Source organism: Segeticoccus sp., assembly GCF_035708005.1.
In genome coordinates this window covers 1-44224 of record NZ_DASSTI010000107.1, presented here as the reverse complement: position 1 = coordinate 44224, position 44224 = coordinate 1, and the positions used below count along the sequence as shown (strand labels likewise).

Genomic DNA, 44224 nt, shown 5'->3' with positions numbered 1-44224 from the left:
AGCCGGCGCCCTTGCGGCTGTCGCACACGATCGGCACGACGTGGTTGCCGTGGAACCCGAACTTGCCCAGGGGACCGATGTCATCTCCCAGGGCCAACCCGGGCGGGGTCCGCATGAACGGGCTCGGTCGCACCGCGAACGTCTGCACCGTGATCGTGCCGACCGGGTGCAGCGGCGCCACGTCGGTGATCGTGACGTCCCCCGGCCGGTCTAGGCACAGGATGATGCTGCCCATGCTGAGCGGTACGTCCGGCTCGACCCGGCCGAATCCCTCCAGGACCCAGTGGTCGGGGGGCATCTGCCCGGCCACCCGGAGGGGCCCGTCGCTGCTCGTGCCGCAGCCGGCCAGGGCGAGGGACATCGCAACGACGCCGAACGCAGCACGTCGGTGCCCACCGCGAGAGCCACGCCCCTGGCTCCCGCCACCGATGCGTGCACGTGTGGGCGCGAACGAGACGGTCCCCTGACCGTCGGGCGCGCGCGGAGATGCGGGTCTCATGGCAGTCGCTCCCTGCCCGCGGTAGGGGCCCGGGTCCGCCCCCGGGGCGAATCCATGTTCCTCCGTCCGCGGCCGTCGCCCAGCAGCTTCGCACGATTTCCCCAGACTCCCGTTCGGCGCCCGGGACCGGGACGCCCAGCCCCGGGGCTCGCGGACGCCCACGCTCAGCCGACCGCGACGACCTCGCGCTTGGCTGCGCGGCGCCGCCGCAGCCGGGCCCCCAGGAGCACCAGTCCGACGCCGGCGAGGGTGATCGTCGCGTTGACGACGCCGTAACCGAACACCGCTGAGTTCGAGGAGACGGCGGGGAAGTCGTCGGGGAAGGGGCCGAACGCGGAGGGTGAGCTGTGGCCGAGCCAGTCCAGGACGAGGTTCGTGCTCTGGAAGCTGAACAGGTAGGACCCGACCAGCAGGTAGGTCAGGATCGCGGTCGACCGCGACGGCAGCAGGACGCCGAGCGGCAGCGCCACGAGGACGGTGTAGATGACATTCATCACGCACTCCTGGAAGGGGTCGACGAGGCGTCGACGGTGGGATCGATCGCGGGTCGTGGATCGATGCGGACGTCCTCCACTCTCGCCTCGGATCCGGACGGGCGCGTCGGTGCGAGCGCGCACACCTGCTGCGGACTCCCTCTCAGTGCCAACACTGATCCGGCGCGGCGCGGCGATGCGAGCATTCCCGCATGGCACTCGCCGTGGGCCGCGCCCTGGCCGCAGCAGCCGCGGTCGTCCCCTGCGCCGGGCTGGCCCCGTCGCTGTCGTCCGCGCACGCCGACGCCCGCGAGCCGGCCACCCACGCCGTCGCCCTCGTGGCGGTCGCGATCGGCTGGCTGATCGTCGTCCGGGTGCCCAGCTCGCCCGTCGGGCCGGCGTTGCCGACCTCGGCCGGGTGGCATGGGTGCCCCTCGAAGTCAGACGCCTGCGGCTCGGCCTGCGGGAGGCCCCGGCGAGGTCGAGTCCAGCCGGGCCCGGCTCGCCGACGCCGCGGCGACCGAGCGCAAGCGGCTCGAGCGTGACCTGCACGACGGGGCCCAGCAGCGGATCATCGCCACCGGGATGCGGCTCCGTTCGCTCCAGTTCGCGCTCGACCCGCAGGCGGCGGCCGAAGTCGACGTGGCGGTCGCCGAGCTGGAGACGACCTTGGGGGAGCTGCGGCGGCTGGCCCAGGGTGTCCGGCCGAGCCGGTTGGACGACGGACTGGTGCCGGCGCTGGAAGGTGCGCTGGCAGCGAGCCCGGTGCCGGTCGACCTGCGGGTCGACCCGCTGCCGGCTGCCGACGAGGCCCGGACGCTGACGGCATACCTCGTGGTGTCCGAGGCGGTGACCAATGCACTCAAGCACGCGCGAGCCGGCCGGATCCGGGTGCGCCTCGGCGCCCGGGGGGATCGCCTGTCCCTGGAGGTCGCCGACGACGGGGTGGGCGGTGTTCCGGAGGGCGGGCTGACGGCGCTGCGGGACCGGGTCGCCTCGGTCGGCGGCAGGCTGCACGTGGACAGCGTCGCCGGCGCCGGTACGACCGTGTCGGCGGTGCTGTGAGGTGCGGATTGTCGTCGCCGAGGACTCCGTCCTCTTCCGTGAGGGGCTCGTCCGGCTCCTCGTGGAGCGCGGCCACCGGGTCGTCGCCACCGCTGGTCACGCGGTGGACCTGATCGCCGCGGTCGTCGAGCACCGGCCCGACCTCGCGGTGGTCGACATCCGGATGCCACCCGGCGACGGTGCGGACGGCGCGCGAGCCGCGCGTCGGATCCGCGCGGAGCATCCGGAGGTCACCGTGCTGTTGCTGTCCCAGCACATCGAGCTCCGCGACTGCCTGAACCTCGTCGGGACACCGGGGTTCGGTTACCTGCTCAAGGACCGCGTGCTGCACCTCGACGAGTTCGACGAGGCGCCCACCCGCGTCGCGGCGGGCGGTGTGGCGCTCGACCCGGTGGTGGTCCAAGCGCTCGTGCGTGGGCGCACGGTTCCGGGTGCGCTCGCCGCGCTCAGCGCCCGGGAACACCAGGTGCTGGCCCTGGCTGCCGAGGGCCACAGCAACACCGCGGTGGCGGGCATGCTCCACCTGTCCGAGCGCACGGTGGAAGCGCACATGCGCTCGGTGTTCACCAAGCTCAACCTGTATGACGACGGCAGCACGAACCGTCGGGTGCAGGCGGTCGTGGCCTACCTGGAGGCTGGGCCGTCGCCCTGACCGCCCGGGACGCGATTTGTCGGCGCGCCCGGGGGTGTGCCTATCGTGGCGACCATGACTCTGCGCCACGTCCTGGGGGCGGTCTGTGCCTCCGGCCTGATCGCGCTCACCGCCTGCAGCTCGGGCAGCCCGTCCGGGGCCGGCAGCTCCGCGAGCGGGCCCACCCCGGCCGTGGCGCCGCAGCAGGTGCAGGGCTTGGCCACGCGCGTGATCGGCCGGGTCGGCGACGCCAGCCGCGCCACGGGGGGAACCGCCCAGCAGAGCCGCACCGGCGCCTACATCGGGCCCGCCCTGCGCGCGGCCACCGCCGATGCCAAGCTCGCCGACGTCAGCCCCCAGCTGGTGCCCGCCAACCCGGCCCTGTCGAACCAGCAGCCGACCCCGTTGGCCGTCAGCCAGGGCAAGCCGCCGAGCCTGCTCGTCGTGCAGACCACTGCCGGCAAGGGTCAGCTGCCGCAGCTGCAGCTGCTGGAGTCGGACCGCGCCGGCACGAACTGGAAGGTCGCCGAGTCGGCGACGATGCTGCCGGGCACCAAGGTCGAGCCGTTCGCCGCGCTCGCGAAGGGATCACCCACCCCCGACCCCGCGCAGAAGTCGGGCCTGGCGATCGCACCGGCCGACCTGGTCCGCAGCTATGCCGATGGCCTGGCCTACCCGGCGAAGACCGTGCACAACCCGCCCTACACCGACGACGACTTCGCTTCGCGGGTGCACCAGTCGGCCCAGCAACAGGCGTCGGCCACCGAGGCCTACGCCACCTTCCGCCAGCAGCACCGCGCCCTGCCCGGCGACACCCGGGTGATCCGGCAGCAGGACGGGTCGGCGCTCGTGTTCGCCGTGCTGGAGCGCACCGATACCTTCGACGTCGCCAAGAACCGGATCCTGAACGCGCCGCGCCAGTTCACGGCCTTCGTGCCGAAGCAGCAGAAGATCAACACCCGCGCGGAGATGACCACGCTGGAGTTCCTCGTCTTCCAGGTCCCGAAGGGCACGGGCAAGGCGTCGGTGATCGCCGCGTCGGAGCACCTGGTCGGCGCCCACGGCCACTGACCGCACCCCCCGCCACGCCCGGCCGGCGGCCACCGGAGGGGGACCGACGTGACGGACCTTGCGCATCGGAGAGAATGAGCCCATGACTGACCAGCCCTTCAGCGCCGCAGCAGCCCGTGGAGCCGTCGACCTGTCCTCGCTCGCGCGATCGTCCGGGGCCGCGGGAGCAGGTGCCGGCGCGGGTAGCGCCGGGACCGGGACCTCCGGGGTCGTCGTCGAGGGCACCGACGCCAACTTCAACAACCTGGTCAACAAGTCGATGACGGTCCCGATGGTCATCGTGCTGTGGTCCGGACGACTCCCCGAGTCGCGCGACTTCGTCGACACCCTCGCCGACCTCGCCCGCTCGTATGCCGGTCGCTTCCAGCTCGTGTCCGTGGACGTGGACGCCAACCCCGGGATCTTCCAGGCCTTCCAGGTGCAGTCCGTGCCGGTCACCATCGGCGTCCTGCAGGGGCAGCCGGTGCCGCTGTTCGGCGGTGTCCAGCCGGCCGACCAGGTTCGCGCCGTGCTCGACAAGCTGCTCGAGGCCGCCGTCGCCAACGGCATCACCGGCCGGGTCGACGTGGGCGAGCCCGAGCCCGTCGAGGGCGAGGAGGAGCCACCGCTGCCGCCGCTGCACCAGGAGGCCTTCGACGCGATCGAGCGGGGTGACCTCGACGGCGCGACCGCTGCCTACGAGCGCGCGCTCAAGGAGAACCCCGGCGACGAGGACGCCAAGCTGGGGCTGGCACAGGTCAACCTGCTGCGCCGCACCGCCGGGATCGACCTCAGCGCCGCCCGCCGTGACGCGGCCGACAACCCCACCGACGTCACGGCGCAGACCCTCGTCGCGGACCTCGACGTCCTCGGCGGCCACATCGAGGATGCCTTCGTGCGCCTGATCGACCTGGTCAAGGCGACCACCGGCGACGAGCGGAACGCCGCCCGGGAGCACCTGCTCGAGCTGTTCTCGATCGTCGGACCCGGCGACGAGCGGGTGAAGAAGGCACGCACCGCGCTGATGAGCGCGCTGTACTGACGAGGTCCCGGGCGGCGCGTCGCCCGCACCTGCTTGCATCCTCGCCGGTCTGCGGAAGTATGACCGCATGGACCCACGACGGGTGGACCTTCCGGTCCCCGGCACCGGTGAACGGCTGGGCGTGATCCGGCACGGGCACTACGGCCGGCCCGTGCTCGTCTTCCCCAGCGAGGCCGGTCGCGCCGAGGACTTCGAGTCCAACGGGATGGTCGAGGCCGTCCGCGGCCTGGTGGACGGCGGCCGGGTGAGCTTCTTCTGCGTCGACTCCCTCGACGCGTGGAGCTGGTCGGACCGCAGCGTCTCCATCGAGGAGCGCGCCCGACGGCACGCGACCTACGAGCAGTGGCTGGACCGGGTCGTCATACCGTTCATCCACGAGGAGACCCGCGGTCCGCACGAGCTGATCACGCTGGGTGTCTCGATGGGCGCCTACCACGCGGTGCACTACGCCTTCCAGCGCGCCGACGTCGCGCCGCTCGCGCTCGGGCTGTCGGGCAACTACGACGTGGGCACCTGGCACGCCTGGGGGGAGCGTGGCGACGCGACCTACTTCGCCAACCCGACCGACTACGTCGCGGGCCTGCACGGGGACCACCTCGACTGGCTGCGCAGCCGGCTGTCCGTCCTGCTCGTGTGCGGGCGGGGGGCCTGGGAGACCCACCCGACGGGGGCGCTGCCGTCGTCGATCCGCTTCGCCGAGCTGCTCGCCGACAAGCAGATCACCCACCAGCTGGACCTGTGGGGCGAGGACGTCGCGCACGACTGGCCCTGGTGGCAGCGCCAGCTGGCCCACCACCTGCCAAGATTCTGCTGACACCCTGAGGAGAGCCGGATGGCACCGTCGCACACCCACCTGATCGGCCTGCTGCTCGGCGCGGAGGAGGACTGGCCCACCGCCTTCGAGCAGCTCACCCGCCGGATGGGCATCCTCACCGGCCCCGACGGCAGCGAGCACCGGTTCGCCACCGAGCGGCTCACCATCGAGCCGTTCAACCTGCGGGTGCGGCCGCGCACCGATCTGGTCATCGACCGCCTGGCGCACTGGTACTACCACCCGCGGGAGTGGCTCAAGAAGGTCGCACTCATGGACGACGTCTACCTGCTCAACAGCCCGTTCACCTTCCAGTCCATGGAGAAGCACTCGGCATACTGCGCGCTCCTGCGGCTGGGGATGCACGTGCCCGACACGGTGCTCGTGCCCTACAAGAACCCGGTCGACAACGCACGGTGGGCCTACACCTCGGCCAAGTACAACCGCTCCTTCGACCTCGACGCGATCGCGGACGAGCTGGGCTACCCGCTGTTCATGAAGCCGTTCGACGGCGGCGCGTGGCGCGGGGTCTCGTTGATCCGCAACCGCGAGGACCTGCACCGCTCTTATGACGACTCCGGCGAGATGCTCATGCACCTCCAGAAGGCGGTCGCCGGCTACGAGGTGTTCGCCCGGGCGCTGACCATCGGGCCGGAGACGATGGTCATGGACTTCCGGCCGGACGAGCCCATGCACAACCGGTATGCCGTGTCGTACGACTTCCTGTCACCGCAGGTCGGTGCCCAGGCCGTGACGATCGCCCAGACCGTGAACGCCTTCTTCCGGTGGGAGTTCAACTCCTGCGAGATGCTGGTGAAGGACGGGGTCGTCTACCCGATCGACTACGCCAACGCCTGCCCCGACGTGGCGGTCACCTCGCTGCACTACTACTTCCCCTGGGCGATGAAGGCGCTGCTGCGCTGGTCGGCGTTCTGTCTCGTGACCCATCGCCGGGCGCGGACCCAGGTCGACCCTGACCCGTGGTTCGCGGTGGCCGACGACCCGGAGCTCGACGAGGCCGGGCGGATGGCGGCCTACCAGCGGCTCGCGGACCAGCACTTCGACAAGGACCGCTACGAGGAGTTCTGCGCGACCACCATGGCCGGGCTCGACGAGATGGTCCTGGAGTGGGTGCAGTCTCCGCAGTTCGACAAGCTGCTGACCGACACGGTCCACACGACCTACCCGGCGCACGAGCAGGAGCGCTTCCGGGCGCACTTCGGCGGCCTGGTGGAGCTCTGGGTCAAGGACGAGACCGCCCGCCTCGCCCTCACCTCCTGACGCGGATCTCGGGAGAATCCCGCGGATCTCGGGACTTTGCGGTGCGCAAAGTCCCGAGATCGCGCGGAAAGCCCCGAGATCGCGCGGAAAGTCCCGAGATCGGCGGAGGGCGTCAGCCCTGCAGGGCGGCGTTCACGACCTCGCGCGCCTCGGCCTGCACCTGCTCGAGGTGCCTGGCGCCCCGGAACGACTCGGCATAGATCTTGTAGACGTCCTCGGTGCCCGAGGGCCGCGCGGCGAACCAGGCGTGCTCGGTGGTCACCTTCAGCCCGCCGATCGCCGCGCCGTTGCCGGGCGCCTCGGTGAGCTTGGCCGTGATCGGCTCGCCCGCCAGGGTGTCCGCCGTGACGGCGTCAGGGGTGAGCGCCTTGAGCCGCGCCTTCTGCTCGCGGTCGGCGGGCGCGTCCACCCGCGCGTAGGCGGGCGCGCCGAACCGATCGGTGAGGTCGGCGTAGTGCTGGCTCGGCGTGCGCCCGGTCGCGGCGAGGATCTCGGAGGCGAGCAGGTCCAGGATGATGCCGTCCTTGTCGGTGGTCCACACCGACCCGTCCCGGCGCAGGAACGAGGCCCCGGCGGACTCCTCACCCCCGAAGGCGATCGAGCCGTCGAGCAGCCCGGGCACGAACCACTTGAACCCGACCGGCACCTCCACCAGCTTGCGGCCCACCGACTCGGCGACCCGGTCGATCATCGAGGACGACACGAGCGTCTTGCCCACCGCTGCATCGGCCGGCCACCCCTCCCGGGCGCCGCCGTAGAGGTAGCCGATCGCCACGGCCAGGTAGTGGTTCGGGTTCAGCAGACCCGCGTCGGGCGTGACGATCCCGTGCCGGTCGCTGTCGGCGTCGTTGCCGGTGGCGAGGTCGTAGCGGTCCTTCTGCTCGATCAGCGAGGCCATCGCGAAGGGGGAGGAACAGTCCATCCGGATCTTGCCGTCCCAGTCCAGCGTCATGAACCGCCACGTGGGGTCGACCAGGGGGTTGACGACGGTGAGGTCGAGCCCGTGCCGGTCGGCGATCTCGCCCCAGTAGGCGACGCTCGCACCCCCCAGCGGGTCGGCGCCGATGCGCACACCCGCCTCCCGGATCCGCTCCAGGTCAACGACGTCGGGCAGGTCGTCGACATAGGTGCCCAGGAAGTCGTATGCCGACACGCGCCGATGTGCCCGCGCGAACGGGACGCGCCGCACGTCCGTGAGCCCTTGGGCCAGCAGCTCGTTGGCGCGGTCCTGGATCACCGAGGTGATGTCGCTGCCGGCGGGACCGCCGTCCGGTGGGTTGTACTTGAACCCGCCGTCGGTGGGCGGGTTGTGTGAGGGCGTGACGACGATGCCGTCCGCGAGCCCCCCGGCGCCGGGTCGCTTGCCCCGGTTGGCGCGCAGGATGGCGTGCGACACCGCCGGGGTGGGCGTGTAGCCGCCCCGGTTGTCGACGAGGACGGTGACGTCGTTGGCGACGAGCACCTCGAGGGCCGTCGCCCACGCGGGCTCGGACAGCCCGTGGGTGTCGCGTCCGACGAATAGCGGACCGTCGGTGCCGGCCTGCTTCCGGTAGTCGCAGATCGCCTGTGTCGTGGCGAGGATGTGTTGCTCGTTGAAGGCGGCCCGTAGGCTGCTTCCCCGGTGCCCGGAGGTGCCGAACGCGACCTGTTGGTCAGGCTGCTTCGGGTCCGGGGTCAAGGTGTAGTAGGCCGTCACCAGGTGGGCGACGTCGACCAGGTCCTCGGGCTGTGCCGGAGTCCCGGCCCGGGGGTCGTTCACTGCGCCTCCTCAGCGGGTTTCGAGCTCGTCGGTGGGCTCGGATTCGTGGGCGGGCTCGAGCCACAGGGCGCCCAGCGGGGGAAGGGTGAGCACGGCGGAGTAGGGCTGTCCGTGCCAGGGGACCGCCTCGGCCTCGACGCCGCCGAGGTTCCCCACGCCCGAGCCGCCGTAGTCGCCGGCGTCGGTGTTGACCACCTCGTTCCAGCGGCCGGGATAGGGCAGGCCCAGGCGGAAGTCGCCGTGTGGGATCGCGCTGAAGTTGACGACGCTGGCCAGCGCCGGGCGCCGCCGGGAGCCGTGCTCTGACCCGAATCGCAGGTAGGAGAACGTGTTTCCGCCGGAGTCGTTGGCGTCGATCCACTGGAACCCGGCCGGGTCGCTGTCCAGCTCCCACAGCTGCGGTCGGGACCGGTAGACGGTGTTGAGGTCGCGGACCAGGGAGTGCAGGCCCCAGTGTGCCGGCTGGTCCAGCAGCCACCAGTCGAGGCTGCGCGAGTCGGCCCACTCGGCCTCCTGGCCGAACTCGCACCCCATGAAGAGGAGCTGCTTGCCGGGGTGGGACCACATGTAGGCGAGGAACGCCCGCACGTTCGCGAGTTGCTGCCACCGGTCGCCGGGCATCTTGCGCAGCAGGGATCCCTTGCCGTGGACGACCTCGTCGTGGCTGATCGGCAGCACGAAGTTCTCGCTGTAGGCGTACATCATCGAGAAGGTCAGCTGGTGGTGGTGGTACTGGCGGTAGATCGTCTCCTTGGACAGGTAGTTCAGGGAGTCGTGCATCCACCCCATGTTCCACTTCAGCCCGAAGCCCAAGCCGCCCAAGTGCGTTGGACGCGTCACGCCCGGCCAGGAGGTCGACTCCTCGGCGACGGTGACGACCCCCGGCTCCCGGCGGTAAGCAGTGGCGTTGGTCTCCTGCAGCAGCTCGACGGCCTCGAGGTGCTCCCGGCCGCCGTACTTGTTCGGCAGCCACTGCCCGGGCTCCCGCGAGTAGTCGAGGTAGAGCATCGAGGCCACCGCGTCGACCCGGATCCCGTCGGCGTGGAACTCCTCCATCCAGTACAGCGCGTTGGCCACGAGGAAGTTGCGCACCTGCGGTCGGCCGAAGTCGAAGATGTGGGTGCCCCAGTCGGGTTGGTCGCCCCGTCGCGGGTCCGGGTGCTCGTAGAGCGGCTGCCCGTCGAACCGCGCCAGCCCGAACGCGTCCTTCGGGAAGTGCGCCGGCACCCAGTCGAGGATCACACCGATCCCGTTGCGGTGCAACGTGTCCACGAGGTGCCGAAAATCGTCGGGGGAGCCGAACCGCGCCGTCGGCGCGTAGTAGCCGGTCACCTGGTAGCCCCACGACGGGCCGTAGGGGTGCTCCATGACCGGCAGGAACTCCACGTGCGTGAACCCGAGGTCCTTGACGTAGTTGACCAGGTCCTCAGCGAGGTCGCGGTAGCTGTGCCCCTGTCGCCAGGAACCCAGGTGCACCTCGTAGATGCTCATCGGCCCGGTGTGGGGGTCGCTCTCGCGACGGTGCCGCATCCAGTCACCGTCGTCCCACTCGTATGCCGAGCGCGTGACGACCGATGCGGTGGCCGGTGGCGCTTCGGTCGCGCGGGCGAGGGGGTCCGACTTGGGCCGGCGGACCCCGTCGGCGCCGGTGATCTCGTACTTGTAACGCGTGCCCTCACCCACGTCCGGGACGAACAGCTCCCAGACGCCTGTCGACCCGAGCGCGCGCATCGGGTGGGTGGCCCCGTCCCAGTGGTTGAAGTCGCCGATCACGCGGATCGCCTTGGCGTGCGGGGCCCACACCGCGAACGACGTGCCGGACACCGGCCCCAGCGGCCCGTCGTACCGGCGCACGTGGGAGCCGAGCACGGACCACAGCTGCTCGTGCCGGCCCTCGCCGATCAGGTGCAGGTCGATCTCGCCGAGCGTGGGCAGGAACCGGTAGGGGTCGTCCTGGCGGTGCTCGATGCCGTCCTCGTAGGACACGACCAGTCGGTAGTCCGGCACGGTCGACGTCGGCAGCGTGCCGGCCCAGATGCCGCCGTACTCGTGCTGCAGGTCGACGCTTTGCCCGTCGCCGAGCTCCACCAGGACCCGCTGTGCCCACGGTCGCAGGGCGCGCACCGTGACGACACCCTCGTGCTCGTGGGCGCCGAGCACGGCGTGTGGATTGCCGTGCAGGCCGCGCACGAGGAGGTCGAGCTCCTCGCGGCTCACCGGATGGACCGTGGGGCCGGTCGGCTGCGCCGCCGCGGGCGCGGTCGGGCGCCCGGCTGTGCCAGTGGCTGGTGCCTCCGCGGGCGCCGTCGGTTCCACCGACGACGACATGCGCCGTTCGGCGAGGATGCGTTCGACCCCGGCCAGCGGGAGCGGCAACCACTCGGGGCGGTTGCGGGCCTCGTAGACCACCTCGTAGAGCGCCTTGTCGAGCTCGAGCGCCTCCAACAGCGCCTCGTCCTCGCGTGGATCGCGGTCGGCGATCTCGGCATACCCGAGCAGGAAGGCGTGCCGCGCCGCCCGCGCCCACGGGGCGCGGGAGGTGCCGTCGCCCCGCTCTGCGGAACCCGCGGCGTAGTCGAAGGAGCGCAGCATGCCGGCCACGTCCCGCAGTGCGAGGTCCGGCCGCGTGCGCTCGGCCAGCGGGCGCAGCGGCTCGCCCTCGAAGTCGACCATCACCCAGCCGCGGCCCGGGACGTCGAGCACCTGGCCGAGGTGGAAGTCGCCGTGGATGCGCTGCAGCTCCGGCCAGGCCGCGCCCGACGCCCCGTCGATCACCTCATCGATCTGCGTCCGGTGCTCGGCCAGCTGGGACGCCTCGCGCAGGGCGGCCTGCGCCCGGCTGCGCATGCTGGAGACCAGTGACCGGCGGTCGGCCTCCGACGGCTCCACGGTGGGCAGCGCCTCGCGCAGGGTGCGGTGGACCCGCGCCGTGGCGCGGCCGAGGGAGCGGGCCGGCTCGCTGAAGTCGCCCCCCGCCGCGGCGACCCGCAGGGCGACGCGCCATGCGTCCTCGACGTCGGGGATGAACTCCTGCGCCGTGGCGATGTCGCCGTGCGCGACGCCGGAGCCGCCCTGGGCGTCCGGCCAGCTCGCGGACAGGTGCCCCACCGGGGTGGGCACGGCGGTGGACCCCGCCGACGCGAGGGCCTCCTGCAGGACGACGTCCGGGTTGTCACCGTCGTGAAGGACGCGGAAAACCTTGCAGATCAACGGAGTTGAGTGCGCACCTGCTGCGTCGCTGGTCTCGTAGATGATCGAGGTGTTCGACTGTTCACCGGACAGGACGTGGGTCTCGCGCACCCGCACCTCGCGCGCGCCCTGCTGCGGATGGCTGAGCACGAGCGGCTCGCGGGTGTGCGAGACCTGGCCCGACTGGGCGACGGTGTCACCGAGCACCAGCGCGAGCAGCTGCCGGGCGTAGACGGGGTCGTGCGGGGCGTCATAGACCCAGCGGCGGCCCAGGACGCTGTGCTCGGTCGTTCCGAGCAGCGCGTGCTCAGCCCCCTCGAGCGGGGTGTCTCGGTAGGTGAGGGGCACCTGGTAGACGGTCGGTTCGGAGCCCGAGTCGTCCGCCACGAGGACGGTCTCGATGCCCACCCGGCCCTCGGGGTCGTCCAGTCGCCACGACCACAGGCGACGCAGCCGCGGCTGGCGACCCTTCCCGGCATACCACCTCTGTCCTGCGATCCAGTCGGTGAGCAGGTCCAGCTTGCTGGGGGTGATCGTCGCCTGGTGGATCTCAGCCACCGGTTCCTCCCTTCGGCTGCAGGCCGAGCCAGAAGAAGTCCCGGGACCCGAGGGTCAGGGTGATCTCACCGTCGTCGGAGATTGCCGGGAAGCCGTCGCCGCCGAAGAGGTCGACCAGCTGGGCCCCCTTCCACTGCTCCGGGACCGTGATGTGGGTGGCCTGCGGGCGGTTGGACAAGTTGCTCACGCACAGCACGGCGCCGAACCCGTGGGTCTCCGCAGGTTCGTCGGGGCTGAGTGCGCGCACGTACGACAGGATGGCGCCGTTGTCCGCCGGGCACACCTCGAAGGTGCCGAGCCCGAAGACCGAGTGCTGCGCGCGAACCTGCAGCATGCCGCGGACCCAGTGCAGCAGCGAGGCGCTCGAGGCCATCTGGGCCTCGACGTTCACGTTGTTGTAGTGGTAGACGAGGCTGGAGATGACCGGGAGGTAGAGCTTGCCGGGGTCGGCGCTGGAGAAGCCGGAGTTGCGGTCGGGGGTCCACTGCATCGGCGTGCGCACGGCGTCACGGTCGGTGAGCCAGATGTTGTCGCCCATGCCGATCTCGTCGCCGTAGTACAGGCACGGCGAGCCGGGCAGCGACAGCAGGAGGGCGTGGATCAGCTCGACCTCCGCCCGGGAGTTGTCCAGCAGGGGAGCGAGCCGGCGACGGATGCCGATGTTCGCCCGCATCCGCGGGTCAGGGGCGTACCAGCCGTACATGGCGACCCGCTCGTCCGGGGAGACCATCTCAAGGGTCAGCTCGTCGTGGTTGCGCAGGAAGGTGCCCCACTGGGCGCCCTCCGGGATCGGGGGGGTGTCGGCCAGCACGTCGATGATCGGCCGGGCCTTCTCCTCCCGCAGCGCGTAGTACAGCCGCGGCATCACCGGGAAGTGGAAGCACATCTGGCACTCGGGTGCCTCCGGGGTGCCGTAGTAGTCGACCACCTCGTCGGGCATCTGGTTCGCCTCGGCGAGCAGGATCCGCCCGGGGAACTCCTCGTCCACCATCGCCCGGAGCCGTGACAGGAAGTCGTGCGTGGGGGGGAGGTTCTCGCAGTTGGTGCCTTCCTCCTCGAACAGGTAGGGGACGGCGTCGAGCCGGAACCCGTCGATGCCCAGGTCCATCCAGAAGCGGACGACGTCGAACATCGCCTCGACGACCTTCGGGTTCTCGAAGTTGAGGTCCGGCTGGTGGGAGAAGAACCGGTGCCAGAAGAACTGCCGGCGCACCGGGTCGAAGGTCCAGTTCGACACCTCGGTGTCGACGAAGATGATGCGCGCGTCGGCGTAGCGGTCGTCGGTGTCGGACCAGACGTAGAAGTCGCCGAACGGCCCCTCCGGGTCCGAGCGCGACGCCTGGAACCACGGGTGCTGGTCGGAGGTGTGGTTCATCACCAGGTCGGTGATGATCCGGATGCCCCGGGCGTGGGCCTGCGAGACCAGCTCGGTGAAGTCCGGCAGCGTGCCGAACTCGGGTAGCACGGCGGTGTAGTCGGAGATGTCGTAGCCGCCGTCGCGCAGCGGGGAGGCATAGAACGGCGGCAGCCACAGGCAGTCCACGCCGAGCCACTGCAGGTAGTCCAGGCGGTTGATCAGCCCGGTGAAGTCCCCGGCCCCGGACCCGTTGGAGTCGGAGAAGGCCCGTACCAGGACCTCGTAGAACACGGCGGTGCGGTACCAGTGCGGGTCGTGCTTCAGCCCGGGCTGGCTGAGGTTGAAGCCCTGCATCAGAACCTCCTCACGTGCACGATGTGGACCGGTTCGGTGTCCCGGCCGAGCCGGATGTAGTTGTGCTCGCCCCAGTGCCAGGAGTCACCGGTGATCAGGTCGTGGGCGAGGAAGGAGTCGTGCCACGTCATGCCCAGCGCCGGCATGTCCAGGTGCAGCCACGACTCGCGCGTGGTGTGCGGGTCGAGGTTGGCCACGACGATGATGACGTCGTCGCGGCCGTCGACGGTTCGTCGTTTGGAGTAGGCGAGGATGTTCTCGTCGTCGACGTGGTGGATCGCCAGGTTGCGCAGCCAGTGCAGGCAGGGGTGCGCGCGCCGGATCTCGTTGAGCCGCTTGAGGTAGGGCGCCAGCGTCTGCCCCGCCTTGCGGCCCCCGGGCTCGCGCTCGGCCCACTTGCGGTCCTTGTACTGGTACTTCTCGTTGTCGATCTGCTCCTCGGCGCCGGGCCGGGCGACGTTCTCCACGAGCTCGTAGCCGGCGTAGATGCCGTAGCTCGGCACCGCCGTGGCGGCGATCGCCGCGCGCAGCCGGAAGGCGTTCGGCCCGCCGTACTGCATGTAGGGCGTGAGGATGTCGTGCGTCGTGGGCCAGAACGACGGGCGCATGTAGGCCGCCGCCTCACCGGACACCTCGCGCAGGTACTCCTCCAGCTCCCACCGGGCGTTGCGCCACGCGAAGTAGGTGTAGGACTGCTGGAACCCCACCTTGGCGAGTGTGTGCATCATCGCGGGGCGGGTGAACGCCTCGGCCAGCCAGATGACATCCGGGTAGTCCGCAGCCACATCGGCGATGAGCCACTGCCAGAACTCCACCGGCTTGGTGTGCGGGTTGTCGACGCGGAAGATGCGCACCCCGTGGTCGATCCACACCTGCACGACATCGCGGACCGCGGCATAGATGCCCTCGGGGTCGTTGTCGAAGTTGAGGGGGTAGATGTCCTGGTACTTCTTGGGCGGGTTCTCGGCGTAGGCGATGCTTCCGTCGGCGCGGGTGGTGAACCACTCCGGGTGCTCCTTGACCCACGGGTGGTCCGGCGCGCACTGCAGCGCCAGGTCGAGGGCGACTTCCAGCCCCAGCCGCTCCGCCTCGGCGACGAAGGCGTCGAAGTCCGCGAACGTCCCGAGGTCGGGGTGGATGGCGTCGTGGCCGCCCTCCACGGACCCGATCGCGTAGGGGGAGCCGGGGTCCTCGGGCGTGTGCTCCAGCGTGTTGTTGGGCCCCTTGCGGTTCACTCGGCCGATCGGGTGGACCGGGGTGAGGTACACCACGTCGAATTCCATCTGCGCGATGGCGGGCAGGCGCTGGGCCGCCGTGCGTAGCGTGCCCGACGTCCACCGGCCGTGCTCGTCCTGGTGGGCACCCTCCGAGCGGGGAAAGATCTCGTACCACGCGCCATACAGGGCGCGGTCCCGCTCGACCAGCCACGGGACCGGCGCACTCGGGGTGACGACGTCGCGCAGCGGGCGCGTGGCCATCTCGCGCTCCACCTCGGGGCTGGTGCCCGCTTCGAGGCGCACCATGGGGGGCCGGGTGTTGTCGCGCAGGGCCGTCACGGCGTCGCGCAGCACCTGCGCCTGCTCCGGGGTGCGCTCCACCTCCGCGATCGCCCGTTCGACCACGCGTGCTCCCTCCTCGAGCATCAGCGCGGTGTCCACCTCGGCGGCCACCTTGATGGAGGCGTCGTGCTCCCACGTGCGGTAGGGGTCGGACCAGCCCTCGACGCGGAAGGACCACGTGCCGGTGCGGCCGGCGCAGGCGCGGCCGACCCAGTGGTCCAGCCCCGCCGACACGAGGGTCATCGGGCGGTGCTCCTCGGTGCCGTCCGGCGCCGTGAGCACGAGGGTGGCGTTCACCGCGTCGTGGCCCTCGCGGAAGACCGTGGCGCTGACCTCGAACTCCTCCTGGACCACGGACTTGACGGGGGCGGCGCCGCAGTCGACCCGGGGCCGCACCGACAGGACGGGGATGCGCCCGAGCGGGCGTTGGTGGGCCCGGGCCAGGACCGCTTCGGCCGTACGAGTCGATTCAGTCACGGGTCGACGCTACCGGCCCGGGCGCGGGCACGGTGGCAGGCTCGTCCACCTGTCGAGAAGGGGCGCCGGAGCCCCGGGCCACACGCTCCCGCCGTGCGCTCGACTAACGGTGCCCCCACCCGCTGACTTATGCTGCCGGGTCGTGAAGGCCATCCGTCGTTTCCACGTCCGCACCGTCCTCCCGGAGCGGATCGCCGCGCTCGGCGAGCTCGCCACGAACCTGCGCTGGTCGTGGCACGCCGGCACCCGCGACCTGTTCGCCGGCATCGACCCGGAACGGTGGGTGGCGGTCCGTCGGGACCCGGTCCGGCTGCTGTCCGCGCTGTCCGCGGACGAGCTCGAGGCGCTGGCCACCGACCAGGACTTCGTCGCGCGGGTCGACGAGGCCATGGCCGGCCTGCGCGACTACTTGGACAGCCCGCGGTGGTACCAGCAGCTGGCCGAGCGGGAGGCGGCCGGGCGCTGCCCGCAGTCGATCGCCTACTTCAGCCCGGAGTTCGGCATCACGGCAGCCCTGCCGCAGTACTCGGGGGGCCTCGGCATCCTCGCCGGCGACCACCTGAAGTCGGCTTCCGACCTCGGTGTGCCGATCGTCGGGGTGGGCCTGTTCTACAAGTCCGGCTACTTCAAGCAGTCCCTCAACGCCCAGGGCTGGCAGCAGGAGACCTACCCCGTCCTGGACCCGGACGACCTGCCGCTGTCGATGCTGCGCGAGAAGGACGGCAGCCCGGCGGAGGTCATCCTGGACCTGCCGGGGGGCCGCACGCTGCACGCCTACGTCTGGCGGGCGCAGGTCGGGCGGGTGCCGCTGCTGCTGCTCGACTCCGACAATGACCAGAACGACGACGCCGGCCGCGACCTGACCGGCCGCCTCTACGGCGGTGGCGGCGAGCAGCGGCTGCAGCAGGAGATGCTGCTGGGCGTCGGCGGGGTCCGGGCCCTGCGCCTGTGGTCCCGGTTGACCGGCGCGCCGGATCCGGACGTCTACCACACCAACGAGGGACACGCCGGCTTCCTGGGGGTCGAGCGGATCCGCGAGCTCGTCAAGCACGAGGGGTTGAGCTTCGACGAGGCGCTCGAGGCGGTGCGCGCGGCGACGATCTTCACCACGCACACGCCGGTCCCCGCCGGCATCGACCGGTTCGGCGTGGACCAGATCCGGCTCCACTTCGGAGGCGGAAACGAGTTCGAGGGCGTGCCGGTGGAGCGTCTGCTGGCTCTCGGCGCCGAGGACTACCCGGGCGGCTCCTCCGAGGTGTTCAACATGGCCGTCATGGGCCTGCGCCTCGCCCAGCGGGCGAACGGTGTCTCCGAGCTGCACGGCGAGGTCAGCCGGCACATGTTCGACGGGCTGTGGCCCGGCTTCGACGACTCCGAGGTGCCGATCACGAGCATCACCAACGGTGTCCACGCGCCCACCTGGGTCGACCGCAAGGTCTTCGACCTGGCCGAGACCTACATGGGCACGACGAACATCGAGGAGGAGCAGGCCTGGGACCGCATCGCCAAGATCCCGGGTGAGGCCTTCTGGTCCACGAAGCGCGAGCTGCGGGCGCAGCTCGTCTCGGAGGCCCGCCGCCGGCTGCGGTCCTCGTGGCTGAAGCGCGGCGCGAGCCCGGCCGAGTTGCGCTGGATCGACGACGTGCTCGACCCGGACATCCTCACCATCGGGTTCGCCCGCCGGGTCCCGACCTACAAGCGGCTCACGCTGATGTTGCGGGACCGCGACCGGCTCAAGCGCCTCCTGCTCCACCCGGAGCGGCCGGTCCAGCTCGTCATCGCCGGCAAGAGCCACCCCGCCGACGAGACCGGCAAGCGGCTGATCCAGCAGATGGTGCAGTTCGCCGACGACCCGGAGATCCGGCACCGCATCGTGTTCCTGCCGAACTACGACATCGCGATGGCGCAGTACCTCTACCCCGGCTGCGACGTCTGGCTGAACAACCCGCTGCGGCCGTTCGAGGCCTGTGGCACCTCGGGCATGAAGGCGGCCCTCAACGGGGCGCTCAACCTGTCGGTGCTCGACGGCTGGTGGGACGAGTGGTACGACGGCGAGAACGGGTGGGCCATCCCCACGGCGGATGGCGTCGAGGACCCCGACCGTCGGGACGACCTCGAGGCCACGGCGCTCTACGAGCTCATCGAGGACTCGGTCGCACCGCTGTACTACGACCGGGACGACCGGGGCCTGCCCCCGCGATGGTTGTCCATGGTCACGCACACCCTGACCACCCTCGGCCCGAAGGTCCTCGCGACCCGGATGGTGCGCGACTACGTGGAGCAGCTGTACCTACCTGCCGCCCGGGCCGGGTGGCAGGTGGACGGCCCCGGGTATGCCGGCGCCAAGGAGCTGTCGGACTACAAGGCCCGCGTCGAGGCCGCCTGGAGTGGGGTCCGGGTGGACCACGTCGACTCCTCGGGCGTGTCGGACACCCCACAGGTGGGGGACCGCTTCCAGGTGAGTGCCTACGTGACCCTCGGCGAGCTCTCGCCCGAGGACGTGCGGGTGCAGGTGGTCTACGGCCGCGCCTCGGAGAGCGACGACCTGAGCGACGTCTCCACGGCGGACCTGGAGCACGTGGAATCCTACGAGGCGGGACGGCACCGCTTCGAGGGCTCGGTGCAGCTGAGCCGGACGGGGCCGTTCGGCTACACCGTGCGCGTCCTGCCGCAGCACGACGGGCTGGCCAGCATCAGCGAGCTCGGGCTGGTCGCCAACGCCTGACCCCACACCCCGGGCCGGTGCGCGCTGAGGGCAGAACTCGGCTGAACCGCTTCAGTACCATGGGCCTCTCAGCGAGAGGGTGGAGCCATGGTGCAGGACCAGTCGTCCGTCGAGCAGGCGACGGCGCGCCCCCGCGTCCGCATGGCCGACATCGCCCGCGAGCTCGGCATCTCGAAGGCGGCGGTGAGCTACGCACTGAACGGGCTGCCGGGCGTCGCCGCGGACACCCGCCAACGCGTCCTGGACCTCGCCAGGGAGCGGGGCTGGCACGCGAGCAGCAGCGCCCGGGCGCTCTCCGGCGCCCGCACCGGGGTGGTGGGACTCGTGCTGTCGCGCCCGACCGACGTGCTGACCGCCGAAACCTTCTTCATCCGGTTCCTGGCCGGCGTGGAGTCGGTGCTCAACCGCTCCGGGGGCAGCCTGCTGCTGAAGGTGATCGGTGACCACCCAGAGCTGGAGATCGCCACCTACGAGCGCTGGTGGGGGGAGCGGCGCATCGACGGCGTCCTCATGGTCGACGAGCGGTACCGGGACGCGCGGGTCGACGCCGTGGCTCGGCTCGGCGTCCCCGCGGTGCTCTGCGGCGGCCCGGTGAAGGCGGCGCAGCTGCCCTGCCTGTGGACCGACCAGGCCGCCGATGCCGCGATCGTCGTCGAGCACCTCGCGCGGCTCGGGCACCGCCGGGTCGCGCACATCAGCGGGCCGCTCGAGTTCGCGCACGAGCGGGGACGGCGCCGCGGCGTGCGCCGTGCGGCGCGCGACCGGGGCATGGAGGTCACCACGGTGGCGGCGGACTACACGGGCCCGCAGGCGGGGGAGGAGACGGCCCGGTTGATGAGGGCACCGGAACCCCCGACGGCGATCGTCTACGGCAACGACGTGATGGCCGTCTCCGGCATGGGCGCGCTCGCGGAGGCCGGGTGTCGCGTCCCGGAGGACGTCTCCGTGGTCAGCTGGGACGACTCCGCGCTGACCTGCGTCACGCGTCCGACCATCACGGCGCTGTGGCGGGACACCCCCGCCTACGGCGCCACGGCGGCCCGCCTGCTCCTGGACCTCGTCGACGGCAAGCAGCCAGGCCCGGTCCAGGTCGCGGCCTCGGCGCTGCGGGAGCGCGATTCCACGGCCGCCGTCCGCTGAGCGGGCGCTCCTGACTCATGGAAACTGCATACATAACGGTTGGGCAACAACCCCCTGACAACTGAACCGGGTAAGTGCTGCAATGGGAGGCACAGCCGGTCGGTCGCCGAGCTCCGATCGCCTCAGTTCAGGGAGTCCGTTGTGAAAGTTCCCGTCAACGCCCAGCGGCGACGTCTCAGGAGCCGCGAATCAGGTCAGCGGCGACGTCTCAGGAGCCGCGAAACAGGTCAGCGGCGACGTCTCAGGAGCCGCGAAACAACTCAGATCGTCACCGCGTCGGCCGCGGCCGCGGCCATGGTCCTCGCGTTGAGCGCCTGCGGCGGAGGAGGTGGCACGCAGGCCAGCGGCAGCGGCAGCTCCGGCGCTGCCGGCGGCGGCGCCAGCGGCGGCTCCGGTGGGTCCGGAGGGTCCGGTGGCACGCTGACCTACTGGGCCAGCAACCAGGGCGCGAGCATCGAGGTCGACAAGCAGGTCCTCGGCAAGGAGCTCGCCAAGTTCAAGAAGCAGACCGGCATCAACGTCAAGCTGCAGGTCATCGGCTGGCCGGACCTGCTCAACAAGATCCTCGCCGCCACCACGAGCGGGCAGGGCCCGGACGTGCTCAACATCGGCAACACCTGGGCTGCCTCGCTGCAGGCGACCGGTGCCTTCATGCCGTTCGACAAGTCCGCGCTGCAGGCCATCGGCGGCAAGGACAAGTTCGTGCCGGCCTCGTTCGCCACAGGCGGTGCGCCGGGCAAGACGCCCACGTCCGTCCCGCTCTACGGCCTCGTCTACGGGCTGTACTACAACAAGAAGATGTTCGCCGACGCCGGCCTGAAGCCGCCGACGACCTGGCAGGAGCTCGTCAGCGACGCGCACAAGCTGACCAACCCGTCCAAGGGTGTCTACGGCATGGCGATGGAAGGTGGCAGCTACACCGAGAGCGTGCACTTCGCCTTCATCTTCGGCCAGCAGCACGGTGCCGATCCGTTCGACTCCCAAGGCAACCCGACGTTCACCACTCCCGGCATGGTGGCTGGTGTCAAGCAGTACGTCGACCTCATGAGCAACGGCGTGGTCAACCCCAGCAGCGTGCAGTACAAGAATGGCCCCGAGGCTCCTGGCGATTTCGCCAAGGGCAAGGCCGCGATGCTGATGAGCCAGAACAACGCAGACAACACGCTCCAGGCCGACGGCATGAAGACCAGCCAGTACGGCGTCGTCGCGATCCCCGCCCCCAGCCCGCTGCCGCCCGGGGGCAAGGACGTCGCCAGCTTCGTGGCCGGCATCAACATCTCCATCTTCAAGAACACCCAGAACAAGGCCGGTGCGCTGAAGCTGGTGAAGTTCCTGACCAGCCCGGAGGAGCAGGCCATCCTCGACAAGCCGTACACGGCGCTGCCTGTGGTGAAGAACGGCAAGGTCGACTTCACCTCCAACCCGCAGGAGGCGCAGACCTTCCAGCACATCCTGGCGACGAAGGCCGTGCCCCTGCCGCTCGTCCCGGCCGAGTCCTCCTACGAGACCAACGTGGGCAATGCCGTCAACACGCTGCTCGCCCAGGCCGCCACCGGCAAGAAGGTCAGCTCCGCGGACGTGAAGCGGGCGCTGCAGACCGCGCAGGACAAGATGGCCGGCTGAGCCGTTGACCACTGCCCGCACGACGCCCCACCCGACCCACGCGCGTTCGCGTGGGTCGGGTGCCCGGCATCGGCACCGCCTGACGTGGCGGCACACCACGCCCTACCTGCTGGTGCTGCCGGCCGTCATCCTCGAGCTGCTGATCCACATCATCCCGATGTTCGTGGGCGTGTGGATGAGCTTCGTGAAGCTCACGCAGTTCTTCATCGCCAACTGGTCGGCAGCGCCGTATGCCGGCCTCGGCAACTACCAGGTCGCGCTCGACTTCTCCGGCCCGCTGGGTTCGGACCTGCTGCGCTCGTTCGGCGTCACCGCGGCCTACACGGTGCTGGTGGTCGGGTTCTCGTGGCTGTTCGGGATGTCCGCCGCGGTCGTCCTCCAGCGCAGCTTCCGCGGGCGCGGCGTGCTGCGCACGCTGTTCCTGGTGCCCTACGCGCTGCCGATCTACGCCGCGGTCATCACGTGGAGCTTCATGTTCCAGCGGGACAACGGCCTCGTGAACCACGTGCTGCAGAACGACCTGCACGTCCTCGACCACGCCGCGTTCTGGCTGATCGGCAACAACGCCTTCGTGTCCATGACCGTCGTCGCGCTGTGGCGTTCGTGGCCGTTCGCATTCCTCATGCTCATGGCCGGCATGCAGAACATCCCGGACGAGATCTACGACGCGGCCGCGGTGGACGGCGCCGGGGTGTGGCAGCAGATCCGCTACATCACCCTGGCGTCGCTGCGGCCGGTCAACACGGTGCTGCTGCTGATGCTGTTCCTGTGGACCTTCAACGACTTCAACACGCCGTTCGTGCTCTTCGGCCCCACCGCGCCCAGCTCGGCGGACATCATCTCGATCCACATCTACGGCAACTCGTTCATCAACTGGAACTTCGGCCTCGGCTCGGCGATGTCGGTGCTGCTGCTCCTCTTCCTGCTCGTGGTGACCGCCCTCTACCTCGCCGTCACGACCCGGAGGTCCCGCCGTGCGTGAGCCGATGTCGTTCCGTGTCTTCCGCTGGGTGGTCGTGGTGGTCCTCGGGCTGTTCACGGTCGTGCCGCTCTACGCGATGCTCACCAGTGCGATCAAGCCGCTGGGCGACGTGCAGGGCGCCTTCCACTGGTGGCCTGCGCACCCCACCTTCGCGCCGTTCGTCCAGATCTGGAGCACCGTGCCGCTGGCGCGCTACTTCGTCAACAGCCTCATCGTCTGCACGGTGTCGACGGTGTTCAGCGTGATCATCGCGATCTTCGCCGGCTACGCGGTCTCCCGCTACCGGTTCAGCGGCCGGCGGGTGTTCACCGGTGCGGTCCTGTCCACCCAGATGTTCCCCGGCATCCTGTTCCTGCTGCCGCTGTTCCTCATCTTCACCAACATCGACAAGACGCTGGGCTTCACGCTGCTCTACCAGACCAGGCTCGGCCTGATCATCACCTACCTCACCTTCTCGCTGCCTTTCTCGATCTGGATGCTGGCGAGCTACCTCGACGGCATCCCGCGCGACCTGGACGAGGCCGCGCGCATCGACGGCACGACGACGATGGGGGCGCTCTTCCGGGTGGTCCTCCCGGCCGCCCGGCCCGGCGTCATCGCCGTGGCGGTCTACGCCTTCATGACGGCGTGGGGCGAGGTGCTCTTCGCGTCGCAGATGACCAACGACTCGACCAAGACGCTGTCGATCGGCCTGCAGAACTACTCGACGGCCATCAACGTCTACTGGAACCAGGTCATGGCGGCCTCGCTCGTGGTGAGCGTGCCGGTCGTGGTCGGCTTCCTGCTGCTGCAGAAGTACCTCGTGGCCGGGCTCACCTCCGGCTCGGTGAAGTAGGCGTCGTGGACGACACCGGGCACACGGAACCGCCCGCGCCGAGGCCGTTCGCGGCCGTCCGGCAGCGCGGCGCGCCCACCTCCTGGCTCGGTGCCAACTTCTGGTCCCGCTGCGGCGGGCCGCTCATGTGGCGGCAGGACGCCGACGAGACGTGGCGCGAGGAGTTGCTGGTGCTGCGGGAGCACGGGCTGGACACCACCCGGTCCTTCCTCTACTGGCCCGACGCCATGCCGGCACCGGACGTGCTCGACGAGGCGGTGCTGGGTCGCTTCGCACGCTTCCTCGACCTGCACCACGAGCTGGGAATGCACACGATCCCGACCTTCCTCGTCGGGCACATGTCGGGCGAGAACTGGGACCCGTCCTGGCGCGGGGGGCGCGACCTCTACCGGGACACCTGGCTGGTCTCCCGACAGGCGTGGTACGTGCGCAGCGTCGTGCAGCGCTTCGCCGACCACCCGGCCGTGGCCGCGTGGCTGCTCACGAACGAGATGCCCATCTACGGCGGCGCCGCCCCCACAGAGGTCGTCACCGCGTGGGCCGAGCTGGTGCTGCAGGCCGTCCGCGCGGGCGGCGGCCACCAGCCGGTCTCCGTCGGCGACGGGGCGTGGGGCGTGGAGGTGACCGGGCAGGACAACGGCTTCTCCGTCCGCGAGCTCGCGAGCGTGACCGACTTCGTCGGCCCGCACGTCTACCCGATGGAGGACGACGTGCTGCGCCAGCACCTCAAGGCGGCCTTCACCTGTGAGCTGGCGGCGGTGGGCAGCCGGCCGGTGGTGCTCGAGGAGTTCGGGCTCACCTCCGAGTTCGCCTCCGACGAGCACGCGGCCCACTACTACCGCCAGGTGCTGCACCTGTCACTGCTCGCCGGCGCCTCGGGCTGGCTGGCGTGGAACAACACCGACTACGACAACCTCGCCGATCAGGCGCCGTACAGCCACCATGCGTTCGAGATGCACTTCGGGATCACCACCGCCGACGGGCGCCCGAAGCCGCCGCTGGTGGAGCTGCAGCGGTTTCGGCGCGTCCTCGACACCGTCGACCTCACCCGCTGCGAGCGCTGGCCCAGCCAGGTGGCGCTCGTCGTCCCGAGCTACCTGGAGTGCACCGAGCCCCTGACCCAGCAGGAGGAGGAGCGGACCTACGTGTTCCGCTGCCTGGAGCAGGCGCACATCGCCGCCCGGGAGGCGGACCTGCCGCCGCACCTGGTGCGGGAGCGCGACGGGGTCGCGGCCGGCCACCGGCTCTACCTCCTGCCGTCGGTCAAGCAGCTCACCGCGCCCGGCTGGCACCAGCTGCGCGATCGAGCGTGCGAGGGCGCGACCGTCTTCGTGTCCTACGGCTCGGGCGAGGTCGACTTCCAACGTGGCCCCTGGTGGACGGGTGCCACGGAGCTGTTCGGCGTGCGCCACCAGCTGGCCTACGGACGGGCCAACCCGGTGCACGACGAGGTGGTGACCTGGCACGTGGAGCGGGACTTCGGGGGGCTGTCCACCGGCGAGGAGCTGACGTTCCCCGCCGCCGGGGGGCCGAATGCGAGGACCTTCCTCCCGGTGGTCGCGCACGGGGCCGAGGTCATCGCGCGTGATCAGCACGGCCGGATCGCCTTGACGCGTCATCGGATCGGTGCCGGGCAGGCGGTGCTGTCGACCTACCCGATCGAGTACTTCGGGGCGGCGCGGCCGGACAGCAACCCCGAGGACACCTGGCGGATCTACGACGCGCTGGCCACCGAGGCGGGCGTCGAGCGGCCGCTGCACGTGGCCTCGCCCCGCATCCTCGTCGACGGGTTCACCCGTGCGGACGGGCACCGGTTCGCTTGGCTCGTCAGCGAGTCGGACCGGCCCGAGTCGGTGTCGCTGCCCCTGGCGGCCGGTGTCCGGGCCGTGCCGGTGGACCAGACAGGCACCCCGCACCACCCCGCCGCGGAAGTCACGCAGGTGACTGTGCCGGCATACGGCGTGTCCGTGCTGGAGTTGGTGACGGATGAGCAGGACCTGCGCGGATGAGGCGGCCAGAGCGCTGTGCCGCGGAACGCGTGAGACAGAAGGGAGTGGGCACATGGGCGAGCAGCGCCTGAACCTGCCGGCGGACTTCGAGTTCGGTGTCGCGACGGCGTCGTACCAGATCGAGGGGGCCGTCCACGAGGACGGCCGCGGTCCGTCGATCTGGGACACCTTCAGCCACACGCCGGGCAAGGTGGTCCACGGCGACACCGGTGACGTCGCGTGCGACCACTACCACCGGTATGCCGAAGACGTCGCGTTGATGGCCGACCTCGGCGTCGACTCCTACCGGCTGTCCTTGGCGTGGCCGCGGATCCAGCCGGACGGCAAGGGCCCTGCCGAGCCGCGGGGGCTGGCGTTCTACGACAGGGTGGTCGACGCCTTGCTGGAGCACGGGATCCAGCCCGCGGTCACGCTGTACCACTGGGACCTGCCGCAGCCGTTGGAGGATGCCGGTGGGTGGCGGGTGCGGGACACCGCGGAGCGCTTCGCCGACTACGTGGAGATCGCGCAGGAGGCGCTGGGCGACCGGGTGACTCGGTGGATCACCATCAACGAGCCGTTCTGCTCCTCGATCCTGGGCTACGCCACCGGTCGGCACGCGCCGGGCGCCCGCGAGGGGGACGGTGCCCTCGCGGCGGCACACCACCTGTTGCTGGGACACGGCTTGGCGGTCCAGCGGATCCGCGCCGCGGCCGCCCACCGCGCCCAGGTGGGGGCAACCCTCAACCTGCAGCCCGTCTCCGCGGTGAGCGACCGGGAGCAGGACCGTGCCGCGGCCGACCGCGCGCTGCTCCTGTCGAACCTGTTGTTCACGGATCCGGTTCTCGCCGGCCGCTATCCGCAGCTCGCCCGCTCGACCTACGCAGCCCTGACCGACTTCGGGTGGCTGCGCGACGGCGACCTCGAGATCACCGGCCTGCCGCTCGACTTCCTGGGCGTCAACTACTACTTCCCCAGCCGGGTCCGGGCTGCGCCGTACCAGGTCGAGGACCCGGCCTCGCGCACCGCCGACGACCTCGGCTACGAGGACGTGGTCGACTCCGATGAGGAACGCACCGCGATGGGGTGGCCCGTGGATGCCGACGGCCTGCGTCGCCTGCTGCGCTGGCTGCACGACAGCTACCCGCAGCTGCCGCCGGTCTACATCACCGAGAACGGGCGGGCTTGCGACGACGTGGTCGCGGCCAACGGGCACGTGCACGACCCGGACCGCATGCGCTACCTCGAGAACCACCTCCGGGCGGTCGCCGACGCCACCGCGGAGGGGGTCGACGTCCGCGGGTACTACTGCTGGTCGCTGCTGGACAACTTCGAGTGGGCGGAGGGGTACGCGAAGCGGTTCGGCATCGTCTACGTCGACTACGAGACGCAGCAACGCATCCCGAAGTCGAGCTTCGAGTGGTACCAGCGGGTCATCCGCGACCACCGGCGGGCGGCGGCGAGCTGACCGCCGATCTCGGGGCTTTCCCGCGCATCTCGGGACTTTCCGAGCGGAAAGTCCCGAGATCGGCTGGAGACTCCCGAGATCTGGGGGAAACTCCCGAGATCGGCGAGGGGGGCGTGGGCGGCACCCACGTGCGCGCGGACGCCAGGGAGAGAGCCAGGGTGCGCGGGGTCAGAGGAGGGCGGTGTAGACCCGCAGGGAGTCGGCCCCGACGCAGACGTGCGCGCCGGGGCGCAGCTCGTCCGGGGTGGCCGGCGCGTCCGGCCGCGGCTCGTCGTCCGGGGTGGCTGGCGCGTCCGGCCGCGGCTCGGCGCTGTCCCACAGCAGCCGGTATGCCGTGACGCCGGTGATCGTCGGCAGGGTCACCTCCCGCTCGTGGGTGCTGCCGTGCCACACGATCAGCAGGGACCCGTCACCGACGGGGCCGCCGTCGAGGAACATGACCAGGGTCCGGGTCCGCCCGTCCTCCCAGAGGCCGGCGTGCATCGGCGCACCGTCGGCGGCGAACCAGTCGAGGTAGGCGGTGCCGTCCCGGCGGGCCGGGCGGCCGGTGAAGAAGGTGCGCTGCCGCAGCACCGGGTGCTCCCGCCGCAGCCGGGTCAGGAACCGGGCCGTCTCGAGCAGGTCCTCCTGCCAGGGCTGCAGTTCCCAATCGAGCCACGAGATCTCGTTGTCCTGGCAGTAGGCGTTGTTGTTGCCCCGCTGGGTGCGGCCGAGCTCGTCGCCGGAGCTGATCATCGGCACCCCGGTCGCGGTGAGCAGCGTGCCGAGCAGGTTGCGCATCGAGCGTTGCCGCGCGGCGCGGGTGGGCGGGTCCGTGGTCGGGCCCTCGACACCGTGGTTCCACGAGCGGTTGTCGTCGTGGCCGTCCCGGTTGCCCTCGCCGTTGGCGTCGTTGTGCTTGTGCTCGTAGGCCGTGGTGTCGGCGAGGGTGAACCCGTCGTGGGCGGCGACGTAGTTGATCGAGGCGATGGGGCCGCGGTCAGCCGTGTAGTTGCTGCCGAACAGGTCCTCCGAGCCGGCCAGCCGCGTCGCGAGGTCCCGCACCCCGTGGCCCGGCTCCCCGCGCCGGTCCCGGGCCACGTCCGCGAGCCAGAAGGTGCGCACCGTGTCGCGGTAGCGGTCGTTCCACTCCCCGAACGGCGGCGGGAACTGCCCCGTGCGCCACCCGTGCACCCCGACGTCCCACGGCTCGGCGACGAGCTTCACCCGGGACAGCACCGGGTCGGTGCGCAGCGCCACGAGGAACGGGTGGTCCGGGTCGTAGCCGTCGTCGCGGCCGCGCGCGAGCGCCACCGCCAGGTCGAAGCGGAAACCGTCGACGTGCACCTGCTCGACCCAGTAGCGCAACGAGTCCAGCACCATCCGGCACACCATCGGGTGCCGCAGGTCGAGCGTGTTGCCACAACCGGTGACGTCGATGTCGCGGCCGCGGGCGTCCAGGCGGTAGTAGGCGCGATTGTCCAGACCGCGCCACGACAGGGTGCCCCCGGCGTGGCCGGACTGCTCGGCGGTGTGGTTGTAGACGACGTCCAGGAGCACCTCGATCCCGGCCGCGTGCAGGGCCTTGACCATGCCCTTGACCTCATCGAGCACGCCCTGCGGGTCGGTCGCTGCGGCGTACTCCGGGTGCGGGGCGAAGAAGCCGAGGGTGTTGTAGCCCCAGTAGTTGGTCAGGCCCCGCTGCACCAGCGCCGGCTCGGAGGCGAAGGCGTGGATCGGCAGCAACTCGACCGTGGTCACGCCCAAGGACAGGAGGTGCTCGAGCACGGCCGGGTGCGTGAGACCGGCATACGTCCCGCGCAGCGGCTTGGGCACGGCCGGGTGACGGGCCGTGAGGCCCTTGACGTGCGCCTCGTAGACGACCGTCTCCGCCCACGGCACGAGCGGCGGTCTGTCGTCGCCCCAGTCGAAGTCGTCGCCGAGCAGCACGCTGCGCGGCACGTATGCCGAGCTGTCCCGGTCGTCGCGCGCCTCACCGTCGCCGTGCAGCCGGTCGTCGACGGCGTGCCCGAAGACCGGGGGGGCCCAGCGCACCTGCCCGTCCACGGCGCGGCCGTAGGGGTCCAGCAGCAGCTTGCACGGGTTGTAGCGCAGCCCACGGTGCGGGTCCCAGGCGCCGTGTGCGCGGAAGGCGTAACGCTGGCCTCCCTCGACCCCGGCGACGTGGGTGAACCACGTGCCGTGGGCGCGGTGCGGCATCGGCAGCACGCGCTCGGAGGCACCGGTGGGGTCGTCGGCGTCGTAGAGGCACAGCTCGACGGCCTCGGCGTGTCCGGCGTAGACGGCGAAGTGGGCGCCGTCACCGGACAGGGTCGCGCCGAGCGGCGGCGCGAGGTCGGGGGAGGGGCGCAGGGGCGACATGGTGATCACGTCAACGACTCGTTAGGTTGGGGCGCATGACTGATCCCACTTCGCTGCCCAACTTCCCGCCCCCTGGCGACGAGCACCCGCTGCGCGGCCGGGTCCTCGACGCGCTGCAGGACGAGGGGTACCGGCCCGACATCGACTCCGACGGCGACGTCGCGTTCAAGGTGCAGGGCCAGCAGCTCTTCGTGCGGTGCATGGAGGGTGACTTCGACATCATGCGGGTCTTCGGCCAGTGGCAGATCGGCGAGGACATCCCGCAGGACCTGCTCACCCAGCTCAATGCCTGCAACGACCTCACCCTCGGGCTGAACGTGGTCAAGGCCGGCATCGCCGCCGGCACCCTCGTGGTGACCGCCGAGCACGTCGTGACCGAGCAGACCGACATCAAGGCCCTGCTGCAGGTCACCACCCAGCTCATCCTCTCCGCAGTTCAGATGTGGCACCAGAACATCATGGGTGACGAGGGTGGCACCTCCGCGCAGCAGCCCCCCGCGTCGGACCCGAACGCCGGTCCGGGAGAGCCCGGCGGCCCGGGTGTGGGCCCGGCGTGATTCACCCCACGACGTTCTCCGCTGCGCTTCGACACTTCGCGGGGGCCCGGAATGAGTGAGTTCGTCCGGCTGGAGGTCGCCGAGGGCATCGGCACGATCCGCATCGACCGACCCAAGCTGAACCCCCTCAACTCCCAGGTCCAGGAGGAGATCCGGCAGGCCGCCGTCGAGGCGTCCGGCCGCTCCGACGTGGCCGCGGTCATCGTCTGGGGTGGGGAGAAGGTGTTCGCCGCGGGTGCGGACATCAAGGAGATGAAGGACATGTCCTACACGGACATGGTCGACCGCGCCCACGAGCTGCAGGCGTGCTTCACCGCTGTGGCCGACATCCCCAAGCCCACCGTCGCCGCGGTCACCGGCTATGCGCTCGGCGGCGGCTGTGAGCTGGCGCTGGCCTGCGACTTCCGTGTCGCCGCCGACGACGCCAAGCTCGGGCAGCCCGAGATCCTGCTCGGGCTCATCCCCGGCGCTGGTGGCACGCAGCGGCTGCCGCGGCTGGTGGGGCCCGCGACGGCGAAGGACCTCATCTTCTCCGGGCGCCAGGTGGGGGCCGAGGAGGCGCTGCGGATCGGGCTCGTCGACGAGGTCGTCCCCGCCGCCGACGTCTACGCCACGGCGCGCCAGCGGGTCGAGGGCTACGTCGCCGGACCGGCCTACGCCCTGCGCGCCGCGAAGGAGGCGATCGACCGGGGGCTCGAGGTCGACCTGCGCACCGGTCTGCGCCTCGAGGCGGCCGTGTTCGCCGGCCTCTTCGCGACGGAGGACGCCCGGATCGGGATGACCTCGTTCGCCGAGCGGGGGCCGGGCAAGGCCACCTTCACCGGCCGCTGAGTTCCCACCGAGCGGAGGGGTGGCGGGTCAGGCGAGGGGCAGGCGGCTGAACCGGGCGCCGAGGACGGGGCCGTCCGGGCCGCGCTGGCCCTGCTCGAGCACCAGCTCGGCGCTACGGCCGTCCAGGGTGAGCGTGGCGATCTGGTCGCCGAAGTAGGGACCCTCCAGCCGGTCCCAGTGGAAGCGCAGCGGTGGGACGTCCGACACCGTGCCGAGCAGCAGCCGGGTGACCCGTTCGGTCACCCTGCTCCAGGTCACCTCGAACGCCTTCTTCATCAGCGGCGGCACGTAGTTGTGCAGTGGTGAGCAGGTGAGCTGGTAGACCGGCGACTTCACCGAGTGGCCGAGGTGGGCCTGGGCGACGTAGGCGTGGTGGACGTCCCCCGACAGCACGCAGATCGTCGCCGGCGGCCGGCCACCCGCGGTGCGCTCCCCGCGGCCGACCGAGGCGAGCAGGGCGGCGAGCCGGTCGAAGGAGCCGCGGAACGCCGACCAGTGCTCCAGGTCGGCGCGCTGGCGCAGCCACTCACCGAACCGGGCCACCGTCGGGCCCTTGGTGCCGCCGGCCAGGCGCTCGTCCCAGGACTCCAGGTCGTGCAGCGCCCGCGGGAGCAGCCACGGCAGCGAGGTCCCGAGCAGCAGGTGGTCGTAGTCGCCGTCGACCTGGGCCTCGACCCACGACCACTCCCGCTCGGAGAGCATCGAGCGGTCGTCGGCCTCCAGCATCCGGCCGCAGCGGGAGTCCACGACGAGCAGCCGGGTGCGGCACAGGTCGCGGCGGTAGGACCACTGGGCGCCCTTGGCGCCGTCGGCCTCGCGGTCGGCGTCACGGGCGAACTCGCGCAGCAGGGGCCAGGCGTCACTGCCGTGGGCGCGGACCTTCTGGTAGAGCTCGTCGCTGGCGAGGCCCTCCGGGGAGAGGTTCCCGAGGTGCTGGTAGACCCAGTAGGAGGACAGGCCCCCGATGATGCGCTCCTCCCACCACGAGGTCGCCTGCATCTCGCGGCGCCAGACCGCTGAGGTGTTCCAGTCGTCCCGGACGTCGTGGTCGTCGAAGATCATCGAGCTCGGCACGGTCGAGAGCAGCCAGCGCACCTCGGGGTCGGTCCAGGACTCCAGGTAGAGCCACGTGTACTCCTCGTAGTCCTTGACCTGCTCGCCCGGCGGCTCCTCAACCGAGCGCCGCCGGCGGATCTGCTCGCGGACCTTGGGGGAGGTCTCGTCGGCGTAGACCTGGTCACCGACCAGCAGCAGTGCCGTCGGCCACTTCTCGTGCGGCAGGCCGGCCAGGCGGCGGGCGTAGGCGTCCAAGGAGTCCGACCCGTAGCGCTGGTCGTTCATCGCCCCGGAGGTCGCGTGCCGGCAGGAGCCGAAGACGAGGTGGATCGGGGCGTCGGGGCTGATGGTGCGGATGACCGGTGCGGGGTGGGGGTCCTCGGGAACGGGCCACACGAGCTCACCACCCAGGCGCACGTCATACGCCGTGGTGGACCCGACGGGCAGGTCGGTGACGTGCACGAGGGCGTAGTGGTGACCGGAGACCGTCCACGTGGGCTCCTGGTGGCCGAGCACCTCGACGACGCCCGGCTCGCTGGTCTCCACCCACACGGTCGCGTCGGACGCGCTGACGTGCCGCAGGACGGGGCCGACGAGGAGCTCACCCATGCGGACTGTCTACCAGCAGCACCGGCCACCCCGAGGTCGGAGGTCGATGCTACTGGTGAGTAACCTCGAGTCGTCCGGGGCCCGCCGCGCACCGGCCTGTGGTGGCGTCGCGGGGGCTGTCAGGATGGGCCGGGAAGGTCGGCCGGTGTCGTCACCGGCGGGCCGCCAGGTGACGGGACCGACAGGAAATGAGGCGTGCCAGACCATGAACATCGTCGTCTGCGTGAAGCACGTGCCGGACGCTCAGTCCGAGCGCACGTTCAACGAGGACACCACGACGGACCGGGAGGGCGTGGACGGGCTGCTGTCCGAGCTGGATGAGTACCCGGTGGAGGAGGCCCTGAAGATCAAGGAGGCCGCTGCCTCTGCTGGTGCGGAGGGGGAGGTCACCGTGCTGACCGTCGGCCCGGAGCAGGCGGGCGACGCGATCAAGAAGGCGTTGCAGATGGGCGCCGACAAGGGTGTGCACGTGCTCGATGAGGCCATCCACGGCTCGGATGCGGTGGCGACCTCGCTGGTGCTGGCCGAGGCGATCAAGAAGGTCGGGCAGGTGGACCTGGTGCTGACCGGGCTGGCCTCCACCGACGGGACGATGAGCGTGGTGCCGGCGATGCTGGCCGAGCGGCTGGGCCTGCCCCAGGTGACCTTCGCCTCGGAGCTGACCGTCGAGGACGGGACGGTGCGGATCCGCCGGGACGGGGACGTGGCCTCGGCGACGATCGAGGCGGCGCTGCCGGCGGTGGTGTCCGTGACCGACCAGATCAACGAGCCGCGCTACCCCTCCTTCAAGGGGATCATGGCGGCCAAGAAGAAGCCGGTGGAGACCTGGTCGCTGGCCGACCTCGGCGTGGACGCCGCCCAGGTGGGCCTGGCCGCGGCGTGGACGACGGTGGAGTCGGTGGACAAGCGCCCGCCGCGCACCAAGGGCGAGGTCGTCACCGACGAGGGTGACGGCGGTGCCAAGCTGGCGCAGTTCCTGGCCGCGCAGAAGTTCATCTGAGCAGCTCGACGATTCGAGAGAGGAAACGTTGATGTCGGAAGTTCTCGTGTTGGTCGACCACGTCGAGGGCGAGGTCCGCAAGACCACCCTCGAGCTGCTCACCCTCGCCCGCCGGCTGGGGGAGCCCTCGGCGGTGTTCGTCGGCGCCGGGTTCGAGGCGGCCAAGGACGCGCTGGCCCGCTACGGCGCCGAGAAGGTCTACCGGGTGGAGTCGGCCGAGGTGACCGACTACCTGGTCGCGCCGCTGGCCGAGGTGTTCGCCGAGTTGGTGGAGCGCACCTCGGCGGCGGCGGTGCTGCTGCCCGCCTCCCCGGACGGCACCGAGGTCGCCGCCCGGCTGGCGGTCAAGACCGGCTCGGGCCTGATCACCGAGGCGGTGGACGTGCAGGCCGGCGACGGCGGCGTGCGCACCGTGCAGTCGGTCTTCGCCGGCTCCTACACGGTCACCGCCAGCATCGCCCACGGCACCCCGATCGTGACGGTCAAGCCGAACGCGGTCACCCCCGAGGAGGTGGCGGGCGCGGCCGCCGATGAGGTGGTCGAGGTCTCGGTGTCCGAGGCCGCGAAGACCGCCAGGATCACCGACCGCAGCCCCAAGCAGGCGTCGGGCCGCCCGGAGCTGACCGAGGCCGCGATCGTGGTCTCCGGCGGCCGGGGGACCGGCGGCGACTTCTCCCCGGTCGAGGCGTTCGCCGACAGCCTGGGTGCGGCGGTGGGCGCCTCCCGCGCCGCGGTGGACGCCGGCTGGTACCCCCACTCCAGCCAGGTCGGGCAGACCGGTGCCACGGTGTCCCCGCAGCTGTACGTCGCCGCCGGCATCTCCGGGGCGATCCAGCACCGCGCCGGGATGCAGACCTCCAAGACCATCGTCGCGGTCAACAAGGACGAGGAGGCCCCGATCTTCGACCTCGTCGACTTCGGCGTGGTCGGCGACCTGTTCACCGTCCTGCCCCAGGCCACCGAGGAGATCACCAAGGCCAAGGGCTGACCCCGCGAACAGCGCGGCTGGATCGGCCCAGCACACCTCGGCGGAAATCGGTGCGCGACACGCCGACGGTGGACGAACGATGACGGCGAAGTAGCCGAACGGACGATCCCTGGGGCTCGGACCACCGCGACACGATGGAGGTCCGGGCCCCGGCGCGAGTCGGGGCCCGAGCTCCCCACCCTTGGCAGCAAGTGCCACCCCGCCGTCCGGGCGGGGGCCACCCAGAGCCCCGCCCGGAAGGCTGCGGCCGTGCGCCTGACCCTGCCCTCTGCGCGCCCCCGCACCACGGCCCTCGCCGTGGCCGCCGCGATCGGCGCCGCGCCCGTCCTGCTCGCCAGCGCCCCCGCGGCGCTCGCCAGCACTCCCTACCCGCCGGCCATGCCCGGTGCCACGGTGGTCAACCGCCCCGCCGGTGGGGTCTTCGCCCTCGAGGGCCGGGGCTGGGGCCACGGCATCGGCCTGTCCCAGTACGGCGCCAACGGCGCCGCCAAGGCGGGCCTCGGCTACGGCCGGATCCTGTCCTTCTACTACCCGGGCACCACGCTCGTGTCCACCCCGAACCGCCTGCTGCGCGTGGGGATCAGCGCCGACACCGACGGGGTGCTGGAGGTGGCTCGGACGCCCGGCTTGGCCGTCCGCGCCGGCAGCGTCGTCAAGACCCTGCCCACCGGCCCGAGCCGCTGGCGGGTGCGAGCCGGCTCCGCCGGCTGCCGGCTGGACGGCTACCGCAGTGGTGCGTGGTCGGCATACCGGCTGGTGGCCGGGACGGCCACGGTGCCCTGCCCGGTCACCTTCTCCAGCGGTCGCACCCCCGTGCGCCTGGTGCTGCCGGGTGGCACCGTGCGCGCCTATCGCGGCACCCTGCAGGCGGTGCGCACCAGCAGCACCCGTGTCAGCACCGTCAACCGGGTCGGGCTGGAGGCCTACCTGCGCTCGGTCGTGCCGAGCGAGTCGCCGGGCTGGTTCCGGCGGGCGGCGCTGCGGGCCCAGGCGGTGGCCGCGCGCACCTTCGCGCTGCGGTCGGTCGGCCGCGGCGGTCCGTATGACGTGTGCGACACCACGGCCTGTCAGGTCTACCCGGGGGTGGGCACCGTGTCGGCCTCCGGCGTGCTCACGCCGGTGGAGACGGCGGCGACCGACGACGCGGTGGCCGCCACGGCCGGGCGCGTGCTGACCTACGAGGGGGCGCTGGCGCTCACGATGTTCTCGGCCAGCAACGGGGGACGCACGGTCGCCGCGCCCGGCTACCCCTACCTGCCCAGCAAGGCCGACCCCTACGACGCCGTCGACGACCCGCTGCACGCCTGGACGGCGCAGCTGCCGGCGTCCGTGCTCGAGCAGCGTTACGGGATCACGAAGGTGCAGCGACTGCAGGTGGTCGACCGGGACGGGCAGGGCGCCTGGGGCGGTCGGGTGCGGCACGTGCTGATCGAGGGTGTGGATGCCCTGGGCCGCTACCGGTCCGCCTACGTCACGGCCGACGCGCTCGTGGCGAGCTACCCCTGGCCCGCCTACCGCAACGGGTTGCGCGGCACCTTCGTGAACTTCGCTGCGGGCAGTGCTGATTCGCCGGTCCTTGCCGCCGGCAGCGCGAAGAACCCGTATGCCGCGTATGCCGGCACCACGCTGCAGCTCTGGTCGGTGGGGTCGGCCGTCGTCGTGCTGCAGGAGGCGCTCGGCGTCGGTGCCGACGGCTACTTCGGTCCGATGACGCGCGACGCGGTGCTCACCTTCCAGCGGGAGCGGGGCCTGCCGGTCACCGGAGTGGTCGACGCCGCGGTATGGCGCGTGCTCCCCTCCGTGGGGTGAGCGGACGACCGCTCACCTCCTGAAGATCTCATCAGCTCAACGGAACTCGGGAAGGATCTGGTCGGCATACATGCGCATCGCATCAGCCCAGTGCGGGCCCATGTTGGTGACGTACACCTCGTCGAAACCGGCCTCCACGAACGGGCGCAGGTTCTCGATGTACGCCTGCGGGTCGGGGCCGCACGGCACCGACTTCTCGGTGGACTCCATCGTCACGAGCTGGCTGGCCTGCTCGAAGTGCCCGGGGGTGGGCAGCTCCTGCGCGAGCTCACCGGGCAGGCCGCCGTTCGACCAGAGCCGGTGCGCCAGCTCCACGCCCTCCTCCTTGGTCGGCGCGTAGCTGCCCTTCGTGCTGACCTTCGCCGGGAGGTTGCGGCCGGCGAGCTCGCGGAACGTGTTCAGCATCTCGGCATCCGGTGAGGTCGTGATGAACCCGTCGCCGATCCGGGCGGCCACCTCCAGCGCCCGCGGCCCGAACGCGGACACGAAGATCGGTGGCGGCTCGTCGGGCAGGGTGTAGAGGCGCGCCCGGTCCACGTCGTAGTGGGCGCCCTCGTGGGAGACCTGCTCACCGCTCCACAGCAACCGGATGACCTCCACCGCCTCGGCCAGCATCTCCAGCCGCTGCGCCTCGTTCGGCCAGCGGTCGCCGAGGACGTGCTCGTTGAGGTTCTCCCCGGTGCCGACGCCGAGGGTGAACCGGCCGCCGGTCAGCACCGCCGACGTGGCCGCCGCCTGGGCGACGATCACCGGGTGGATGCGGATGGTGGGGCAGGTCACCGCCGTCGTGACGGGCAGGCTGCACACCTGCGAGATGCCACCGATCACGGACCAGACGAAGGGACTCTGTCCCTGTGCGTCGTTCCACGGATGGAAGTGGTCGCTGATCCACAGGGCCTCGAACCCGGTCTCCTCGGCCAGCTTGGCCTGCTCGATCAGCTCCTGCGGGCCGTACTCCTCGCAGGACAGGGCGTAACCGAACTTCATGAGTGGCTCCTCGATCGACTCGGTCGGGTGACGCGTCTGGTCTCCTACCCGTCCGGTGCGCGGTCCACGCCCGGGGGCCTCGTGGGCGCGCACGTAGACTGCTGCGGTGCCCATCCCGCAGGTCCGCGCCTACCTCGACCACGCGGCGACCACCCCGATGCTGCCTGCCGCCGTCGAGGCGGTGGCCCAGCAGCTCGTGACCGTGGGCAACGCCTCGTCGCTGCACGGCTCCGGCCGCGCCGCCCGGCGGGTGGTGGAGGAGTCCCGCGAGCAGATCGCCGGCGCCCTGGGGGCCCGGCCCTCGGAGGTGGTGTTCACCTCGGGCGGCACCGAGTCGGACAACCTCGCCCTGCAGGGCGCCTTCCGCGCACGGCGTGCCGCCGACCCGCGGCGGACCCGGCTGCTGGTCTCCACCGTCGAGCACCACGCGGTGCTGGACACCGTCGAGCACCTCGTCCGGGACGAGGGGGCGCGGGTCAGCTGGTTGGAGGTCGACCCCGAGGGGCGGGTGGCTCCCGAGGTGCTGCGGGCGGCCCTGGCGGCCGAGCCCGAATCGGCCGCCCTCGTCAGCGTGATGTGGGCCAACAACGAGGTCGGCACGATCCAGCCGGTGGCCGAGCTCGCCGCCGTCGCAGCAGAGTTCGGGGTGCCGTTCCACACCGACGCCGTCCAGGCGGCGGGCCACACCCCGGTCGACTTCGCCGCCAGCGGCGCGGACCTGGTGACGGTCAGCGCGCACAAGCTGGGTGGGCCGGTCGGCGTGGGGGCGCTCGTGGCTCGGCGGGACGCCCCGGTGGTGCCGCTGCTGTTCGGCGGGGGGCAGGAGCGGCAGCTGCGCAGCGGCACGGTGGACGCACCCGGCATACGGGGGTTCGCGGTGGCCGTCGAGGAGTCGGTGCGGACCCTGCCGGAGGAGACCGCCCGGCTGGTCGCGCTCCGGGACCGGCTGGTGCGCGGGGCGCTCGACCTGGGCCTGGGCATCACGGTCAGCGGTGCGTACGCGCCGGGGGATGCCGAGCGACGGCTGGCCGGCAACGTGCACCTGCGGGTGCCGCGCTGTGACGGGGACTCGCTGCTCTACCTGCTCGACGCGGTCGGCGTGGAGTGCTCGACCGGGTCCGCGTGCCAGGCCGGGGTGCCCCAGCCCAGCCACGTGCTGCTGGCGATGGGCGTGCCCGAGGAGGAGGCCCGCGGCGCCCTGCGGCTCACCCTGGGGCACACCTCGAGCGAGGCCGACGTCGAGGCGGTGCTGGCCGCGCTGCCGGGCGCCGTCGAACGGGCGCAGCGGGCGCACGACGCGACCGGGGGCGCGGGCCTTGGAGGCGCGAGGAGGGCCGGCTGATGCGGGTCGTGGCCGCGATGAGCGGTGGGGTGGACTCGGCGGTCGCGGCGGCACGCGTCCTCGACGCCGGGCACGAGGTGGTCGGGGTGCACCTGGCCCTGTCCCGGTCGGCCAAGACGCTGCGCGAGGGCGCCCGCGGCTGCTGCACGATCGAGGACGCCGGCGACGCCCGGCGGGTGGCCGACATGCTCGGGATCCCGTTCTACGTGTGGGACATGGCGGCGCGGTTCCAGGACGACGTCATCGAGGACTTCGTCGCGGAGTACGCCGCCGGGCGCACCCCCAACCCGTGCCTGCGCTGCAACGAGCGGATCAAGTTCGCCGCGCTGCTGGACAAGGCGCTCGCCCTCGGCTTCGACGGGGTCGCGACGGGGCACTACGCGCGGATCGTCGACTCGGGGTCGAGTGCCTCGGGCCGGCGGGAGCTGCACCGGGCGGTGGACCCGGCCAAGGACCAGTCCTACGTGCTCGGCGTGCTCGACGAGGAGCAGCTGGCCCGCGCCCTCTTCCCGCTGGGGGACTCCACCAAGCCGCAGGTGCGCGACGAGGCGGCCGCGCGCGGTTTCTACGTCGCGAAGAAGCCGGACAGCCACGACATCTGCTTCATCTCCGACGGTGACACCCGCGGCTGGCTCGCCGAGCGGCTGGGGGAGCGTCCCGGCGAGATCGTCGACGCCTCCGGCGAGGTGGTGGGGGAGCACCGGGGCGCCTATGCCTACACCGTGGGGCAGCGGCGCGGGCTGAACCTGCGCCGGCCGGCCGCCGACCGGCAGCCGCGCTACGTGCTGGACGTGCAGCCGGCGACCAACACGGTCGTCGTGGGGCCGAAGGAGCTGCTCGGCGTCGACGCCCTCACCGGGGACCACGCGCGCTGGTGCGGGCAGCCGCCGGAGGGCATCGTCTGCGTCGGGGCACAGGTGCGTGCCCACGGCGCCGAGGTGCCGGCCACCGCCCGGGCCGACGGGGACCGGGTCGAGGTGCGGCTGGAGGAGCGCATCCGAGGGGTCGCCCCCGGCCAGTCCGTCGTGCTGTATGACGGCACGCGCGTGGTCGGCTCCGCCACCATCTCCTCCGCTCACCTCGCCCGCTGAGAAGTGGCCGAGCGGGTCACCTCTCGCGGCCAGCCCCCGGCGGCCCCGCCGCGGAGACGCCGGGCGGCGCGGCCGTAAGGTCGGGGCCGTGACTGGCACCTGCAGGGCGAGCGGCATCGGCTCCTGGCCCGGCGACGACATCGGAGCGGCGCTCACGACCGTCCGCGACCTGCTCGCCGACGACGACCTGCCCTACCTGCCCGAGCTGCCGGCCCGCGGCCCCGGCGCCGACCTCATCGGCCGGGGCGCGGCCCTGCTCGTGGGGCTGCCGGTGGACCTGCAGCCGTCAGGCTGGCGCTTCGTCGACCGCCCCGGCCGCGACCTCCACCGCGCCCGCGCGTTCCTGCGCCGGGACCTCGACGAGCTCGCCGAGGCCTTCGACGGCTACACCGGCTCGCTCAAGGTCCAGGCCGCCGGACCGTGGACGCTGGCCGCCTCGGTCCAGCTCAACCGCGGCGAGCGCGCCGTCGTCGACGAGGGCGCCTGCCGTGACCTGACCGCCTCCCTGGCCGAGGGGCTGCGCGACCACCTGGAGGCCGTGGCGAGGTTGGTCCCGAACGCGCGGGTCGTCATACAGCTCGACGAACCCTCGCTGCCCGCGGTCCTGGCCGGGCGGCTGCCGACGGCCTCCGGCTACGGCCGGCTGCGCGCGGTCGACCCGTCCGTCGCGGCCGACGGACTGCGCACCGCCTTGGAGGCGGTCCGCGACCGGGCCGACCAGACCGTCATCCACTGCTGCGACCGCGCCGTCCCCTTGCCGTTGCTGCGGTCCACCGGGGCCGACGCGATCGCCCTGGATGCCACCGCCCTCGACGCCCGCGGCTGGGAGTCCGTCGCCGCGACGGTCGAGTCGGGCACCGACGTGTGGCTGGGGACCGTGGCGACCGACGGCGCGTCCCAGCCCACCGTGCGCGAGGTGGTCGAACGCACCTCCCGCTCCTGGCACGACGTCGGTATGCCGGCCACGCAGCTGGGCGGGCTCACCGTCACCCCGGCGTGCGGGCTCGCCTCCGCCGCGACCGACGGAGCCGCCCGGATTCAGCGGCTGGTCCGCGACGTCGCGAGGGCGCTCGCGGAGACGGCGGCCGGGGCCTGAGGACCTCAGTCTCGTCCGCCGGGTCGGTGGCCGGTCCTAAGGTGGGCTCGACCCTTCAAATCTGAGGCGGATCTGAGGCACTCGGAGGGCATTCCGCCCGTCGGCCGCTGGTTGACCACCTCGTGAACGCCGTGACGGGAAACCACCCGATGACCACCACCGTGCCGACCCGGTCGGCGCCCCCGCCCCTCGCGGCGACGCGCGTCCCGTGGCAGGCGAAGTTCCTTGCCCTCGCCGCGATCTGGGGCTCGAGCTTCCTGCTCATCAAGTTCGGTCTGCGCGGCCTCGAGCCGCTGCAGGTCGCCGCCCTCCGTGTCTTCTCCGGCGCTGCCGTGCTCACCGCGGTGCTGTTGATCGGGCGTGGGCACCTGCCGCGCGGCGCCCGCACGTGGGGGCACCTCGCGGTCACCGGCTTCTTCGCGTGCACCCTGCCGTGGACTCTCTTCGCGGTGGCCGAGGAGCGGGTCAGCTCCGCCCTGGCCGGTATCGGCAACGCGGTCACCCCGATCGCCGCCGTGCTCGTCACGCTCGCGCTCCTGCCCGCGGAGAAGGTGCCGGCCCGCAAGGTCGTCGGCGTCCTCATCGGCTTCCTCGGCGTGCTCGTGATCATGGAGCCGTGGGCGAGCTCGAGCCGGCCCGACCTGCTGGGCTTCGGGATGACGCTCGCCGCCGGCGCCTCCTACGGCGTGGGGTGGACGTGGACCAAGCGCTACCTCACCGGCGGTGAGCTCCAGGGCCTCTCGGCGCCCGCCGGTCAGCTGCTGACCGCGTCGGCCGAGGTCCTCCTCGTGCTGCTCGGCTGGTGGATCTGGCAGGGAGGTGGCTCCGTGGCCGCGCCCTGGTCGGTGACGGGGTCGGGGTCGACGCTGTGGGCCGCGCTCGCCGCCGTCCTCGCCCTCGGTGTCGTGGGCACCGGCCTGGCCATGTCGATGCAGTATGACGTCGTGCGGGTGGCCGGCCCCACGGTCGCCACCAGCGTGACCTACCTGATTCCCGTGGTGTCGGTCGCGCTCGGGATGGTCGTGCTGCACGAACGGCTGGGGCCCGAGCAGGTGGTCGGTGCCGTCGTCGTGCTGGCCGCGGCCGCACTGATCGGTATGCCGGCGCGGCGCCGCCACGCCTGAGCGGTGTCGGCCGCGTGCGGCAGGATGACGTCGTGAGCGACGCAGAGACGGACGTCCCCGAGACCGCCGCGGCCACCGAGGAGCTGCCCAGCGCGCCGGAGGAGGCGCGCCAGGAGTGGACGCAGCTGGCCGAGGAGGTGCGTGAGCACCAGTTCGCCTACTACGTCCGGGATGCGCCGACCATCAGTGACGCGGAGTTCGACGAGCTGTTCCGTCGGCTGCAGGGCCTGGAGGAGCGGTATCCCGAGCTCCGCTCACCGGACAGCCCCACCCAGCAGGTGGGCGGCACCTGGTCGAGCGAGTTCACCGCGGTCGACCACCTGGAGCGGATGCTCAGCCTCGACAACGTCTTCAGCATCGAGGAGCTCGCCGCGTGGGACGCCCGGGTGCGGCGCGAGCTGGGTGACGTGCCGTTCCACTACCTGTGCGAGCTGAAGATCGACGGGCTCGCGGTGAACCTCCTCTACGAGGACGGCCGGCTGGTGCGCGGCGCGACCCGCGGCGACGGTCGCACCGGTGAGGACATCACCAACAACGTGCGCACCATCGACGGCATCCCGCACCAGCTGCAGGGCGAGGGCGACGTGCCGATCCCGGGTGAGCTGGAGGTGCGCGGGGAGGTGTTCTTCCCGGTAGAGGCGTTCGAGGAGCTCAACGCCTCCCTGGTGGAGGCGGGCAAGGCGCCGTTCGCCAACCCGCGCAACGCGGCGGCGGGGTCGCTTCGGCAGAAGGACCCCAAGGTCACCGCGAGCCGGCCGTTGCACATGCTGGTGCACGGCCTCGGCGCCCGGACCGGCTTCGACATCCGGCGCCAGAGCGAGGCCTACGACCTGCTCCGTGCCTGGGGGCTGCCGGTGTCCAGCCACAGCAAGGTGGTCGACGACCTCGGCGCCGTGCAGGCGTTCGTCGAGCACTTCGGCGAGCATCGGCACTCGGTCGAGCACGAGCTCGACGGCGTGGTGGTCAAGGTCGATGAGGTGTCGGTGCAGCGTCGGCTGGGCTCCACCTCACGGGCACCGCGCTGGGCGATCGCCTTCAAGTACCCACCCGAGGAGGTCACCACCAAGCTCCTCGACATCCGGGTCAACGTCGGGCGCACGGGGCGGGTGACGCCCTACGGCGTGATGGAGCCGGTGAAGGTCGCCGGGTCCACGGTCGAGATGGCGACCCTGCACAACGCCCACGAGGTGCGTCGCAAGGGCGTGCTGATCGGCGACACGGTGGTGCTGCGCAAGGCCGGTGACGTCATCCCCGAGATCGTCGGGCCGGTGGCCGACCTGCGCACCGGGGACGAACGCGAGTTCCAGATGCCGACGCATTGCCCCTCCTGCGGCACGAAGCTGGCGCCGCAGAAGGAGGGCGACAAGGACATCCGATGCCCCAACGCCCGCAGCTGTCCCTCGCAGCTGCGTGAGCGGCTGTTCTCCCTCGCGGGCCGCGGCGCGTTCGACATCGAGGCGCTCGGCTGGGAGGGCTCGATCGCGCTGCTGGAGGCCGGGGTGATCCACGACGAGGGCGACCTGTTCACCCTGGCCCCGCAGGACGGCGACCGGGCGACCGCCGTGGCCCGGCTCGTGCAGGTGCCGCTCTACACCCGCGCGGCCAAGAAGTCCGACCCCGCCGAGGAGGTCGTCGACGGGCGCACGCTGTCGGCCAACGGGCACAAGTTGCTCGACAACCTGGCGGGTGCCAAACAGCAGCCGCTGTGGCGTGTGCTGGTGGCCCTCTCGATCCGGCACGTCGGTCCGACGGCAGCCCGCGCCCTGGCGGGGCACTTCCACTCCCTGGAGGCGATCCGGTCGGCCAGTGAGGAGGACCTCGCGGCCGTCGAGGGGGTCGGGCCGACCATCGCCGAGTCGGTGGCCGCCTGGTTCACGATCGACTGGCACCGCGAGATCGTCGAGAAGTGGGCCGCCTGCGGGGTGCGGATGGCCGACGAGGTCGATGAGTCGACCCCGCGCACGCTCGAGGGACTGACCGTCGTGGTGACCGGCTCGCTCGAGGGCTTCTCCCGTGACTCGGCGAAGGAGGCCATCCTCTCCCGCGGCGGCAAGGCAGCCGGCTCGGTGTCGAAGAAGACCGACTACGTGGTCGTGGGCGAGAACGCCGGGTCCAAGGCCGAGAAGGCCGAACAGCTCGGCGTCACCACGCTCGACGAGGCCGGGTTCGTCCAGTTGCTGCAGACCGGCTCACCCGACTAACGCCCGGCAGCTCCGGACCGCGGTCGGCCCTCCCGGTGCGCGGCCTCGGTGCCAGCATGAAGACATGCCCACGATCGACGCCTTCAGTCATGTGACCCTGACCGTGACCGACCTCGAGACCAGCGTCGCTTGGTATGCGCATGCGCTGGGCATGAAGCGCGGCCCGGACATGAGCGGTCCCGGCTGGCGCCGCACGCTGATGCTGGCGGGCCCCGGCGTGGTCCTCGGACTGCAGGCGCATGAGCGCACCCCCGAGGGCGACCGGTTCGACGAGGCCAGGGTGGGGCTCGACCACCTCTCGATCGC

Annotated in this window: 33 protein-coding genes; 24 read left to right on the top strand and 9 right to left on the bottom strand. The window is 71.6% G+C overall.

Annotation, left to right across the window (positions count from 1 at the left end):
* A partial coding sequence (locus VFL99_RS11050; protein WP_325106408.1) for a hypothetical protein occupies positions 1-361 on the bottom strand: 361 nt, incomplete at its 3' end.
* A gap of 302 nt (positions 362-663) precedes the next feature.
* The gene (locus tag VFL99_RS11045; protein ID WP_325106407.1) at positions 664-993 is read right to left on the bottom strand and encodes a hypothetical protein; all 330 of its coding nucleotides are present in this window, start codon (positions 991-993) and stop codon (positions 664-666) included.
* 402 nt (positions 994-1395) lie between these two features.
* On the opposite strand from VFL99_RS11045, the gene VFL99_RS11040 reads away from it, so the two are divergent.
* From VFL99_RS11040 to VFL99_RS11015, 6 genes are all read left to right on the top strand, one after another.
* On the top strand, positions 1396-2037 hold the full coding sequence (locus VFL99_RS11040) for a sensor histidine kinase (protein ID WP_325106406.1): 642 nt from the start codon (positions 1396-1398) through the stop codon (positions 2035-2037).
* 1 nt (position 2038) lies between these two features.
* Positions 2039-2689 (top strand): response regulator transcription factor, encoded by a 651-nt coding sequence (locus tag VFL99_RS11035; RefSeq protein ID WP_325106405.1) that lies wholly within the window; start codon positions 2039-2041, stop codon positions 2687-2689.
* 54 nt (positions 2690-2743) lie between these two features.
* A complete protein-coding gene (locus VFL99_RS11030) occupies positions 2744-3739 on the top strand; it encodes a hypothetical protein (RefSeq protein ID WP_325106404.1) in 996 nt (331 codons plus the stop codon).
* Between the two features lie 82 nt (positions 3740-3821).
* On the top strand, positions 3822-4760 hold the full coding sequence (locus VFL99_RS11025) for a tetratricopeptide repeat protein (RefSeq protein ID WP_325106403.1): 939 nt from the start codon (positions 3822-3824) through the stop codon (positions 4758-4760).
* Positions 4761-4827: 67 nt separating this feature from the next.
* On the top strand, positions 4828-5574 hold the full coding sequence (locus VFL99_RS11020) for an esterase family protein (protein WP_325106402.1): 747 nt from the start codon (positions 4828-4830) through the stop codon (positions 5572-5574).
* An 18-nt stretch (positions 5575-5592) separates the two neighbouring features.
* Positions 5593-6852, top strand: a complete 1260-nt coding sequence (locus VFL99_RS11015; protein ID WP_325106401.1) for an ATP-grasp domain-containing protein — start codon at positions 5593-5595, stop codon at positions 6850-6852.
* 112 nt (positions 6853-6964) lie between these two features.
* On the opposite strand, the gene pgm is transcribed toward VFL99_RS11015, so the two are convergent.
* The 4 genes from pgm to VFL99_RS10995 are packed head-to-tail and all read right to left on the bottom strand — an operon-like array spanning position 6965 to position 16105.
* On the bottom strand, positions 6965-8611 hold the full coding sequence (gene pgm, locus VFL99_RS11010; RefSeq protein WP_325106400.1) for a phosphoglucomutase (alpha-D-glucose-1,6-bisphosphate-dependent): 1647 nt from the start codon (positions 8609-8611) through the stop codon (positions 6965-6967).
* Between the two features lie 9 nt (positions 8612-8620).
* Entirely contained in the window at positions 8621-12358 is a 3738-nt protein-coding gene (gene glgB, locus VFL99_RS11005; protein ID WP_325106399.1) for a 1,4-alpha-glucan branching protein GlgB, read from the bottom strand.
* The gene (gene treS / locus VFL99_RS11000) at positions 12351-14069 is read right to left on the bottom strand and encodes a maltose alpha-D-glucosyltransferase (protein ID WP_325106398.1); all 1719 of its coding nucleotides are present in this window, start codon (positions 14067-14069) and stop codon (positions 12351-12353) included. Before treS ends, glgB begins: the two co-directional genes overlap by 8 nt.
* Positions 14069-16105 carry an alpha-1,4-glucan--maltose-1-phosphate maltosyltransferase gene (locus tag VFL99_RS10995; protein ID WP_325106397.1) on the bottom strand — a complete coding sequence of 679 codons (2037 nt, stop codon included), beginning with the start codon at positions 16103-16105 and terminating at the stop codon, positions 14069-14071. The genes treS and VFL99_RS10995 overlap by 1 nt, the downstream gene beginning before the upstream one ends.
* Before the next feature lie 142 nt (positions 16106-16247).
* On the opposite strand from VFL99_RS10995, the gene glgP reads away from it, so the two are divergent.
* The 7 genes from glgP to VFL99_RS10960 all read left to right on the top strand — a co-directional run bounded on the left by glgP (position 16248) and on the right by VFL99_RS10960 (position 26866).
* Positions 16248-18830: an alpha-glucan family phosphorylase gene (gene glgP, locus VFL99_RS10990; RefSeq protein WP_325106396.1), complete on the top strand. Its 2583-nt coding sequence runs from the start codon at positions 16248-16250 to the stop codon at positions 18828-18830.
* An 87-nt stretch (positions 18831-18917) separates the two neighbouring features.
* Positions 18918-19970: a LacI family DNA-binding transcriptional regulator gene (locus tag VFL99_RS10985; RefSeq protein ID WP_325106395.1), complete on the top strand. Its 1053-nt coding sequence runs from the start codon at positions 18918-18920 to the stop codon at positions 19968-19970.
* A gap of 306 nt (positions 19971-20276) precedes the next feature.
* On the top strand, positions 20277-21593 hold the full coding sequence (locus VFL99_RS10980) for an ABC transporter substrate-binding protein (protein WP_325106394.1): 1317 nt from the start codon (positions 20277-20279) through the stop codon (positions 21591-21593).
* Positions 21594-21597: 4 nt separating this feature from the next.
* Entirely contained in the window at positions 21598-22575 is a 978-nt protein-coding gene (locus tag VFL99_RS10975; RefSeq protein WP_325106393.1) for a carbohydrate ABC transporter permease, read from the top strand.
* Positions 22568-23410 (top strand): carbohydrate ABC transporter permease, encoded by an 843-nt coding sequence (locus tag VFL99_RS10970; RefSeq protein ID WP_325106392.1) that lies wholly within the window; start codon positions 22568-22570, stop codon positions 23408-23410. Before VFL99_RS10975 ends, VFL99_RS10970 begins: the two co-directional genes overlap by 8 nt.
* A gap of 5 nt (positions 23411-23415) precedes the next feature.
* Positions 23416-25419, top strand: coding sequence for a glycoside hydrolase 5 family protein (locus VFL99_RS10965; RefSeq protein ID WP_325106391.1), 2004 nt, complete (start codon positions 23416-23418; stop codon positions 25417-25419).
* A gap of 52 nt (positions 25420-25471) precedes the next feature.
* Positions 25472-26866 carry a GH1 family beta-glucosidase gene (locus VFL99_RS10960; protein WP_325106390.1) on the top strand — a complete coding sequence of 465 codons (1395 nt, stop codon included), beginning with the start codon at positions 25472-25474 and terminating at the stop codon, positions 26864-26866.
* 168 nt (positions 26867-27034) lie between these two features.
* Here the strand turns inward: VFL99_RS10960 and glgX are convergent, their stop codons facing one another.
* A complete protein-coding gene (gene glgX, locus VFL99_RS10955; protein ID WP_325106410.1) occupies positions 27035-29227 on the bottom strand; it encodes a glycogen debranching protein GlgX in 2193 nt (730 codons plus the stop codon).
* Positions 29228-29262: 35 nt separating this feature from the next.
* Here glgX and VFL99_RS10950 point away from each other — a divergent pair, with 35 nt between their 5' ends.
* On the top strand, positions 29263-29784 hold the full coding sequence (locus VFL99_RS10950; protein WP_325106389.1) for a T3SS (YopN, CesT) and YbjN peptide-binding chaperone 1: 522 nt from the start codon (positions 29263-29265) through the stop codon (positions 29782-29784).
* 51 nt (positions 29785-29835) lie between these two features.
* Entirely contained in the window at positions 29836-30615 is a 780-nt protein-coding gene (locus tag VFL99_RS10945) for an enoyl-CoA hydratase/isomerase family protein (RefSeq protein WP_325106388.1), read from the top strand.
* Between the two features lie 27 nt (positions 30616-30642).
* Here VFL99_RS10945 and VFL99_RS10940 read toward each other — a convergent pair whose 3' ends face one another.
* Positions 30643-32280 carry an alkaline phosphatase D family protein gene (locus VFL99_RS10940; RefSeq protein ID WP_325106387.1) on the bottom strand — a complete coding sequence of 546 codons (1638 nt, stop codon included), beginning with the start codon at positions 32278-32280 and terminating at the stop codon, positions 30643-30645.
* A 205-nt stretch (positions 32281-32485) separates the two neighbouring features.
* Here VFL99_RS10940 and VFL99_RS10935 point away from each other — a divergent pair, with 205 nt between their 5' ends.
* The 3 genes from VFL99_RS10935 (at position 32486) to VFL99_RS10925 (ending at position 36077) form a co-directional block, all read left to right on the top strand.
* Positions 32486-33280 carry an electron transfer flavoprotein subunit beta/FixA family protein gene (locus tag VFL99_RS10935; RefSeq protein ID WP_325106386.1) on the top strand — a complete coding sequence of 265 codons (795 nt, stop codon included), beginning with the start codon at positions 32486-32488 and terminating at the stop codon, positions 33278-33280.
* A gap of 31 nt (positions 33281-33311) precedes the next feature.
* The gene (locus tag VFL99_RS10930) at positions 33312-34268 is read left to right on the top strand and encodes an electron transfer flavoprotein subunit alpha/FixB family protein (protein WP_325106385.1); all 957 of its coding nucleotides are present in this window, start codon (positions 33312-33314) and stop codon (positions 34266-34268) included.
* Between the two features lie 249 nt (positions 34269-34517).
* A complete protein-coding gene (locus tag VFL99_RS10925; RefSeq protein ID WP_325106384.1) occupies positions 34518-36077 on the top strand; it encodes a SpoIID/LytB domain-containing protein in 1560 nt (519 codons plus the stop codon).
* A gap of 36 nt (positions 36078-36113) precedes the next feature.
* On the opposite strand, the gene VFL99_RS10920 is transcribed toward VFL99_RS10925, so the two are convergent.
* On the bottom strand, positions 36114-37064 hold the full coding sequence (locus tag VFL99_RS10920; RefSeq protein ID WP_325106383.1) for a TIGR03557 family F420-dependent LLM class oxidoreductase: 951 nt from the start codon (positions 37062-37064) through the stop codon (positions 36114-36116).
* Positions 37065-37221: 157 nt separating this feature from the next.
* Between VFL99_RS10920 and VFL99_RS10915 the strand changes: the two genes are divergently transcribed.
* The 6 genes from VFL99_RS10915 to VFL99_RS10890 all read left to right on the top strand — a co-directional run.
* Positions 37222-38406: a cysteine desulfurase family protein gene (locus VFL99_RS10915; protein WP_414713744.1), complete on the top strand. Its 1185-nt coding sequence runs from the start codon at positions 37222-37224 to the stop codon at positions 38404-38406.
* On the top strand, positions 38406-39497 hold the full coding sequence (gene mnmA, locus VFL99_RS10910) for a tRNA 2-thiouridine(34) synthase MnmA (RefSeq protein WP_325106381.1): 1092 nt from the start codon (positions 38406-38408) through the stop codon (positions 39495-39497). Before VFL99_RS10915 ends, mnmA begins: the two co-directional genes overlap by 1 nt.
* Before the next feature lie 88 nt (positions 39498-39585).
* Positions 39586-40593, top strand: a complete 1008-nt coding sequence (locus VFL99_RS10905) for a uroporphyrinogen decarboxylase/cobalamine-independent methonine synthase family protein (RefSeq protein ID WP_325106380.1) — start codon at positions 39586-39588, stop codon at positions 40591-40593.
* Between the two features lie 149 nt (positions 40594-40742).
* Positions 40743-41717, top strand: coding sequence for a DMT family transporter (locus VFL99_RS10900; RefSeq protein WP_325106379.1), 975 nt, complete (start codon positions 40743-40745; stop codon positions 41715-41717).
* 32 nt (positions 41718-41749) lie between these two features.
* A complete protein-coding gene (ligA, locus tag VFL99_RS10895) occupies positions 41750-43918 on the top strand; it encodes an NAD-dependent DNA ligase LigA (RefSeq protein ID WP_414713743.1) in 2169 nt (722 codons plus the stop codon).
* Between the two features lie 64 nt (positions 43919-43982).
* A partial coding sequence (locus VFL99_RS10890) for a VOC family protein (protein WP_325106378.1) occupies positions 43983-44224 on the top strand: 242 nt, incomplete at its 3' end.

Coding starts and splice junctions, on each gene's coding strand:
- VFL99_RS10935 (WP_325106386.1), top strand. CDS start 32,486: ATGAACATCGTCGTCTGCGTGAAGCACGTGCCGGACGCTCAGTCCGAG.
- VFL99_RS10960 (WP_325106390.1), top strand. CDS start 25,472: ATGGGCGAGCAGCGCCTGAACCTGCCGGCGGACTTCGAGTTCGGTGTC.
- VFL99_RS11030 (WP_325106404.1), top strand. CDS start 2,744: ATGACTCTGCGCCACGTCCTGGGGGCGGTCTGTGCCTCCGGCCTGATC.
- VFL99_RS11025 (WP_325106403.1), top strand. CDS start 3,822: ATGACTGACCAGCCCTTCAGCGCCGCAGCAGCCCGTGGAGCCGTCGAC.
- VFL99_RS11020 (WP_325106402.1), top strand. CDS start 4,828: ATGGACCCACGACGGGTGGACCTTCCGGTCCCCGGCACCGGTGAACGG.
- glgX (WP_325106410.1), bottom strand. CDS start 29,227: ATGTCGCCCCTGCGCCCCTCCCCCGACCTCGCGCCGCCGCTCGGCGCG.
- VFL99_RS10945 (WP_325106388.1), top strand. CDS start 29,836: ATGAGTGAGTTCGTCCGGCTGGAGGTCGCCGAGGGCATCGGCACGATC.
- treS (WP_325106398.1), bottom strand. CDS start 14,069: ATGCAGGGCTTCAACCTCAGCCAGCCCGGGCTGAAGCACGACCCGCAC.
- VFL99_RS10930 (WP_325106385.1), top strand. CDS start 33,312: ATGTCGGAAGTTCTCGTGTTGGTCGACCACGTCGAGGGCGAGGTCCGC.
- VFL99_RS11045 (WP_325106407.1), bottom strand. CDS start 993: ATGAATGTCATCTACACCGTCCTCGTGGCGCTGCCGCTCGGCGTCCTG.
- VFL99_RS11040 (WP_325106406.1), top strand. CDS start 1,396: ATGGGTGCCCCTCGAAGTCAGACGCCTGCGGCTCGGCCTGCGGGAGGC.
- VFL99_RS10900 (WP_325106379.1), top strand. CDS start 40,743: ATGACCACCACCGTGCCGACCCGGTCGGCGCCCCCGCCCCTCGCGGCG.
- VFL99_RS10940 (WP_325106387.1), bottom strand. CDS start 32,280: ATGGGTGAGCTCCTCGTCGGCCCCGTCCTGCGGCACGTCAGCGCGTCC.
- VFL99_RS10915 (WP_414713744.1), top strand. CDS start 37,222: ATGCTGCCTGCCGCCGTCGAGGCGGTGGCCCAGCAGCTCGTGACCGTG.
- VFL99_RS10920 (WP_325106383.1), bottom strand. CDS start 37,064: ATGAAGTTCGGTTACGCCCTGTCCTGCGAGGAGTACGGCCCGCAGGAG.
- VFL99_RS10985 (WP_325106395.1), top strand. CDS start 18,918: ATGGTGCAGGACCAGTCGTCCGTCGAGCAGGCGACGGCGCGCCCCCGC.
- VFL99_RS10950 (WP_325106389.1), top strand. CDS start 29,263: ATGACTGATCCCACTTCGCTGCCCAACTTCCCGCCCCCTGGCGACGAG.
- mnmA (WP_325106381.1), top strand. CDS start 38,406: ATGCGGGTCGTGGCCGCGATGAGCGGTGGGGTGGACTCGGCGGTCGCG.
- VFL99_RS11015 (WP_325106401.1), top strand. CDS start 5,593: ATGGCACCGTCGCACACCCACCTGATCGGCCTGCTGCTCGGCGCGGAG.